This is a genomic window from Acinetobacter halobius, from assembly GCF_044130335.1.
Classification (GTDB): domain Bacteria; phylum Pseudomonadota; class Gammaproteobacteria; order Pseudomonadales; family Moraxellaceae; genus Acinetobacter.
Genome location: NZ_JBIQOD010000011.1, coordinates 1 through 57671 on the forward strand (window position 1 = coordinate 1; position 57671 = coordinate 57671).

Consider the following 57671-nt stretch of genomic DNA (forward strand, 5'->3'; position numbering starts at 1 on the left):
ATTCAAAAGCCCCCTAACGATTAAGTTAGGGGGCTTTTTTTATTATGCGGTTAGCGAAATAGTGAATTTATTGTCATTGATTAATGCTGATGTCTTATCAGTATCTGGTTTTTGGTTTGGATCAACCTCATTCAAAAAATAGAACTCAGCTTTTCATTGAAGACGGTTGATGAAATCGTTTAATCACGCACCGTAAACGTCTAAGTACCTATAGCAAGAGAACATGAATTTGGCAGCTTAGGGATTGAGTTGTCGACGAGCATGTTTTAAAGCCGTTCTTAAGCCTTCTTCAAGGGTTGGGTGATAAAATGGCTTTTCCAAAATTTCATCGACAGTCAATTCTTCTGCAATCATCCATGCCAATAAATGGGCCAAATGTTCAGTAGACTCTGTGAGTAATTCAGCACCCAGTAGCTTTCGGCTACTTCTATCTACATAAACCTCGATGGCCCCATAGTTTTTACCCAGAACCAATGCACGTCCTTGTTTTGCATAGGATACTTCGCCGATGACAAAATTGATATTTGCACTTTGTAGTTGCTTAAAGTTTTGTCCAACCATTGCCATTTCTGGGTTGCTAAACACGATGCCTAAAGGTGTTAGAGTTTTGCATGATTCTATAGTGGGGAAGTTCAATGCATTTTTAACCGAAACTTTACCTTCGTGTGCAGCTTCATGTTGTAGTGGTGTATCAGTATGTGCATCGCCAATGATAAAAATCGGGTAGTCAGCGAGTTGTTTTGTCTTAGGATCAACAGGTAAATGTTTTAAGTCTGTGAATGATGTGTCGATATTTTCGAGTTTAAGCGTATTTAAAAGACTACTTCGTCCAGTAGCAACCAGTAAATAATCGACGTTAAGTGTTTTAGGCTGATCATTTTCAGTAAAACTAAGTTCAACGTGATCGTTTGTATACTTAACTTCTGTGGGTAAAACTTCGAACTTGATTTCAAGTTCATCGCCAATTTCTGTTTGTGCCAACTGCTGTAATTTAGGACTGGTCAGAACGCCGACTTTACGGCTACGTGCAAAGACCGTGGTCTTGACACCAAGTCGTTGCATGGCTTGCGCGAGTTCAATCGCGATGACGCCACTCCCAATAACGGCTAAGGAGTTAGGTAAAGCATCAAGTTCAAAGATTTGATCGGAGGTGATAAGTCGATCACCGAGTTCATCTTTCCACATTGGGTTAAAACTTGGTGTGGAGCCTACAGCTAAAATAAAGCTTTTGGCTTGGTAGAGTTGCCCATTCACTTCGACCGTTTTTGCATCGACAAAGTGAGCACGGCCTTGAACTTTGTGCGACTTAGGCCAGCTCTCTACGGTTTTAAGGGTACTAGAGGTAAAGCGATCGCGGAGTGCTTGTACGTGTTTCATGACCTGACTGCGGTCAATTTTTGATTCTACTTTTAATCCGACACGATCCGCATGTTGAATATCATGCATGCGATTGGCTGTAGAAATCAGGACTTTTGAGGGCATACAGCCGACACGTGCACAAGTGGTGTCCCACGGTCCATCATTAATGATTAATAGATTTTGTGTGGACTTAATGGCTTGTTGGTAGGCTGCAATACCCGCAGTTCCTGCCCCAATAATAATCAGATCATACATAACACAGAGTTTACCTAAGTAAGATTGCTCTATAGTTAACATATTCATGGGGCTTGGGGATTATATTTTGTAAAAATTGGCATGGATTGCCGTCATTATTTATAAACTGCTACCAACGCTGACACCAACAGTAGGTCGAACATGCATTGAACTACATGCAGTTATAAGCGTACAACAGAGTAAAAGAAGAAAGAGCTTATTCATGCAGTAGTCCTAATTGTTTGGCTTGATGAAAGAGCCGACTTGAACGTTCACCACTTTTACAGACCATTAAAATGGGTTTGGGGAGCTCATTATAATATTTAGCAAATTCAATCACGTCTGTTTCAGAAATTTTACTGCTGGTAACTGGTTGGTAAATCACACTGACTTTCGCTTGCTCTGCGATACTTCGTAGTTGCTCAACGCGAACGGTATTGCCTTGTTCTTGATCAGGTCGGTTGACAATGACTGACTTAAAACCTTGTTTCATCAATTGTTGAAACTTATCTGTGGTCATTTGTCCTGAAACACTCAGTTGCGGACTCAGTGACTGACTGAGTGTTTCCGCTGCTGCCCAAAGTGTACTGCTTGCTAAAAGCAGAGCAGTACAGATGACGTGTTTAAACAACCGTTTAGTCATCTAACAGATCCATTTGTTTGGCAAGTTGGTACAAGTTATTTGAGCGATTACCTGTACGGCAGAACATGAGAACAGGTTTTGGAAGTTCATTAAAGTGGTTGGCAAAAGTGCGAACATCCATTTCGGTGATTTGACCAGCAACTACAGGTTGGTAGACATAATCCAAGCCTGCTACACGTGCAGCTTCCTCGATTTGAGCGCTGGTGGGTTGTTCTGGGCCACCTTCCATATCTGGGCGGTTATTGATCACAGATTTAAACCCTTTTTCAACCACTTGAACCAAATGTTCAGGACCAATTTGACCTGCAAAGCCTACATTTTCACTCATCCTGTCACTCCAAAATTAAGATAATCGAGATATGCTTTATGATAGCATTAAGCTGAAAGCTCAGCCTATGCTGTTGAAATATTTATAAGCGATTACAACCATAAAATAACGCAATGGAGCAGGTATGCACGCCTATACCGTTGAACCGCTGTATGTGAAAAGTGGCCAAGAGGTCATTGCTGCAGATTTTTACCGTCCGAAAACTGAAGAGAAGCCCGCAGTGATTTTGATGGCTCATGGCTTGGCTGGGCTTCGCCAATTCAAACTGATTCAATTTGCGCAACGGTTTGCACAAGCGGGCTATGCGGTCGTGTTATTCGACTATCGTTATTGGGGGGGGAGTACGGGGCGCCCAAGAGAGCTGGTGTCGATTAAAAAGCAGCTCGAAGACTGGCGCACCATGATTAACCATGTCAAAGAGCGTAAGTCGATTGATAGCCGACGTATTGTGCTGTGGGGGACGGCACTCAGCGGTGGATATGTACTCGATATTGCTGCAGAGTTCAAAAATGTTCAGGCGGTGATGGCACAAGTGCCTTTTGTCGATGGTGCTGAAAGTGCCAAGCTTTACCCGTTACAGCAACTCCCGAAAGCATTAAAGCTGTCCAGCCAAGATTATATGGGGGGCAAAGTTGGTTTAGCGCCAACGACTTTACCCGTAGTTGACCCCCGAAAGCTGTGTTTTATGCCGACCCAAGATGCGTATTTGGGTTATCGTTCGATTATCAATCCAGACTATTATTGGAGTGGTGAGATTCCCGCACGACTATTTTTTAATTTAATCCGTTATCGTCCGATTCAAAATGTACGGCAAATTAATATTCCTGTACTTTTTATTGCAGCAAAACATGATAGCCTCATACCTATTGAATCGAGTCGTGAAGCGGCGACCAATATTGCTCCCTTTGTTCAATATCATGAATGGGAGATGCAACATTTCGATATTTATCATGCCACCTGGTTTGAAAAAGCCATTTCGACCCAATTAGAATTTTTACACCAACATATTGGAGTCAATTAAATGATTATCGTCTGTCCGACCTGTATGGCAAAAAATCGTGTCCCTGAAGAGAAGCTGAATGCTAATCCGAGTTGTGGCCAATGTCATGCTACGCTTCTGCCAGCTACACCTATTGAGTTGAATGAACAAAACTTTAGTCAGTTTATTAGCCATAGTGATTTGCCTGTATTGATTGACTTATGGGCAGAGTGGTGTGGTCCTTGTAAAATGATGGCACCGCATTTTGCTGAAGTGGCGAAACAAAATCCACAAGTGATTTTTGCCAAAATTAATACTGAAGAATCTCCACGATTAAGTAGTGCCTTTAATGTGCGAAGTATTCCAACCTTAGTTTTAATGAATAAAACTACTGAAATTGCTAGAATAAGCGGCGCGCTCCGTGCGCCACAATTGCAACAATGGTTAGATCAACAGTTGCAAGCCCAGTCATAACGAAAATTGGAGTCAACGTGTCAGAGATTCATGTGAAACCAGAAGGGATGCTATCTCTTCAAACGATTGCAATGCCAGCTGATACCAACTGGAGTGGAGATGTGTTTGGTGGTTGGATTGTGTCACAAATGGATTTGGCCGGCGCAATTCACGCAGAACGCTTTAGTAAAGGGCGTTGTGCAACGATTTCGATTAATCAGATGACGTTCTTGGTCCCTGTCAAAGTCGGGGACGTGATTAGTTGTTATACTAAAATTCTAAAAGTAGGCAATACCTCGATTCAAATGGAAATTGAGGTATGGGACAGTCATGATAGTTCACGCCCACCTGTACGTGTAACTGAAGGTGTATTTACCTTTGTGGCAGTGGATGTCAAAGGCAATAAGCGCCAAATTCCAACTGATGTGAAAGAGAAATTTTTTGCCAATCAAGCCAATTAAGCTTGAGACGAGCTAAAAGCCAGTAATAATACTGGCTTTTTTATAACTATTTGAAAAGTGATTAAGCTTTAGAACATCGTGTTGCTATTTGCTGATTCGGCAGGCACGCTCTGCACGGCATCCCAATGTTCTACAATTTTGCCTTGTTCGACACGGAAAATATCAACGACAGCCTCTCCGCGGTCTTGTGTATTTTGGGTGGAGTGGACGTGCAGTACAACCAAATCACCATCGGCAATCACACGTTTGATGGTACTTTTTGCTTGCGGGTGTTCTTTAAAATACTGGGTGAAATAGTTTACAAAAGGCGCTTTTCCGTCTGCAACATAGGGATTATGTTGAATATATTGTGTACCAATATAGCGGTCTGAATAGGTTTGAACCTGATGTTTGCTAAAAACCCCTTCATAAAAGTCCACCACAATTTTTTTATTCTGTTCTGTCAGAGCAGAGGCAGAATGGTGACTCGGCGTTGTTGAAACCGATGTATTGGATGGGTTGTGTTGTTGGCAGGCGACAAGCCCTAAAGAAAATAGGGTCGTTGCTAAAATTAGTCTTTTTTTCATTAAGTCAGCTCAAATATTCATATTATGTAGCATGATTTTGAGCTGAGTTGAAGCAAAGATATAGTAAGTTTTAGTCGCGGCTTTAGCGTATTGTTGTAAATTTTATACTTACCAAACAGTAAGTTATATTTACATTCTTATTTTTTTAATGATGCTTTATCGAGCCAAGCCCATAACATTTCACATTGAACAGGTGCTTCACCCGATTCATCCATTACTGTCACAGAAACTAAAGTTTCACCTTTGGCGGTAGTTTGCATCAGTTGCTGTTGTTCTGGTGTTAAGGTGGCTGTCGCTGTCATGGCACCTTTACTTGGACGTTTAAAGTCAATATGCATGCTTTTAATCAGAACGATGCAATGGTCAGGCACATTCATCCCTGTGACAAAACCTGTTGCTGTTTCAGCAATCAAGGCCATGGCGCAGGCATGTAACTGTCCAATATGGTTTTGCATGGCACGGTGGTTTTCGATTTTGACGACGACTTCACTATGACTCACTTGTAAATAACGGATATGAGCACTGCCGACCATGGGAACTATGCGACCAAAAGCTTGACTCCATAATCGCGTACGCAACGCTTTCGGCAAGCGAGAAGTGGCTTTTACAATTTTAGATAAGCGATTGGCCTTTGGCATAGTTACCTCAAATGATCGAACAAGGGGATTAGTCTTTAAAGTTATTGAACTGTAAAGGCAGACCAAATTGCTGTTCTTTTAAAAACGTCATTACTTGCTGTAATGTATCGCGCTTTTTATCAGTCACACGAATTTTGTCGCCTTGAATTGAAGATTGCACTTTAATGCCACTTTCTTTAATGGCTTTGTTAATTTTTTTTGCGGTATCTGAGTCAAGTCCGTCTTTTAATTTCACCACTTGAAGTACATTTTTACCTGAAGCGGTCATTTTTTGTGGATCAAGCGCTTGAATATCAACTTTACGCTTAAAGAAATGGTTCTCTAACATGGTATAAACTTGTTCGCACTGGAAATCACTTTCTGTTGAGATTTTAATTTCTTTGTTTTTTTCATTGAGTTCAATTGAAACATCTTGACCGCGGAAGTCAAAACGGGTTGCAATTTCCTTTTGGGTATTCTGAACAGCATGATTTACCTCAAAAATTTCTAATTCTGAAACAATATCAAAAGATGGCATGGATTAGACCTTTACAAATAGAAAGAATATCTGAGATGCTAGGGATGTTTTCTTCATTTGCCAAGTGTTGTTTACATCAAAGGAGTGCGCAATGATCCGTAAACAAGAAATTACAACATTTGAGTTCCCAGAGGATGCGATCATCTGGGATGTACGCGATTCAAATGCTTATGCCGAAGCACACGTGAAAGGGGCTGTTAATCAGCCCATCACGGGACTATCGGCACAGAGCCTTACTCAGGTGTCGACGGGTCAACCGATTTATATATTATGTGGCGGCGGAAGCAAAGCACCACGTGCAGCAGAGCTACTTGAAGGTTTTGATAGTGCACGTGAGTATGTCATTTTAATGGGCGGTACTCGTGCTGCTCGTGATGCTGGTCTAGCCTTAGAGCAGGGCAACTAAGCAATAGCAAAAAAAGCGCCGTAAGGCGCTTTTTTAATGTCTTATAACCATGAGGTGTTGGATTTATCACATCATTGGCTTTTTAGCCATAGTGCTAAGTTTGCGCTTTAAAATAAGGCTTTTTGGCTTTGACTTTCTTGTGGAATCGGGTTGGACTGAGCTTTTGTAGCAGTGACTCAGGAACAGGGCAGGCCTCTTTTAGTATCTGTGCCGCTAAAATTTCACTGCATAAAGGCGCAAATAAGAAGCCCTTAGAGCCTAAGCCTGCAAAGCTATAAATTTCAGACTGTTCGGACATTCTACCAAGTACTGGAAAATAGTCCAAACTTTGCGCGCGAACGGATGCACGGCCTTGCCAAGTCCTCACATCAGGAAGTGATTGTGCATAATCTGGAAAGACACTGTGGATAAGCTCGTAGTTATGCACATGGTCTTCAAGCAAAACATCGCTGTCATCCCGATTCGGATAGAAGGATGCGCCTAAGATGAGCTGTTGAGCATCAAGCTGCATACAATAGCCACCATAGCTATAGGCTTGATCAAGTGCGAATGCTTGTGACGTGTTCTCCACCCAGCTAACTTGTCCACGAATGGGCTTCAGCACAGGGTACTGCTCAAAGAAAGTAGCCGTGTGGCGTGCACAACACACAATCACGTGATCAAACTGACCTAGAGATTGAGCTTGTTCATCTACGATTTCATTGTGCTCTGGATGGATTTGAGTAATGTTGGCTTGTACGAACTGAATCAGCGGATGCGCTAAGATTTGATCTCTGAGTTGATGTGGTGAAACGGCGCCCGCTTCGGTTAAATTCAGACTGGAATATTCAGTGATTAACGCTGAATCAGCAGCGGTTTCGGCTGTCAAAAGACCCGCGGGATATTGTGGTTCGAGATCGAGCAAGTCTTCGGCTTTTTTAAGCGCCAGTTGATGTACTTGAATCGGGCGAAAAGCTTGAAATTTGGAATAGTGCTGTAAAGCATGTTGCCAAGCCAAGGTCATGAGATGTTCATGACTTTGTTCAATCGGACAAAGTTTGGGGTTGAGTAAGGCCAGCGGATTGCCTGAACCTCCTGCGAGTGGCTCAGATTGGTCGTAGAGCGTGACTTGGTGCCCACGCTCGGCAAAGGCCCATGCACTAGTTAAACCTGCAATTCCTGCCCCTATGATCGCGATATGGCGCTGTTTAAAAGGGTATGGTCGTTGACCAGGTCGGTTTTGATCCGATACCGATTTGGCGTCTACAGCGTCTGATGTATGTTCAGGCTCAGCAGGTAACCAGATGGCTTTGAGCATTTCGCGTTTGTGTTTAAATCCACGCGGACGTGAAATAGAAATACCATGCTGTGTTAAACCACGTTTGAGCACGCCTGCAACACTAAATGAAGCAAAGGTCGTCCCGACATCTGATAGGCGAATAATATGTTGAAGAACTTGTTCTTCCCATATGTCAGGATTACATGAGGGTGCAAACCCATCGAGGAACCATGCGTTAACGCTACTGGTTTTTGCCATACTAGGGAAAACATCGTGGGCATCGCCTAACCAAAGGTCTAGGCTAAAACGTTCATTAGGGAAGCTCAGGCGATGACAACCCGCAATCGGATGCGGGTATTGTGTTATCAATTCATCGGCGATCGGTTTAAGTTCAGGCCAAGCATCGAGTGCGCGTATCAGATCAGCCTTAGATAGCGGAAATTTTTCAACTGAAATGGCATGGAGATGGCTGTGGTTATTTGGCCGTACTTGTTGCCAAAGTTGCCAAAGTGCCAAGATGTTGAGCCCTGTGCCAAAGCCAGTTTCACCCACACTAAAATATTCAAAGGGCTGAAGATTTGACAGACGCTCAGATAAATCGTTGCCATTTAAAAACACATGGCGTGTTTCGAGTAGACCATTGTCTTTGGAAAAATAGACATCGCCAAATTGTTTTGAAACTGGCACATCAATGCCATCAACTTGTTGCCACTCTAAATCGGCAGTTTGAATTGCGCTTGACAAAGCCACAGTACCCTATTGTTTCTAATAGGGCTTAGCTTACCACTGACGACGGCGTTTGGTATAAACGTAACTAGCAATTAAGAAACCCAGTAAGACACCCACAGCGATGGTTGCTGCACCGTAGAGAAACATTTGTGCACTGCGTTCGCTTTGTAAAACCTGTACTTGTACACCGAGGCTGTCATTTTTAAGTTGTAGCTCTTGGTTTTGTGCCAAAGCATCAAGATTGGCTTTTTCTAACTGAGCTAAGCGAGAAGCTTGGTCTTTGACCAATGCTTTGACTTTGGCATCTTGGAGGGCTTTGTTTTTCGCCAATTGTTCAGCGGTGAGCGGTTTGGCTTCCTGTGGTTGACCATTTGGACTAATGGTTGCTACAGCAGGAATAATTTTTGGTTGTGTAGCGGTGTTGTGTCCAGATGGTGGTGGAGCCGCAGTCGTTGCTTGGACGGCAGGGGCTACACTTGGAGCAGGTGCGGTTTCAACCGCCCATGCCATAGAAGAAAGAAGAGATAAACCCAATAAGCTTGTGACAACGACACGCATGACCTTATCCTTGAGGGAATGCTTTATTAAATGGTTTAACATCAATATGACGATAAACCCCTGCTTTTAAGAAAGGCTCTTCCTGTAACCATGCATCGAGTGCTTCACGTGAGTCAAAGTCAACAATGATCGTACTGCCATAAAAACCCGCTTGTGGATTGCTTGGGTCTTTAGGCATTGCACCAGCAACAATTAAACGACCTTCATCATTGAGCTTTTGTAAACGAACAAGATGTTCTGGACGTGTAGCAAGGCGTTTTTCGACAGTCCCTTCCTGATCGGTACATGTGACAACGAATAGCGGCATATGAATTCTCGATGTATGTTCTGGCTAAATTACTCTTCAGAAGATTTAAAGTATTTACGTAATACAATAAACTGAATAATGATAAAGGAAAACATCACGATCATGTCACCAAAAGCCGTGAATTCTCCCCAATATTTTCCGTCCATAAATAAAAATGCGAAAAATACGTGTAAAAAAGACATGAGAGCAAACATGGCCGCCCATGCAAAGTTTAAATTTTTCCAACCTGCGTCGGTTAAATTGAAGATTGGGCCGAACAAACGTTTGATCAGCGGTTTGCGTTCTTTGCCAAAATAAGGGGAAAGTAAGAAAGCACCTGAGAAAATTATATTCAGTAAGGCCGCTTTGAGTTTGATGTAAAAGTCATCTGACAGCATTAAGGTAACACCGCCGAAAATAACCGTCATAAACAACACAATCCACTGTTGTTTGTCTAAACGGAACTTTTGCATGAAGAACAGTGCGCCGTAAACCACCAGCATCGAAATAATTAAACCTGTGGTGGCTACAAGAATATTATTATTATCGACACCCCCAGCAGAACCAATCAATTGAAGTAATGGGTGATCAGTATTTTTCGGATCTACAGTTTTATATAAATAAAAGAAAATGATCAGCGGCACAAAGTCTAAAAGTGCTTTCATGTTAGAGTATCTAAATCTGTTCAAATAAATAGCTAGTATAAGTGATGGAAGGCGTAGATTTACATACTCACAGCAATATTTCTGATGGCACTTTCACACCGAAGCAATTGGTTGATGCTGCGGCAGAAAAAGGTATTCATACCTTGGCTTTGACAGACCATGACACCATGGATGGCCTTGCTTTAGCAGAGTTGGCTGCAAAGTCGCATGCGATGCGTATTATTTCAGGTGTAGAAATTTCCAGTCAGTGGTCGAGACCCTCGACTAAGAAAAACTATGGCGTGCATGTGGTTGCATTGAATATGCAAGATTTAGAGCCACTACAAAAATGTCTTGAACAGCAAAAACAAATCCGCGCGCGCCGCGCCAAAGAAATTTGTGATTTATTGATTCCACTGATTGGTGAAGACATTTATGCTGATGTTTTGGCGAAAGTTGAACAGATGCCTGACCGCGTGACTCGAACCCATATTGCCAAGACCTTGGTTGAAAAAAAGTATGTGAGTCGCGCGCAACAAGCGTTTGATAAATATATTAAGGAGGGCAAAAAAGCCTACGTGAAATTTGATGGGCTGGGTTTAGAAGAAACCATTCAGGTGATTCATGCCAGTGGCGGTTTTGCAGTATTGGCGCATCCGACACGTTATGACTTATCGGCCACCAATATTCGCTACCTGATTGAAATCTTTGCGCAGTTTGGTGGAGATGCGGTTGAGTTGCCACCCAGTGTTGAACCGACATCTACCCGTCAAATGGTGGATCGGATGATTGCCGAGCATGATTTAAAAGTATCGGTCGGCAGTGATTTTCATGGTGACAATATGCCATGGATTAAATTGGGCAATATTCCCAGAGTCAAAGAGGGACAAGTGGGGATTTGGGACAGTTTTGTCTAAATGTTTTTGAGGGTTGCTACCTTCTCCATGAGCTATATATGGCCTAAGAGAAGGTAAGCGTGAGTCCGCTTAGAGTAGATTATTGTCTTGTGCTTGAATCGGGGGAGGTGTTGGTTTACCTAAAGTCCCAAGCAGTTCAATTTCGATGGTACGTACCATCGAGTCCAGCGGCAAATCATTACTTTGCGTTCCGAAAGGTTCTTCAATTTCCGAACTCAAAGCATCGAGTCCTAAGAAAGTATAGGCCAATACACCAACCAATAGTGGGGTGAAAATACCCAAAGTTGAACCCAAGCTAAACGGTAAAATGAGACAGAAAAAATACACCGTACGATTGAGTAATACCGAGTAGGCAAAAGGTAGTGGCGTTGTCGCAATACGGTCACAACCGGTTTGCACTACACTTAGGTCAGCAACATGCTGATTCAACTGTGCATACACAATGTCGCTAATTTCACCTTCTTTTAATGCTTGCATTAACTCCCACTGAATCAAACTGAGGGTGTACTGCGGGGCATTGGCTTGTTGATACAGCTGAGTCAGTGCATTTTGACTTAGGCCACTGGTTTCCACCAGCTCGGTAGGATTGGCTGTTTGATGGCGTAAACGGTCACGCAAGACATTGGCAAAGACAATCACATGTTGAATCACACGTTCACGGCGACCTTGAGTCAAGATACGACAGTCACGGTCAAAGTGACGTGAATTGGCAATTAAAATACCCCATAGCTTCCGTGCTTCCCACCAACGGTCATAGCAGGCACTATTTTTAAAGCCGAGGAAAATGGAAAGTACCACCCCAATGAGGGTGAAGCCGACCAAGGGCAGTTCAGGGAAATGAAAATAGCCGACATAGGACAAAATGCCAATAATGGCAGAGACCAACATGACCACGCCCAAAGGGGGTAAAACTTTGGGAAGAATGGTGCCACGCCATGAAAAAAGCACCTTAAAAATACTGGGCTGATCACGCACAATCATGTGATTAGAATTCTTTTACAATTTTGCTTGATCTTCATATTTGTCACCGTATTTGTCAATCATTTGTCTGCATATTTAAGTGGGTTGGATCAGGTCGTGTTCAGCAAAAGAAAATGTACCTTCAGGCGATAAAATAAAATGATCAATCAGTTGAATGTCCACGAGCTGACTGGCTTGAAGAATACGCTCGGTCAGTCCGATATCCGCCGCGGAGGGCTGAGCTTTTCCAAGCGGATGGTTATGGGCAATCACCATAAAGGTAGCATGTTGAGCAATACAATAACGGAGCAATTGGTTGATCGAGATTTCACAAGAATTTACTGCACCAAAGAACAACTTTTTAAAGTTTATTTTTCTTAAATGTGCATCGAGACAGAGTACGGCAAAAACCTCTTGGTTCTCGCTTGAAAATTCATATTGTAAAAACTTGAGTAACTGAGCTGAATGATTGAGCTCTAACTTTTCTTGCTTGAGCTGCTGACTACTGTAGCGTCGTCCCAATTCTTTGACGGCCATTAATTGTGAATACTTGGTCGGGCCAATGCCGTGAAATTGGCTGAGTTCGGGCAGTTCAGCATCGAAAACGGCATTCAGACTGCCGAAATGCTGTAACAGCAGACGGGCCAATTCGACCGCAGAATGTTGTGTTGAGCCCGAGCGGATAAAAATAGCCAGTAGTTCCGCATCAGAGAGGCTGGCAGGCCCTTGTTGTAACAAGCGTTCACGTGGCCGTTCTTGTTCGGGCCATTTTTTTATAGATAAGTGCATTCTTTTATACTTTTTTATTCTTAATTTGAGGAACATGACCCAACCGATTATTGGGTATAAGACTATTTAATGCTATTGTGAGCGCCACTGCAACAGAAAGGTAGCCTGTTCGTGAGCTTTGATCTCAGTGTGATTCCAAATAAAAATATCCTTTTAGCTGTTACGGGCGGTATTGCTGCCTATAAAAGTGCCATCTTAGTTCGTCGTTTAAAAGACGCAGGTTTTCAAGTCCGTGTGGTCATGACCGAAGGCGCACAAGCCTTTATTACCCCATTAACATTCCAAGCCTTGTCAGGCAATCCTGTGCATACTGAATTGTTAGACCCTGAAGCCGAAGCGGGCATGGGACATATTGAGCTGGCGCGCTGGGCAGACTTGCTTTTGGTTGCGCCTGCTAGTTGTAACACCATTGCAAAGTTTGCTGCGGGTTTAGCTGATGACCTGCTTTCTACTTTATATTTAGCCACCAAAGCCCCTGTGTGGGTTGCACCTGCCATGAACCAACAAATGTGGGCAGCAAAAGCGACGCAGCGTAATTTAGCGACTTTGGTAGACGATGGCGTGCATGTAATCATGCCAGATGCGGGTGCTCAAGCTTGTGGTGATGTTGGGTTAGGTCGTATGCCTGAGCCTGAGGATTTGGCACATCAAGTGACAGAATACTTCCATAAAGCACAGCGTGCCATGGCTGAAAAATTTGGGATGCTGGCCGGTAAAAAAGTCACCATTACTGCTGGGCCAACGCGTGAAGCGATTGATCCTGTGCGTTATATTTCCAACCACAGTACGGGTAAAATGGGCTTTGCTCTTGCCGCTGCATGTTATGCGGCTGGAGCCAAAGTGACTTTAATTGCAGGTCCTGTCAGCTTAGATACGCCGAATGGTGTACGCCGGATCAATGTTTCATCTGCCATGAAAATGTTGGATATCAGTATGCAAATGTTGGATGAAGGCTGTGATGTGTTTATCGCGACTGCGGCTGTTGCAGACTATCGCGTTGCAGAAGTTGCAGAGCATAAGATTAAGAAAGCAGGGGATGAGCTCAATGTTTCTTTAATCAAAAATCCTGATATTGTGGCGACCATTGCACAGCAAGATAAACGCCCGTTCATGGTGGGTTTCGCAGCAGAAACACGCAATGTCGAAGAATATGCTGCAGGTAAATTGGTGGCGAAAAAGCTCGATATGATTGCCTGTAATGATGTGTCACGCCCTGATATTGGTTTTGCTTCTGATGAAAATGCGATGATAGTCTTTTTTGCAGAACATTATAAAATGCAAAAGCGCGATCTGGAAAAAGCGTCGAAACAAGAAATTGCGTTGCAGTTGGTTGAAGCGATTCATGATGCTTTACACCGAGACCCTGAAAGTGATGATGATTTTTAATTTACATCGTCCTTAGTTTTTGCCATATTTAATGCAGCCTTAGGCTGCATTTTTTTGCAAACTCATAGGAATAAGAATGAAAACACTATTAAAGGTCGTGCTATTGAGCAGTGGTATATGTTTGGCAGGATTTGCACAAGCATCGGAAGTGCTAGAAGGCGCGATGAAATCTTTGGCGAAGAACTCAAAGGCTTTTGCTCAAGCCCAGACTGCCACAGAGGCAAATAACGCATTAACTGAAATGCAAAAAGCCGCAGTAACTGCCAAACAAAATAAGCCCAGAAAGTTAGCGAAACAAGCAAAAGACAGTGCTCAAGTGAAGCAATATGAGCAAAGTTTTGATGTATTATCTCAAGAGATTGAACATGCTCAACATCTCGTACATGCAGGAAAGTTGACTGAAGCCAAACAAAGTTCAGCCAAGTTTGAAGCCATTAAACAACAAGGTCATAAAACGTTTAAATAATTCAGTACAATAAAAAAGACCGCAAAAGCGGTCTTTTTTATGTTTGAAGGGCTTAAAAGTTTAAGCTTGACCTTCAACAGCAGCGGCTTGAGCGCGTTGCATATTTGCTTCGAACTCAGCATCAAAGTTAATTGGTGTAAGTAACAATTGCGGGAAGCTACCTTTAGTCACCATGTCATTCACCGCTTCACGAAGGAACGGGAATAAAATGTTTGGGCAATATGCACCTAAGATGTATGGAAGACGTTCTTCTTCAACACCATCTACAAGGAAAATACCCGCTTGAGTAACATCGACGATAAACGCCGTGTCACCTGCATTGTTCGCTTGTACAACCACTTTAAGTGAAACTTCGTAGTGAGTTGGATCAACTTTTTCAGCAGAAGATGACAAGTTGATGTTCAACTCTGGTTGCCATTCTTTGGTAAAAACTTGCGCCCCAGGAACTTCAAAAGAAATATCTTTTGTGTAAATACGTTCTAAAGCAAGTTGTGGTTGAGCTTCACTCATTTTCTAATCCTTAATATGCTGAGCTAATTATGCCAATAGTTGGTCGAGTTTGCCTTCACGCTCTAAAGCATAAAGTTGATCAAAACCACCAATAAATTGGTCATCAATAAAAATTTGTGGAACCGTACGATGATTTGTACGTTGCATCAGTTCAATGCGGACTTCTGGCGCTTCTTTAGATAAATTAATTTCTTTATATTCAACGCCTTTACGCTCAAGGAGCTGTTTTGCGCGAACGCAATATGGACATACAGTCGTTGAGTAAATAGTGACTTGAGCCATGAGTTTCTCCTTGTGCGAATTATTTAGCTTTGACCAGTGGTAAGCCTTGAGCTTTCCAGTTGCTAATCCCGCCATCTAAACGATAGCTGTCAGTATGCGCAACTTGTTGTAAAGCAGTGCCTGCCACTTGACCTAAGTTACAGATGAACACGAGTGGACGATCTGCAGCTTTTAACTCTTCAACATGTTTGGTAATTTGGCTGTAGGGAATGTTGCGACTTCCACTGATATGACCTTCACGGAAATCTTTGGCATCACGTAAGTCAATCAACATGGCATTTTTAGCTTTCACTAAAATACCTAAAGATTGTGGTGAAATTTTGCGACCATTGCGTTGTCCTTCAAGTACGAAAAACAAAACAACCAATACCGCAAGTGTTCCAAATAAGAAGGGGTGATTCCCCATAAACTCCAACCAACGTTCCACAAGTCACCTAAATTACAATTCAAAAATTGCTAGAGAGTATAGCTCATAAAATATGGTGATCAAAATCACCGCTTCAAGGGCTAAGGTTGAATAAAAATTAATTTTTTTGCTGAGCTTCAGCAATTTCATCAATCAGACGTAAATAGCTGTCTAAACGGCGTGTTAAAATTTCACCATTTGCAGCGGCTAAGCGTAAGGCGCATTGTTTTTCATGCTTATGGGTGCAGTTTCGGAATTGACAGTAGCCCAATAAGTTTTCAATTTCAGGAAAACCATGTTGCACTTTGTCTGCATCTAAGTGCCATAAACCAAACTCACGAATTCCCGGTGAGTCAATCAGCGAGGCGCCTTCGCCAAAACCAATCAAACGGGTAGAGGTCGTGGTGTGTTGTCCTAAGGCTGAGTTTTCAGAAATCACATTGGTTTTCTGTGCAGCATCGGGCACGATGGCATTAATCAGGGTGCTTTTACCAACACCAGACTGACCGACAAAGGCTACCGTTTCATTTTTTAAACGCTGAGTCAGTGCCGTTAAGTCACCATCGGCTTGTGTTTGCATCACTTCATAGCCTAAGGCTTGATATTCCGCAATCAACGCTAAAATTGGGTCATTGTCTTTGAGTAAATCGGTTTTATTCAGCACCAACAGTGCTGGAATATTGGCATCGGCACAGGCCACCAAATAACGGTCAATCAAACCGGGTGCAGGCTCAGGCAGTGGCGCAAACACAATTACAATCAAGCTGATATTGGCAGCGACAGGTTTCACTTTATGGTAACGGTCTGGACGAGTCAGTAGCGACTGACGTGGCTGTATGGCATTGATGATTCCCAGTCCTGTATTTGGGTCGGCTTGCCATTTGACACGATCACCTGTGACCAATAGTTCGAGGTTGGTACGTGTATGACAGCGCCAAATACTGCCGAGTTCAATCGGTTTCCAAAACGGTTCAGGCTCGCCTGCTTGTACCGTCGGTTTGATGGGATGTGGATCTGGAGTCGTAAGGGCTTGCACTTCAAGCTGACGGCCATAGTGTTGTACCACCAAGCCTTCTAAGTCATTTGAAGTGTCGATATCTTCTTGACGTGTTTGCTGTTGTTTCTGAATGCGACGTTGTTGCTGTTCAGTTAAACGACGTTTACGAATTAAAGCCATTCATATCCTAAAAAACCATGAATTCAAGATGGCAAAAATAGCACGAAGCAGGGTAGCAGTTACAGCATCGAAGCAATTAATTTGCTACTATCATCGTTTTTAAGCCGAATAAGATTGCACATTTATGAGCAGCACCGCTGATACGCGTTTGATTTGGATTGACCTTGAAATGACAGGTCTCGATACAGATAACGACCAAATTATTGAAGTTGCTACAATTGTGACGGATGATAACTTAAATATTTTAGCTGAAGGGCCTGTGCTTGCTGTACATCAGCCAGATCGCGTGCTGAATGCAATGGACGAGTGGAACACCCGCCAACATGGTCAATCAGGCTTAATTGAACGTGTACGTCGCAGTAAATTGACGGCACAGGATGCTGAGCAGCAGACTTTAGAATTTCTAAAGAAATGGGTCAATCCAAAAAGCTCACCGATGTGTGGCAATTCAATCTGCCAAGACCGTCGTTTTTTACACCGTTTAATGCCTGAAATGGAACAATATTTCCATTATCGTAATTTAGATGTGTCTTCGGTAAAAGAGTTGGCTAAACGCTGGCGTCCAGAAATTATGAGTGGCTTGAAAAAGAATGCTTCACACTTAGCGATGGATGACATTCGTGATTCGATTGCGGAACTGAAGTATTATCGTGAATACTTTTTTATTATGAATAAATAAGTACTAAAGAAAGAGGCGTTAGCCTCTTTTTTATTGAAATCGAATAGAATAAAGCTGAGGGTGTTTGTGTAGAAAAAAGAAACACTTTTTTGCTATACAAGTTTAAAACAAGCTTTATGATAAAGTAAATTAATTAAATTATAACAAAGAGTTGAGTTATGCAAAGTAATAACCCTATTTTGAACCGCGTGGAAACACATGCGGATTATAGTCAACCGATGACTGTTCAAGGTGCCATTCAGAAGTCTGTATTACTTACAGTGATTGCGGCTGTGGTCGGTATGGCGCTGTTTTTCTACTGTTTCATGAGCTTAAATATTTCGCTGGCTTATGCTGCAACCTTAGTCGGCGCGATTGGTGGTCTAATTTTAGGCCTCATTGCAACCTTTAAACCGAATACCGCTCGAACTCTTGCTATTCCTTATGCCTTGTTTGAAGGTGCTTTTTTGGGAGGGGTATCGGTCATTTTCCAATTGAAATATCCGGGTGTGCCTTTACAAGCACTATTGGCAACTTTTGTCACCACTTTGGTGATGTTTGGTTTGTATCGTTTTCAAATTATTCGTGCCACAGAAAAATTCAAATCTGTGGTGATGTCGGCTTCAATTGCTATCGCAATTGTCTTTGTGGTGCAGATGGTCATGCGTTTGGCTTTTGGTTCAAGCATTCCATTTTTATTTGAAAATAACTTATTAGGTCTAGGTTTTGCTGCTTTTGTTGCAGTGATTGCATCACTGAACTTAATTTTAGATTTTGATTTGATTGAAAGTGCTGCGGCACAACACGCGCCGAAAGCGATGGAGTGGCTGTGTGGTATTGCACTACTAGCGACTTTGGTGTGGATGTACTATTCATTCTTGCGTTTACTCAGCATGCTGCGTGGCGATGACTAATCTATCGAGTCTTAACACATACGCCCCTTCATCGGGGCGTATGTGTTATTGAATGTTGATGAATTGAAAAAAGGCGCATTATGCAATTTCGGTTTCAACTTAAACTTGGCATTATGCAGATAAATTATTTTGAGTGAGAGTCACATGGCACAAGGACTATTGGCTGGAAAGCGTTTTTTAATCGCAGGTATTGCAAGTAAATTATCAATTGCATTTGGTATTGCTCAAGCGCTTCACCGCGAAGGTGCGGAACTTGCGTTTACTTATCCAAATGAAAAACTGAAAAAACGTGTGGATGAATTCGCAGCACAATTTGGTTCAACGATTGTTCTACCATGTGATGTGGCTATTGATACTGAAATTGAACAGACTTTTGTTGAATTGGCAAAACATTGGGATGGTTTAGATGGTGTGGTGCATTCGATTGGTTTTGCACCTGCACATACCTTAGATGGGGACTTTACTGATGTAACGGATCGTGATGGCTTTAAAGTGGCACATGACATCAGTGCATATAGTTTCATTGCGATGGCACGTGCAGCGAAGCCATTATTGGTTGCACGTCAAGGGTGCTTATTGACCTTGACGTACCAAGGTTCTGAGCGCGTGATGCCAAACTACAACGTGATGGGTATGGCGAAGGCATCATTAGAAGCGGGTGTACGTTATTTGGCTTCAAGCTTGGGTGCAGAAGGGATTCGTGTGAATGCGATTTCAGCAGGCCCAATCCGTACTTTGGCGGCATCAGGTATTAAATCGTTCCGTAAAATGTTAGACGTCAACGAAAAAATTTCACCACTTAAACGTAATGTGACCATTGAAGATGTCGGTAATGCCGCATTATTCCTTTGCTCGCCTTGGGCAAATGGTATTACGGGTGAAATCATGTATGTTGATGCAGGTTTCAACACTGTGGGGATGAGCCCAGACTTGATGCTTGATGACTAATCGCTTAGTTGAAATGTAAAAAACGGCACATCATGTGCCGTTTTTTATTCTGCTTTTTATTGAGGAAGCTGTTGAATCGGGCTACCGCCGAGTGCTTGCATCAAGGTCACGTAAGCGTTGTATTGGCTTTGTTTGGTATTGACCAAGGTTAAGCGAGCAGTACGCGTGGTTTCTTGTTGATCCAACAAGGTTTTTAAAGCCACGGCACCATAGCGATAACGCACTTGGGTCAAACGTTCCACTTTTTCAGCCAGTTCTAAATTCTGCTGTTGTAATTGTACTTGTTGACTCAACTCAGTTCGTGCAGACAGTGCATTTTCCACATCGGCAAAGGCTTGGTACAAGGTCTGACGATATTGCACGATGGCTTTTTCATAGTCCAATTGACTAATCGCAAGGTCGCGTTTCATATCGTTATATTGCAAGAACGGTAGACTTAAACTTGCGCCTAATGTTAGAGCAGGGTTCTTGAGCAGTTGCGTTAGTGAAGTGCTCGTTGATCCTAGATTCCCTGTCAAACTGATCGAAGGATAATAGCTCGCCGTGGTAGCATCTTTAGTGGCTAAACTCTCACGTAAACGTAGCTCAGCCGCTTTTAAGTCTGGACGGCGTGACAAAATGTCGGCAGGTAAGCCTGCTGCAATACTTGGCAAAGCCAAACGTGGTAAACGCTGTGGTTCATCAACACTTAACTGCTGCACAGGTATATGCAGTAACACTGCAATTGCGGTACGGGTCTCGACCAAACTTTGCTGAATTTGACTTAGACTGGCTTTTTGACTTTGTACGGACTGTTCCGCTTGGGTTAAGTCCAGTCCTGATACAGCCCCAGCTTGATACTGAACTTTAACCAAGTCATAGAGTTTTTGCGAGGTGGCAAGGCTTTGCTCAGCTGTTATACGGCTTTCATTATAATAGGCCAATTGCCAATATAGCTTCGCCGTGGTGCCAATTAAGCTTTGAGCAGTGGCTTGTAAATCTTGCTCGGTGGCAAGAGCTTCCCATCTTTTTGCTTCAGTTTGACGGGCCAATTTACCAAATAAATCGACTTCATAACTTAAACCTGCACCTAAAGACAGACCGCTTGAGCTGTCATTGCCTGAGTTTAAGTCGAACTGATGACCTGTAGATACCGTAGAATTGACACGTGGCTTTTGCTGATTTTCTGCAAGTTCTGCTTGTAAGCGTGCTTGCTTTAAGGTCATCCCTGCAACGGCCAGATCGGCATTTTTTGCGAGCACGGCATCGACCAGTTGATTAAGCTGTGTATCGCCAAACAACGTCCACCATTGGTCGGTATAAATCGCTTGTTGGCGTTGTTGTGCAGTCGCTTTGTCATACTGAAACTGAGTCGGCGTTTGTACGACTGGCGTTTGATAAGGGGTTTTAACCACGGCTGCACAACCAACCAATGTGCTCCCAAGCAGCATTGCAGTACAAAGGCGTGTAAATAAAAAAGGCATATTTTTTCCTTATTCTCGAGCGAGTGCTGCAACAGGATCAAGTTTGGCTGCATTTTTTGCAGGTAAGAAACCAAACACCACACCAATTAAAGTTGAACAGACAAATGCGGCAATAATGGACGTGGTGGAATAAGCCACAGCAAAATTATCCCCTGCAAACTTCTCAATGATTTGCCCTAGTCCAAGGGAGAGTAGTACACCCAAAACACCACCAATTAGGCAGACTAGAATGGCTTCAATCAAGAACTGCTGTAAAATATCACTCTGACGTGCACCTACGGCCATCCGAACACCAATTTCTTGCGTCCGTTCTGTGACCGATACCAGCATAATATTCATCACACCAATACCACCAACTACCAATGAAATCACCGCAATAGCAGAAACCAATAGGGTCATGGTACTGGTGGTTTTTTCAATGGTTTGGCGAATACTGTCACTGTTCATGGTAAATACGTCTTGTTGACCATGACGTAGGGTGAGTAAGTTTACAATCGCATTTTCAGCAGCACTGGTTGAATATTTATCATTGATTTGCACAATAATATTGCGCACATTGCTCTGACCGAGCATACGGCTCATTACTGTCGTGTAAGGCATATAGACATTTAAGGTGTCATCAGAGCCCATAGCACTGTTTTGTGGTTCCACGATTCCAATAATGCGCGCAGGCACGCTGCCAAGTAAGACCACTTGACCGACAGGATCAGATCCGTCACTAAAGAATTGTTTTTGGGTGTTGGTATCAATGATTACGTCTTGGGTACGATCACGTACACTACGCTGATCAAAGGTTTGTCCACTTTTAAAGGTGAGACCTTTGACTGTAAAGTAGTCGGCACCAATTCCATTGATCGTGGCACTGGCTTCATTTTCTTGATAACGAATCGTTTTGGATGAACTCACCATGGGGCTGACAGCACTCACATAGGGTTGAGTTGCTAAAGCGTCGGCATCGCCTGGAACAAGCGTTTTGAAATTAGCCGTTTTAGAGTTGTCACCGAAGCCACGTCCCTGAAATACGGTAATGGTATTGGTTCCTAGGCTACTAATATTATTCAAAATCTGCTTCTGCGAGCCATTTCCTAATGCCACTACAGTTACGACAGACGCAATTCCGATAATAATACCGAGCATGGTCAAAAAAGTTCGCATGCGGTGAGCATTCATGGACAACAGTGCCATGCGGAAAGCTTCACCTAGACGGTCGAGCAAGGAGCGCCATGCTGAGACGCTTTTATTTTTTTCTTGCTGGGCAGAAATCGCAGTTTCTGCATCTGGATCTGTATGTAGTTCTGTGTCGTATTCGGGTTGATTAACTCGGTCGGCAATGATTAGACCATCACTGATTTCAATAATACGCGAGGCATTTTTTGCCACTTGCATGTCATGAGTGACCAAAATAATGGTATGGCCTGCGGCATTCAGTTCGCGTAAAATTCGCATTACTTCGATACCGCTATGCGAGTCTAATGCGCCTGTTGGTTCATCAGCGAGAATAACATCTCCACCATTCATTAGCGCACGTGCAATTGATACACGTTGTTGTTGCCCCCCAGAAAGTTGACTTGGACGGTTTTGAGTTTTGTTACCTAAACCTAGTTCCGTCAGTAGCGCAGTGGCTCTCTGCTTTCTTTGATAAGGGCTCACTCCAGCATAAACGGCAGGAACTTCGACATTTCCCTCGGCTGAGAGATCACCCAAGAGATGATAACGCTGGAAAATGAAACCAAAATACTCACGACGCAACTCAGCCAGTTGGTCTGGTTCAAGTTTGCCAGTTTCTCGTCCATTGACCTGATAACTACCCGAAGTTGGTCGATCAAGACAACCTAAGATATTCATGAGGGTCGATTTACCTGAACCCGATTGCCCGACAATGGCAACCAGTTCACCCTCATAAATGGTCAGATCAATCCCTTTGAGAATTTGTACAGTACTTTCGCCAGCTGGAAACTCTCGCACCAAATTGCTGACTTCAAGCAAGGCTCTTTTTGTCATGCTTACATTCCCATCGGTGGGCCGTTACGACGACGGTTGCTACTGTTTGCGGTTGCAGCAGCAGTATCAGAGCTGTCAGCAATGACCACTTGATCACCTTCTTTTAAGCCTGCAATAACTTGTGCATTGACACGGTTATTAATACCAACCAAGACTTGTTTAGGTTGAGCAGAACCATCTGCCTGTAAAACACGAACGACACTCACCGTTGCTTTGCCGTCTTTGACCAATTGTTGCTGTGCAGCATTTAATTTGAGACGCTCTAAGCGAGGAGCTTGTGGATGATCTGCATCAGATTTATTTTGTGCAGAAGATGCAGCCTCTGTATTAGAGTTACTACTACGATTTGCATTTGTAGTGCGGGTAGAAAGCGCAGAAGAAGGGACAAGCAAGGCATTTTTTGCAGAGTCAAGTACGATATATACTTGTGCTGTCATATCAATACGAAGTTTGCCATCGTGATTTGGCACATCAAATAGCGCATTATAATAAATAGCTGTACTTGTAGATGTACTGGTACTGGTGTCATCATCTGTAATTGAGTCTGGTGCAGGCTCAACCTGACGCAAACTTGCATAACGTTTGCTGTCATCCCCTAAAGTTGTAAAGTACACAGCTTGTCCTTTTTGCACTTTCATAATGTCCGCTTCACTGACCTGTGCCTTAATGGTCATATTTTGTAGCTTTGCAATTTTGACAATGGTTGGTGTACTTTGATTAGCATTCACCGTTTGACCTTCTTCAGTCACAATCGCAACAACGGTACCGTCAGTCGGTGCCACAATACGGGTATAACCAATATTGGTTTGAGCTGTTGATTTGGTCACTTTTGCAGATTCAATTTGTGCATCAATCGCTTTTATTTGGGCTTGGGCTGTTTTATAGCTTGCTTCGGCAGATTCTAATTCTGCTTTAGATGTTGCATCTTGGGCATACATTTGTTGTTGACGTTTATAGGCCAACTGCATTTCATTTAAGTTGGCTTCTTGTTGTAGGCGCTGCGCTTCCAGATTCTTAATATTTGCTTCTGCTGTTTTAAAGCTGTTTTCTTGGGTCGTTGAATCAATTTGAGCGATTAATTGTCCTTGTTTGACTTCGTCCCCTAATTGCACATACATTTTTTGTACTTGGCCTGATACCTGTGCACCGACACTTACCAGTTTGGTCGCATCTAAAGTGCCTGTAGCTAATACCGTGTTTTCAAGGTCGCCACGACTAACACTTTCGGTAATATATTGAGGTTGTTCTTGTTTTGGCTTGAAGTATGTCCATGCGACATAAGCAACTACAGCAATACAGAGTACTGCTATGATCATTTTAAAAGCTTTTATTTTTTGCATTGGAATCAGGGAGTAAACAAAATTAGGAACATTATAGAAGCGAAATACGGATAAATCGTGAATTTTTTGAACAAATAGAAATGATTATTATTTTAAAAATGAAGATACCGTGAATTTAAGCTGGAAAAAGTGATTTTCCACAGAGTGAGGCAATCGCTTGCATCACGACATGTTCTGCATTTTCATGTTGTAAACCCTTAATTGAAGCATCAATCCGTAGTAATAAATGGGGCCATGTCAAAAAACAGTGCGGATTTAGTCGACGTAAAGCGTGTTGATAGACGCTAACTTTATTTTTCCAAATGCCGAGTTGTAGCGCATTTTGTGGTTGTTCAAATAGTTGCATCAATAAACGCATTTCTTTGCTGATACTCCACAAAATCAGACTGAGAGGTTCGCCTGAAGCAATCAGATATTGATAAATTTTAATGGATTGCGCTAAATTTCCTTCGAGTAGGGCATCGCTTAAATCGAAGGTGCTATAACGGGATTGGTCTTGCAAACAAGCTTGTAAGTGATCAATTTGAATCAGTTCAACTTCAGCAAAAGTATCGCTGACACGCATCAAGCTGTTTTTTGCTGCAAGTAGGTTATGTTCATGATGCTGTTCTAACCATTGCCATGCATCCTGACTGAGTTTTATCCCCAGTTTATCTGCTTCAATGCCTAAAATCTGCTGACGATCCCGCGGATAATTCGCGGTCAGGGCCACATGCACACCATTGGCTTCAACAGTTTGAAAAAAGCCAGTTTTTAGGCTGGCACTGTCTTGCTTGGGCATCACGACCAAAAGCAAATTCTGTTCATTGTTTTGGATATAACTTTTTAGCAGCTTAAGGCCGTTGGCATCAGGCTTAATATTGCCATGAACTTCAATGGCTAACTGGCTGGAAAATAAGGATAAGCTGTTGAGTGCATTAAAGACATTTTTCCAATCATTAACATTATTAATGTCATGACGTTGCCGTTCGATCTCTTGTTTTTGCCAGCTGATCCGAAATGCATCTAGTAAGTTTTGTTCAAGTAATGGCTCTTGACCTTGCATCACCCACGCACCACGGGCTTCATCGACACGTTTTAAGGCTTGCAGATAGTCAAGTTTCATTCAATAACCTTATTGTTGGGCAGGGGGTAAACGATTCAAAGAAATCTGACGAACAATTTGTTGAGCAATATCATCGACGATGACTTGGTTCAAGTAAGTCTTTTCTTGATCATCGGTGTTGACGGTTTCAACGTTATATTGGTATGTACGTGTCGCGACAACTGTTCGTGGCTCCGTAATCGGGCGACCTTGCGCATCTTCAATACGGAAGGTGACGTTTAGTCGTAAAATGACTTCAATCAGTTTACCATTGAGTTCTAAACGCTGTGGTTTATAGTCTAAAACATGGAGTACATAGGCATCTGAACGATTGCTCAACTGAACCCCAGATGCACCAAGGTAGATGGCTAATTTTTCATGTAACTCATCAGTGTCTTTTGGCAGAACTAGATTTATTTTTGAATAAGCAATCGGTGTTGTACTCGGGTTGGTTCCTTTTAAATGAAAGCCACAACCGACTAAGCTTGCACCTAGGCCACAAGTTAAAACAATGGCTGCCAAACGTTTGCCTAAATGCATGTGTTGTCCTCTGTTTTGCTCTTTTTGATAAAAGAAAAATAATATGTCGTGATTGTATGTGCAAAGCCCGTTGACTGGCAACGGGCTTTGTTTGGGAATTGTTTATTCCTTTTCATTTCCGCCTCTTTTTGAAAGAGGTGAGAAGCAATGCTTCGCAAGGGAGATTTTCTAATAAAATCCCACCAAACCTCCCTTTATAAAAGGGAGGCTCAAAGGCTTTAAACCACCAAATTTACTAATTTATTGGGTACCACAATTTCTTTCTTGGTTGGACCCGTCAAGAATTGTTGAACTTCTGGCAAGGCTTTAGCTAAAGCAAGCAAATCATCTTTCGATACATCGACAGACACTTCTAATTTACCACGAAGTTTACCGTTGACCTGAACCACGATCGTTTGTGTATTTCGTACCAGTGCAGATTCATCTGCAGTCGGGAATAATACAGTGGTTAAATCCAACCCGAATTCAGCTAATAGCGTTTGACTCAAGTGCGGTGCAAATGGCGCAAGTAAGGTTAATAGAGTCGTGATTGATTCACGTGCAACAGCAACATCGTTATCAGTTTTCGCTTCAAACTTGTTGTTGGCATTTAACAGTTCCATCATTGCTGCAATGGCTGTGTTAAAGGCATGGCGGCGTTCAATGTCATCACCCACTTTTTGGATGGTTTCATGCGTTTTACGACGTAAATCTTGGGCTTCGGTAGATAATTGCGTTGTATCAATGCTAGATGCTGTATTGTCTTTCTCAAGGAAGTTTGCAACCAAACGCCAGACACGTTTCAAGAAACGGTTTGCACCTTCCACACCTGCATCTGACCATTCTAATGATTGATCTGGTGGAGCGGCGAACATCATGAAGACACGTGCTGTATCTGCACCGTACTGATCAATAATAGCTTGTGGGTCGATACCGTTATTTTTCGATTTCGACATTTTCTCTTGGCCACCAACAATGACTTCTTGACCGTCACCTTGGTATTTCGCAGACAGAATACGACCTTTTTCATCACGCTCAAGGTCGATATCCGCAGGGTTAAACCATGTTTTCTTGCCTGATTCCGCTTCACGGTAGTAAGTATCTGCCAAGACCATACCTTGGGTGAGCAAGTTGGTAAATGGTTCATTGCCTTGTACAACGCCTTCATCACGCATCAATTTGTGGAAGAAGCGTGCATAAAGTAAGTGCAGAATCGCGTGTTCAACACCACCGATATATTGGTTTACAGGAAGCCATGTTTGACTCGCAGCAGGATCAACCATACCGCCAGTAAAGTCTGGAGATGCATAACGTGCATAGTACCAAGATGATTCTACAAAGGTATCCAAAGTATCGGTTTCACGACGCGCATCGCCACCACAGCTAGGACACTTGGTTTCGTAGAACTCTGGCATCTTGTTCAATGGATTACCAGAACCGTCTGGAACGACGTCAGTTGGTAATACCACTGGCAATTGATCTTCTGGTACGGTGACTTGACCACACTTTTCACAGTTGATCATTGGAATTGGGCAACCCCAGTAACGTTGACGAGATACACCCCAGTCACGTAAACGGAATTGAACCTTAGCATTCGCTAAAGTTTGTGGTTCTAATTTTGCAAGGAAAGCATCAAACGCAGCTTGGAATTCCAAACCATCAAACTCGCCAGAATTCACCAATTTGCCATCTTTAGAACCGTACCATTCTTGCCATTCAGTTGCTGAGTATTCAGCATCATCAGCGCCTTTCGCATCAATCACTTGCTTGATTGGCAAGTTAAATTTATTGGCAAATTCAAAGTCGCGTTCGTCATGTGCAGGCACTGCCATCACAGCACCTGAGCCGTATGACATCAACACATAGTTCGCAATCCAAACAGGTAAGTCTTCACCTGTCACAGGGTGCTTCACAGACAGACCTGTTGCCATGCCTTTCTTTTCAGCAGTAGCTAAATCAGCTTCTGCGACTGAACCCATACGGCATTCTTCAATAAATGCAGCAAGTTCAGGATTGCCCGCTTCTGATTGGACGGCAGCCGCTTTCAGTGCCATAGGGTGTTCTGCTGCAACGGCAACATAAGTCACACCCATTAAGGTATCAGCACGCGTGGTGTAAACGGTTAAACCATCTGCATAGACTTCAGTGTTCGCAGAAGGGAAGGTGATTTCCATCCCCGTTGAACGACCAATCCAGTTACGTTGCATGGTCAAGACTTGTTGTGGCCAACCATCTTTTAAGGTATCTAAATCGTCTAATAATTCTTGTGCATAGTCGGTGATGCGGAAGTAGTACATTGGAATATCACGTTTTTCAACCAATGCACCTGAACGCCAACCACGACCATTTTCAACTTGTTCATTGGCTAAAACTGTCTGGTCTACAGGGTCCCAGTTCACAGTTGAAAGCTTACGATAGATCAAGCCTTTTTTGTACAGTTGTACGAACAACCACTGTTCCCAGCGGTAATATTCAGGGGTACAGGTCGCAAACTCACGATCCCAATCGACAGAAAGCCCCAATTTTTTTAACTGATCACGCATATATGCGATGTTTTCAAAAGTCCATTTTGCTGGCGCAACTTGATGAGCAATCGCAGCGTTTTCAGCAGGTAGACCAAATGCATCCCAACCCATAGGTTGCAGGACAGTTTCCCCTTTGAGACGGTGGAAACGGCTAATCACATCGCCAATGGTATAGTTACGCACATGACCCATATGCAGTTTGCCACTTGGGTAAGGGAACATCGAGAGGATATAACGATGTGGACCTTCTACAGTGTCTGCAACTTTAAAGGCTTTACGAGCTTCCCAGTCTTGTTGGACGGTAGGTTCAATCGCGCTCGCTTGATATTCGGGGTCAATGTGAGTAGTCATATACGTATGTTAAGAACAATGATTAAAAAAAGTTTGTTGCACAGCATAGCGCAAAATGCACCTAAAAGTGAATTTTGCACCATGATTTGTGCAGGAAATTAAAGAAGTTGAAAATATAGCTGAAACTGTATGAGTTGTTTAAATCGCAGGTTGAGCCCGTTGACCTTTTTGTAATGCTTTATTGGCGTCGCGTTGTTGGTTTTCCAATTCCACGGGTGCTGCGGGGGTTACAGTGGGTACAGCATCTGGTATTGCTGGTGTAGGACTCGGGACATTGCTTGGGGACGGTGCTTCTGTTGTCGTCTGTTGAGGCGAGTTCTTCCAACCATAAGTATCTATTTTACCTTGCTTCTTTGCTGTTTTGGGTGGTGGCGTGGTGGTGTAATGTGTCGAGCCTTGGCTGTCCACCCACTTATAATAGGTTTTGGCAAAGCTTTGTGTAGTCACCACGGTTAGCCCCATGCAAGCCAAACCTAGAAGCATTTTTGTAAACGGAAAACTCATCTGCGATTGTCCTTTTTATATCCCTAATCATTCGATTTGATTGGGTTTATCGTTATGGCTATTTTATGCTTATTTTTGAACAATAAAAATTGTTTGGCCTGTCTTTTCATCTAAGTTTTTTTGTGTTTTTTAGCTGTAATACTCAATTGACATCACAATATATGTGTTCTGGCACAGTTAGAAAGAAGAATAAACTTATAAAAATCTGTATATAAAAATGGGTTTAAGCCTAAAAACTTAATATGCAAAGTGCCGAAATAGTTTTAAAGCAAAGGTATTATTAAACTTATTTATGGATTTCATGACCTTTTTTTATTAATAAATTCAGAGCAATAGAAAATCATGGGTTTGAACTTTAAAAAATAAAGAAAAACTTTCCTCGTTTCTTTGATCAAGGTGCATAAAAAATAAACGGTCTGTAAATAAACAAAAAAAAGCTAATTTTTAAACTTGACATTAGTCACGAAACTCCTAAAAATGCTGTCTTTAGTTTTATATGCCTTTACTCGATCACCCTTCGATAAAGTGTCATTTCATGCAATGGACACGCTTTCTAGCCGAGACCGTGAACAAAGTAAAAAAATGTGTTTATCCCAACACATTTTAGATCTCATAGTGCTCAAACAGCATACAGATCAGAATTTTTTCCTATTGCTATGAAAACTAAGAAATATGTGTGCTATAACAGTGCAGACAATCAATGAATGAAACACTGCTGGTGCCTCCCACCATTGCAGTGATAAAGATTAGGGTGAATCACGTTGGAACTTTTATCTGGTGGTGAAATGCTCGTTCGCGCATTGGCGGACGAAGGCGTTGAACATGTATTTGGATACCCAGGCGGCGCAGTTTTACATATCTACGACGCGTTCTTTCAACAAGACAAAATCAATCATTACCTCGTGCGCCATGAACAAGCTGCTGGTCATATGGCCGATGCTTACTCGCGCGTAACAGGTAAGACGGGTGTGGTGCTCGTGACTTCAGGTCCGGGTGCAACCAATACTGTGACTCCAATTGCAACGGCTTATATGGACTCAATCCCAATGGTGATTTTGTCAGGTCAGGTTGCGTCACATTTAATTGGTGAAGATGCATTCCAAGAAACAGATATGGTCGGTATTTCTCGCCCGATCGTAAAACATAGTTTCCAAGTGCGCCATGCCAGCGAAATTCCTTCGATTATTAAGAAGGCTTTTTATATCGCATCTTCAGGTCGTCCAGGTCCTGTGGTGGTTGATATTCCTAAAGATGCAACTAATCCTGCTGAAAAGTTTGCTTACGAATACCCAGAAAAAGTGAAGATGCGTTCGTATCAACCACCGCATCGTGGTCACTCAGGTCAAATTCGTAAAGCCATTGAAGAGCTAATTCACGCAAAACGCCCTGTAATTTATACAGGTGGTGGTGTTGTACAAGGTAATGCATCAGAACAGTTGACTGAGTTGGCGCATATTCTAGGCTACCCAGTGACCAATACTTTGATGGGTCTGGGTGCCTTTCCAGGCAATGATCCACAGTTCATTGGTATGTTGGGTATGCATGGTACGTATGAAGCCAATATGACCATGCACAATGCTGATGTGATTTTGTGTATTGGCGCGCGTTTCGATGACCGTGTCACCAACAATCCTGCAAAATTCTGTCCAAATGCAAAAGTGATTCATATTGATATCGACCCTGCGACGATTTCAAAAACCATCATGGCGCATATCCCAATCGTGGGTGCGGTAGAACCTGTTCTTCAAGAAATGTTGACACAGCTCAAGCAGATGAATGTGTCTAAACCAAATCCTGAAGACATTGCCGCGTGGTGGGCACAAATCAATGAATGGCGTAAAGTTCATGGTTTGAAATATGACAAACCGACTGATGGTTCAATGAAGCCACAGCAAGTGGTCGAAGCGTTGGATAAAATCACCAATGGTGAAGCAATCATTACTTCTGACGTAGGTCAGCACCAAATGTTTGGTGCAAACTACTACAAGTATAAGCGTCCACGTCAATGGATTAATTCAGGTGGTCTTGGCACCATGGGTGTGGGCTTACCTTACGCGATGGCTGCGAAATTAGCTTTCCCAGACCAACAAGTAGTATGTATCACAGGTGAAGCATCCATCCAGATGTGTATCCAAGAGCTTTCGACGTGTAAGCAATATGACCTTAACGTAAAAATCCTCTGCTTGAATAACCAAGCTTTAGGGATGGTAAAGCAATGGCAAGATATGAACTATGAAGGACGTCATTCGAGTTCTTATGTAGATTCATTGCCTGACTTCCCTAAATTGATGGAAGCGTATGGTCATGTAGGTATTCAGATTAACCATGCCGATGAGCTTGAGTCTAAGCTTGCAGAAGCAATGGCAATCAACGATAAATGTGTATTTATCAACGTTATGGTTGACCGTACCGAGCATGTTTATCCAATGCTTATTGCAGGTCAGTCAATGCAAGATATGTGGTTAGGTAAAGGGGAGCGCACGTCATGAGACACATTATCTCTGTACTTGTAGAAAACGAAGCAGGTGCGCTTTCTCGTTTGGTGGGTTTATTTTCTCAACGTGGTTATAACATTGAGACCTTAAACGTTGCGCCAACCGAAGATCCGACTTTATCTCGTTTGACTCTAACGACTTATGGTGATGACCATAAAATTGAACAAATCACGAAGCAGCTCAACAAACTGGTTGAAGTTGTAAAAGTGGTTGATCTGTCTGAAGGTGCGCATATTGAGCGTGAATTGATGTTGATTAAGGTCAAATCACTTGGCTCGGCACGTGCTGAAATTAAACGAACTGCGGACATTTTCCGTGCGCAAATCGTGGATGTTACCCCAACGACTTATACCATTCAAATCGCGGGTACGACTGAAAAAATTGATGGTTTTATTGATGCATTAGCAGAGAATACCATTCTTGAAGTTGTACGTTCTGGTGTTTCAGGCATCGCGCGTGGCGAAAAAGTTTTAACCATTTAATTAATTAACACGATTCAACCTCCTTTTGATAAAAAGGAGGATTTCATCAAAAAATAAACTCTTGGTGAAATTACAGAATACAAAGCATTTTAGCGGAGACAGCAATGCAAATTTTTTACGATAAAGACTGCGACTTATCTATCATCCAATCTAAGAAAGTAGCGATCATTGGTTACGGTTCGCAAGGTCACGCGCATGCGCTTAACCTTAAAGATTCTGGTGTAGACGTAACTGTAGGTTTACGCGCTGGTTCTACTTCTTGGAAAAAAGCTGAAAATTCAGGTCTTAAAGTTGCTGAAGTTCCTGCTGCTGTAGCGCAAGCTGATGTAGTGATGATTTTGACTCCAGATGAGTTCCAATCACAGCTTTATCGTGACGTGATCGAGCCAAATATCAAAGAAGGTGCAACATTAGCATTTGCTCATGGTTTCTCTGTTCTTTATAACCAAGTTGTTCCACGTGCTGATTTAGACGTGATCATGGTTGCGCCAAAAGCACCAGGTCATACAGTACGTTCTGAATACCAACGTGGTTCAGGTGTTCCTGACTTAATCGCGATTCACCAAGATGCATCTGGTAATGCACGCAACGTAGCACTTTCTTATGCTTCAGGCGTAGGTGGTGGTCGTACAGGTATCATCGAAACTTCATTCCGTGAAGAAACTGAAACTGACCTATTTGGTGAGCAAGCAGTTCTTTGTGGTGGTGCAGTAGAGCTTGTTAAAATGGGCTTTGAAACTTTAGTTGAAGCAGGTTATGCACCTGAAATGGCTTACTTTGAATGCTTACACGAACTTAAGTTGATTGTTGACTTGATGTTCGAAGGTGGTATTGCAGACATGAACTATTCAGTATCGAACAATGCTGAATATGGCGAATACGTAACTGGTGTTGAAGTAATCAACGAACAGTCTCGTGAAGCGATGCGTAATGCACTTAAACGTATCCAATCTGGTGAATATGCGAAGATGTTCATTCAAGAAGGTGCGTTGAACTACCCATCTATGACTGCTCGTCGTCGTCAAAATGCAGCACATGGTATTGAAGTAACTGGTGGTAAGTTACGTGCGATGATGCCTTGGATTCAAGCAAACAAAATCGTAGATAAAGAAAAGAACTAATTTCTTGAATCAATTGATTTGAATGCGAAGACCCACTCTATTTGAGTGGGTTTTTTTATGTTTAAGCTTAGGTACCTCAACAAGATAAAAGCAGTGCTTTTATCTTTTTTTGTACCTTGGATTCAAGGAACAAACTCGTAGATAAAGAGATGACTAAGTTTTTAGTCTAGCTGATTTATATGCTATAAAAAATTGGCTTTGGCAGGTTTTTGTTTGGATAAGCACAATGATTTTGTATAAATATGTGAGCTTTGAAGCTGGCTTAAAGATTCTGGAAACGTGTGCTTTAGGTTTTTCGCATTTAGAGGATTTTAATGATCCATTTGAGGCTACTGCATTAGGTCTGACGGAGGGCAGTATTTCTCAAGCTGTTCGCTTTGGGGCATGCCGAAATCGCCTATCAAGAAAATATACCGTTCTTTCGCTTACTCGTGCACCACTAAATCCTCTAATGTGGTCTCATTATGGAGATTGTTATAAAGGAATGGTGATTGGAATAGATACGGTCAAAGCAGGTTTTGAAAATGATGAGCAATACATTATTCCAGCACATCGGGGAGAAATTATATATGTAAATACGGCACCCAAAGCTACAAATAATATCAATGATGAGGATTTAATGGCGATAGGGGATTCTTCAGTTATGAGTTGGAAAAAGCATGAACGTTTTTTAAAACATGCTTTTCTATATAAGTCTGTATGTTGGGCTTATGAGGAAGAAGTGCGTATTGTTAAAAATATCAGCAGTGCAAATTTTGCATATCACTATTCGAGTAAAAAAGAAGAAATAATAGACGGTCTGGTTTGGAAGAGATTGCAATTAGAAACAAGGCCAATCTATTTGCGCGACATACCAGAAGAAGCTTTTATGGAAATTTATATTGGTGAGAATTGTTATAGAGACCAGATGAGGAAGCAGAAAAATAAAGCACAACAGGATGTAGAATTGTCAGATCCAATTGAAAGACTAAAGGCTACATGTCAACGAAAAAGTATTTCTCTCTATCGTGTTGGCGTAGATGTAGAGCGTTGGTTGCTCATGAAACAAGAAATCAAATGATATATCGTAAATGTTGTATCTAGTTTCAGATAGTATTATGAGGGAGAGAATAAGTGCCTTAAATTTTTTAGCTAAAGTGCTACCAATCTAATAGTACTGGTATAAATAAATCAAAAGAATTTTGATTTATTTATAGTGTGATGTATACGCAGCTTCCAATAATGCCAATCTAAAAACTAAATTGTATTGATGTCACTAAAAGCTTTATAAAATTATTGGATTAATAATGTTTTTGTGGATTTTATTTTTCATAAAGAAAATCCTAGAAAAGAGTACTTGAGATTACATTTAGGTTTGAAGTGTCGGTTTAAGTTTTCTAAAACGCACATTCATGTAATTTTTAAGTTTGAAAGTGAGGTTTTGGTCATCTTATTCAATCCCTAGAACTGGGTAAATAGGATGTGAATAAACTTTCGGTTTTCATGAAGTAATCGCTATAAATGTATAAAATAGTTGAAAATTCAACTAAAAAAAGAATGAAAAATGAAATTTTCAGCAAAATAAGAAATTATTCAATCGAAGATGTAATGAAATGTAAAACTAAAATGTCATAAATTTCCAATATAAAACAGGGAACTATTTTAAATATTAAAATGCACAAAAAAAGTGCATCCCTGAAAGTTGTGTAACTATTTTTTGGGACTTCAAAAATATAGGATATATAAAAATATAAATAAAAATAGTTATTTAAATTTACTTTTTTAAAAAATGCGTACTTGTTGTCTTTTTGAGTGAAAAGGGGCGTATAGGTGGTTTTTTGTTCAGAATAACTACAATTAAAACACGCTTAACAAAAAGCTTGGTAGCCAAGAAAGGCCCAGTTTTGATTAAGGGTAACCATAACAATTAATCAGGTTTTAAAAATAAACGTCCCGGAGAATGGCTATGAATAAGTTAGTTCAAACATCTTTAATGGCAGTTGCATTAGGTCTTGGCTCAACAGCAGTTTTTGCTGATGATGAAGGTGGCGAAGCAGCACGTGGTGGTGGCGGATATAATTGGGGTAACTGTACTTCACTTGGTTGTGAAAAAGATATTCCAATTAAATTGGAAATTCCTAAAAAATGTGAAGTGCTCGGTGGTAGTGCCATTACGTTGAATAAAAATGGCGGAACTCAGAGTTCAACCTACACTGTGCGGAGTAATACCCACTATACGCTTAACATTCAAACAGCAAACACTGGTACAAGTGCCAGCACTTATGTGAAACATGAAGATGATGGTAGTGTTCGTGTACCAACAACAATTGTTACAAATAAAACAGGCGGTGGTGTGATTCCATTTGGTAACTCAAATCACAATGGTCTAGCTGATGATGTATACTCTGTATCTGTTACAAATGCAGCAGTAAGTGCCTTCCAACGTGCGGGTACATACAACGATACTTATAAAATTAAAGTTTACTACTAATCTGGTCAAACTAAGCCTAACTTGATCACAGTATCAGGTTAGGTTTTTTAAAATTATAATAAGGGGTGTAACATGAAAAGAATAATAGCAATTCTGGTGTCTTCGATGCTGTATATGTCGGGAACACATGCTGGTGTTTCAGTTGACCCAGTCCAAATGTATATTCAAAATCCCGCAAAGCAAAGAACAACAACATTAACCCTAGAATCTAAAGATGAGACAGAAAAGCGAATTTTTGAAGTTAAAGCATTTAAGTGGACTCAAAAAGACAATGGCGAAAATGTGCTTGAGCCTGACAATAGTTTAATTATTAACCCTAAGAATTTTATTTTACAAGCCAATGGCAAGCAAACCATTCGCGTCGGTTTTAATCGTCCGGTAGAGTCGGTTTTAGAAGGGCAACAAGAAGGGACATGGCGTGTGATTGTTGATGAAATTCCACAGGCTGTAAAAGAATCTTCAGTAAATTTTCTGGTCAGCTTTAATTTACCCCTCTTTGTTGGTAAGCAGGAAGATGTTAAACTAAATTTCAACGTTGAAAATAATAAGTTGATTGTTAAAAATAATGCAAAATCGCATATTCAAATCGCAAATTTGAAAATTGTAGATGCAAATAAAAAAGAAGTTTTTAAAACGGAAACCATGAATTATTTGCTTGCAAATAAAAGTATGTCTTATGATCTAAACAATACACGAATAACAAACCCTAAAAATTATTACGTTCAATTGTTTACAGATAAGAACGATAAAATGGTGGAACTCAAATTCTCGGATTAGTCCAAGGTGGGGGGTGTAATGAATACGAAAATAAAAATACTGATCGTTATTCATTTTTTTTTAGCACTCAATGTAAATGCCAGTGAGGGTGTGCTGGAAGAAAATATTGCGAACCTTTGGATTAATGATCTAGATCATCATACAGATGTCGCCTTATTAAAGCAGGGCGATCAATATTATCTTGAATGTCAGGTACTGGCAGAACGTCAAATTTCAACTGCGCAATTAAAAACCTTAGCTTCGCGACCAGAATTCTGCTTGGTGTCATCAAGTGGTGTTCAGTCAACTTTTGATGATTCATCGCAATCCATTAAGCTCACGATTCCAACAGAACTTTTTGAAACGGACTTTAATGCATTAAACAATAACATCATTCCTGAAAAGGCCAGTTTTGGTGGCTTTATTAATTATGATTTCGTATATGCCAATAGCAATAATAATGACTCTTATAGTGGCTTGATGGAGTTAGGGGTTTTTAAAGATTACTGGATCATGAAAAACTCCATGCTATACCAGAACACCCCTACAGATGAACGGGTGGTGCGACTCAGTAGTAGTGTTGATTTTGAATTTCCCAAAAATATGACTCGGTTAACCATCGGTGATACCACTACAACCTATAATCCCTTGATTAATTCTCTACGTTTTGCGGGATTGAATTGGGGAACAAACTATACCGAGAGACCAAACTTTATTTATTGGAATATGCCAAGTTTACAAGGCAGTGCGCGGGTTCCTTCCACAGTTGATTTGTATATCAATGGAGTAAATATATACAGCCAGAAAGTCAGTCCTGGTGATTATAATTTATTAATGGGTGCGCAAATTCAACAAGCAGGTAATGCTCAAATTGTCGTTGAAGATGTACTTGGAAATCGAAGTGTGCAGAGTTTTCCGATCATGGTAACCAATCGGCTGCTACGCTCAGGTTTGAATGAATATAGTATTGCTGTTGGTAAATTACGTTATAACTATAATATGGACAGTAGTGATTATCGTGATTTCTTTGTAAATACTTATTATCGAAAAGGACTGACAAACTCTACAACGCTTGGAACAAACTTGTCATACAGTAAAGATATACAAAATGTAGGCTTTATGTGGACACAGGCTGTTAGCAATATTTTCGTTTTGGATAGTGTAGTCCTTGCATCTCATGATGATGATAACCAGTTTAATTATTCTTATGGATTATCTGCAAGTAAAGACTTTGGCCGTTTCTCAATGGGAGCAAGTTCTAAATATACAGAGAGGAATTTTAAATTTCTTGGAGATGAATTAGGGGTTTCTTCTAATTACCCAAAATTTGAAAATCTTGCTTACTTTGGTATGAGTAATGTGCCGTATTTACAGAATGTTAATATTAATTATGCCGAACAAAAATATTATGATGACCCCGATTTTCCGAATAGTGATCAGAAAGTCATTAATATTGGCTTTAATCGAAATTTCGGACGTAGAGTCTCCTTTGGTTTAAGTTATTTCAATGCTTTTGGTGATCGTAAGGATTCTGGGGGGATTTTGTCACTTAGTTATAGTTTTGATGATAAGTCGGTTTATTTTAGTCAGTCAGCAGATCAGAATACCAACCTTCAATTGGTTAAATATGACTCTAATCAGGTTGGTTTCGATTATTCAGTTGGGGTCAATCGTCGTAATGATGAAACGATGTTTAATGCAAATGGTGTAGTAAAAACTGACGTGGGTGATTTGGACTTCTATCATATTCAAGGTCGTGATGATCGCGAAACACAGCTAAACTACCGAGGTGCAGTAGTCTGGTTAGGTAATAAACTCAGTTTCACTAAAATGGTCGACAATGCATTTACATTGGTTAAAGTGGGTGATTATCAGGATATTGATATTTTGAGGTCACTGACTTATGTTGATAAAACCAATAAAAAAGGCTATGCGTTTATTCATGATATTATTCCATATGTAAAATATGATATTGCATTTGATCAAAATCAATTACCTGTGGAAGATAAAATACAATATTCAAATAAACAATTAACAGCATTGAACCAACGTGGTTATATTATAGATTTTCCTGTTTTTCATGCAAAACAAGTCAATATAAGACCATTAGACAGTAATAATAATACTTTTGCACCAGGCTCTGAACTTTATATTAATAATAATGGTGAAGGGGAAGTTTATCCGATTTCTACTGATGGTAGTGTCATGCTTTATGGTTTGATTCCTGGTACATATAATATACAGATTAAAACCAAAGATGCGCGCAGTTGTTCAGCAGAACTCAATATTACAGATACAGTAAATGAAGAGAATCAACCAGCAATGGATCTTCATTGTAAATAGATGGAGTAGTAGTGCCATGAAACTGAGAGTTGTTTTATTCGTGTTTTGTGTAGGAGCATCAGCTTTGACCTATGCAAAACAGTGTCAAATTGAGCGCTTAACCTCAAGCCAGCTGAATTTGAGTTCTTCCTATCTAAGTCAGGCTGCGACTTCTTTTTCAGTCGCATGCGATAGTAATTATGCGATTAAGTTTAATTCTCGTAATTTAATGAATGCAACGGGTAGCAGTTATTTAGTGAATGAGAAAAATCATAAACTAAGAACGCAAATGAATATTTCGGGTGCGAGTGCTTCGCGTTGGAATAGTCCTATCTCACAACCTGCAACTGCACAAAGTAAGTTTGTGGTATTGGTGCAATTGATGGAGCGACCAACGGCATTGACGCCGGCTGGAGTTTATCGAGATAACCTTTATATTAACTTAATGTTTTAAACGAAGTGTAATGCTTCATATATAAAAGATATGGCCAAGTGGCCTATCTTTTTGCGTGGGGAGTGTTAAATTAGTTTCATCATTCAATCATCAAACTGTCAAATAGTTCAGTTAAGCTTTACTTAAAATAAGAAAAGTTTGGTGTAGTATGATCGGTTCAATGACAACAAAATTATTCAAACAGCACAATTTCCCCGAACCACAGCGGTTTTATTTAAAACAACAACATCAACAAAATTTTCAGCAAGAGCTTTCCCTGCTTCAAGAAACTCTTAAGCCTAAATTAAAAATTACTATCGTGACTGAAACATGGTCACCAGAAATCAATGGTGTCGCAAATTCACTGTTACAATTATGTAAAGGCTTGCAAAAACAGGGGCATCGCATTCAGTTGATTCGCCCAATACAAAAAAATATATGCACAGAGTTTCAGGCCGAACAGGAGTGTTTGGTCTGGGCGAAAAGTATTCCAAAATATACGGAGATGCAATTTGGCATGCCTCAGTATGTCAAAGTCAGCAAGGCGATTGAGCGTTTCAGTCCAGATGTCGTGCATATTGTAACGGAAGGCCCTTTGGGATTGACTGCACTGTATGCCGCTCAAGCACATCAAATTCCAGTATCTAGTGGCTTTCATTCAACTTTTCATGATTTTAGTCGCTTTTTTGATTTGGCTTTGCTGGTAAAGCCGATTGAAAGCTATCTTCGTTGGTTTCATAACCATACGGTACTCACTTGTGTGCCGAGTCAAACCACGTTAAATCAACTTCAGGATTTTGGAGTGACCTGTCCTTTGGTTGAGGTTGGACGAGGGGTAGATACCATACGTTTTCAGCCAGAACATCGCTCGGAACAAATGCGTCTGTATTGGCAAGCAGATGCAAATACCACTGTGCTTTTATATGTAGGGCGTTTATCTCCTGAAAAAGAGGTGGATGTGCTCATTCAAAGTTATTTGAATATCAAGAAGCAGTCATCACGCAAATTTAAAATGGTGATTGTGGGGGATGGGCCAGATCGTAAGCGTTTAACGGAGATGGCCAATGGTTCAGATGTGATTTTTACAGGCAGCTTAACAGGACAGTCACTCGCTCAAGCCTATGCCAGTGCGGATGTTTTTGTTTTTGCTAGTCAAATAGAAACTTTTGGCAATGTGGTACTTGAAGCGATGGCAAGTGGTTTACCTGTGGTGGCGTATAATTATGCAAGCCCGCAGCGATATGTCCAACATGGAAAAACAGGTTGGCTGAGTCCTTTTGGACAGGTGGCACATTTTATGCAAACGATTATACAGTTGCCAGCGCAAACTGTACTTAAAACCATGGGTGCTCAAGCGCGTCAAGATATTGAAAGTGTTGGTTGGCAATATCCTGTGAAACAGTTTGAGCAAGCTTTATATCAGGTGGCGAGTCTAAAAGCATCATCATCACTTCGTGGTTAAAATTGTAAATGAGTGCGGGTATTTATGGATGAGTTTAGTGAAGATCATCAAACTGTCAAAAATATCCTTTAAAATGAAGCGTAATAAAATCCCTTAGACGGGCTAAAATCGTCGGCATAACAATGATTTTCCAGCTGAACTTTCAACGTTGTTGTTAAGGAGAAGTGGTATGAATCTTAAAACTGCAAAAATAAGAATATTAGATTTAGATCTAAAGGGCTGTGTTTATCTTAATCATTTTTCCCATTCACAGACAGTAGCCAATTTTTTCAAACGAATCAGCCGATTGGGCGATGGTGTTTTTTGGTACACCATGTTGGCTTTAACTTGGCTGTTGCAAGGTCTAGTCTACAGTCTGCAAATTGTGTATTTGGTTTTGGGTTCACTATGCGGTACTTTGATTTATAAGGTTCTAAAAATAAAAACGATTCGTCCACGACCTTATCAAGTGCATCAGGTGATTCGAATGGGTGAGCGACCGCTTGATCATTTTAGTTTCCCTTCAGGTCATACCTTACATGCGGTGATGGTGAGTACATTGCTAGGTTTCGTACAGCCAATTTTATTGATCCTTATGTTGCCTTTTACTGTTTTGGTCGCTGCATCTCGGATGATTTTGGGGCTACATTATCCAAGTGATGTTTTGGTCGGGGCTGCAATTGGCGCGGTTGTAGCAGTGGCTTTAATTTGTAGTGCACCACTTTTAAATATCGTGTTGTAAAAAAGTGCAGTTTTGCACAAAACAGACTAACGCTTAAATTTCAGAGTTTGCTACAGTACAGCATCTTCTATATTGTGATGAGACGCCACTATGGGCTTACGTTGGTCGGACACTATTGATATTGCTATTGAGCTCTATGAAGCTCATCCAGATGTCGATCCGCAGTGGATTCGTTTTACAGATTTACATGCGTGGGTGTGTGCCTTACCAGACTTTAGTGATGATCCTAACAAGTCAACTGAAGGGTTGCTTGAGGCAATTCAGATGGCATGGATTGACGAAGCACGATAATCCGTGCATCGAAAAAAGCAACTTTTTACAGAGTAAAAGCAGATAATTGTGCATTATCTCGGTATAATGCGCCAAAATTTTCATGTCTACATTGACTTAAGGAGCCAATCATGGCTATTGAACGTACTTTATCTATCGTAAAACCAGACGCAGTTGCTAAAAACCACATCGGTGACATTTTTGCTCGTTTTGAAAAAGCTGGTCTTCAAATCGTTGCAACTAAAATGAAACACTTGACTCAAGCTGAAGCTGAAGGTTTCTACGCAGAGCACAAAGAACGTGGTTTCTTTGCTGACTTAGTTGCGTTCATGACTTCTGGTCCAGTTGTTGTTTCAGTGCTTGAAGGCGAAAACGCAGTTCTTGCTCACCGCGAAATCCTTGGCGCAACGAATCCTAAAGAAGCAGCTCCAGGCACTATCCGCGCTGACTTCGCTGTAAGCATCGACGAAAACGCTGCTCACGGTTCTGACTCTGTAGCATCTGCTGATCGTGAAGTGAACTACTTCTTCGCTCAAACTGAGATTGCTCCGCGTACTCGTTAATTCGAAGTATTCAAACCAGATAAGTGTTATTATACTTATCTGGTTTTTTTATTCCCTGAATATATTTCTGCTCGTTTATTGAGCTTCTCCTTTCATCGTTAGACATGGTTTAGGTAATACACATGAGTACTGAAGTGGTCGCTGTCTCTACAGTTTCGGCTGAACAGCAACAATCTCCATCCGCTCCTGCACAGCAAAATTCTGTTGCGAAAGTGAACTTACTTGGCATGTCACGTCCGCAGCTTGAAAAATTCTTCGAAGATCTGGGAGAGAAAAAATTTCGTGCAGGACAGGTGATGAAATGGATTCACCAATTTTTTGTGACTGATTTTGCTGAGATGACCAATATCTCAGGTAAATTACGTGAAAAACTTGAAAAGTTGTGTGAAATTAAAGCACCTGAAGTGGTACATAAGAATTATTCTAAAGATGGTACCCGTAAATGGGTTTTTCGTGTCGGTGAGGGCGAAGGCTCTTTGGTTGAAACTGTATTGATTCCTGCTGAACATCGTAGTGGTTTACGCCGTACTTTATGTATCTCATCTCAAGTCGGCTGTGCACTGGATTGTTCATTTTGTTCAACGGGTAAACAAGGTTTTCAGCGCGACTTAAACCCAGATGAAATTATTGGTCAGTTGTGGGTTGCAAACTATTCTTATATGGAAGATGTGCCTGTAGCTGAGCGTGAGCGTTCGGTAACCAACGTGGTGATGATGGGCATGGGCGAGCCATTACTCAACTATGATGCCGTATTGAGCTCAATGCGTATCATGCTAGACGATTTTGCTTATGGTATGTCTAAACGCCGTGTGACCTTATCGACTTCAGGTGTGGTCCCGAAAATTGATCAATTGGCACAAGATATTGATGTTGCATTGGCAATCTCCTTACACGCGCCAAATGATGAACTGCGGAATGAGTTGGTTCCAATCAATAAAAAATATCCATTGGCACAATTGATTGCAGCATGTCAGCGGTATATCGCCAAAGATGGCAATGAAAGTGCGCGTAAGCATGTCACGATTGAATATGTGATGTTGGATGGGGTGAATGATCATCCTGAGCATGCGCAGCAGATGATTAAATTGTTGAAGAACTTACCAAGTAAAATTAATTTAATTCCATTTAATCCATTTCCACATGCGCCTTATGGTCGTTCAAGTCGCAACCGCATTATTTCTTTCCAAAAAACTTTGTCTGATGCAGGATTTGTGTGTACGATTCGTCAAACGCGTGGCGATGATATTGATGCTGCCTGCGGACAGTTGGTGGGCCAAGTAGCGGATCGAACTCGTCGTGCAGAGCAGTGGAAAAAGAAAGTAGCAGAGAAAAACGAAATTCTACGTTCACAAGGATAATATAAGGGGATGCCAATTGAAAAAACCCGTTTCTAAACTTTACCTTGCACTGACATTGGGTGTGTCTGTGTGGTACTTAGTGGGTTGCCAAACCGTGAATACGAAAGGTGATCCGACGAAAGCAGTACAAGTTAGAACTCAGTTGGCAGCTGAATATATTAAGTCAAACGATTATGATACGGCGAAACGTACATTAGATCAGGCCTTAGACATCGACTCACGTGATGCATCTGCAAATATGATGATGGGTGTGCTGTTACAACGCGAAGGTAGTCCGCAAAATGTGGCAAAAGCTGAGCGCTATTTCAAGCATGCCATTGCGACTGAGCCAAAAAATGCACAGGCTCGTAACAACTACGGTACGTATTTATATCAAATTGGGCGTTATAATGACGCGATTGATCAACTTCAAGTTGCTGCTTCAACTTTGGGCTATGATCAACGTTATCGAGCATTCGAAAATTTAGGTCGTGCGTATATTCAGGTAGGTCGAGTAGCCGAAGCAGAAGCTGCTTTTAAACAAGCCCTACAGGTGAGTTCAAATGCCTATCTTGCCATGATCGAAATGGCGGAAATTTTATATTTACGCCAACAATACGCTGAAGCGACACAATATTATGAACAATTTGTGCGAGCCGTTGGCGAGAAAAACTTAGATGCGCGTGCGCTTTGGATCGGTATCCGAATTGTACGTGCAAACCATGACACTTTGGGGTCGCAAGTACTGGTCAATCAGCTACGTGCCTTGTACCCAGATAGTCAAGAATACAAACGTTATTTGCAATTACAGTACACTACTGAGGCCGTATGGAAGTAAATCCTAATTCACCACAATCGAATGGTTCTAGCAATGCTTTAGGAAATATCCAGCGTCCAGGTGATTATCTTCGTCAAATTCGTATTGCACAAAAACGTGAATTAAGCGACGTTTCGAAAGAGCTCAATATTCCACTCAAGACATTAACTGCACTTGAGCAGGACGAATATACGGCACTTCCAGAAGCTACGTTTATTAAAGGTTACTATCGTACCTATGCGAAGTACCTGAAAGTGGATGCAACTACGATTATCCAACGTTTCGATGACATCTATGCCAATGATACGGGACTTCTGCCGAATCATGCTTTGAATAATTCGCCAATTAAAATTATGGGCAAATTGCCAGGTTCTAATCGCGACCGCAATCGTAAGTGGTTGAAACGCGGACTAGTTGCAATTGTTGTTATTGCCATTTTGGCAGCATTATTTGGTGTCATTCAAAATTGGTCAGGTGGTGCTGATGAGACGACAGCTCAACAAGCAGAATCAGATGTTCAAATTATTAATATGAATGGCGCTGCTGCAACCACAGGGGATCAGTTGAAACTTGAGTTCAATCGCCCAACATCTGTGCATATTGTTGATTCAACAGGTAAAGTTTTGGCAACAGGTCGTCAGGCTTCAACACTTGAGTTGTCTGGAGAGACCCCTTTTCAAATTCGTATTGATGATGCGGCTGCTGTGTCACTCAGCTTAAATAATGAAAGTATTTCATTGTCACCATATACCGTCGGTGGAAAAGCAGATTTCCGCTTGTCACGTTAATGGGATCAAGGAAAAGCCATGATTGTAAATCCAATTAAACGCAAGCCTACTCGCAAAATTCGTGTGGGTTCAGTCTATGTCGGTGGTGATGCACCGATCAGCATTCAAAGTATGACCAATACCGAAACTTGTGATGTTGAGGCAACATTGGCACAAATTCAGCGTTGTGCAGATGTAGGTGCAGACATTATGCGTGTTTCTGTGCCAACGATGGAAGCGGCAGAAGCTTTTGGTGAGATTCGTAAGCGTTCATCGGTGCCTTTGGTTGCAGACATTCACTTTGATTACAAGATTGCACTGCGTGTTGCAGACTTGGGAGCGGACTGTTTGCGCATTAACCCGGGAAATATTGGCTCTGAAGCCAAAATCCGTGAAGTGGTAGCCGCGGCGCGTCATAACGATATTTCTATGCGTATTGGGGTGAATGCAGGTTCACTAGAGAAAGATATTCAAAAGAAATATGGTGAGCCGACTGGTCAGGCATTGCTAGAGTCGGCGATGCGCCATATTGATATTCTGGATCGTTTAGATTTCCACGAGTTCAAAGTTTCAGTGAAAGCATCCAATGTGTTCTTAACCATGGACGCTTATCGCCTACTTTCACAGCAAATTGATAATCCTTTACACCTTGGTGTAACAGAAGCGGGGATTTATCGAACAGGTTCGGTGAAGTCTGCGATTGCATTGGGCGGTTTGCTGTTGGATGGCATTGGTGACACCATGCGTATTTCTTTGGCAGCGGAACCTGAAGAAGAGATTAAGATTGGCTTTGATATTTTAAAATCACTTAGTCTTCGCTCAAATGGCATTAACTTTATTGCTTGTCCGAGCTGTTCACGTCAAGAGTTTAACGTGATTTCAGTGATGCAGGCTTTAGAAGAACGTTTAGAAGATATTCGTACCCCAATGGATGTGTCGGTGATTGGGTGTAAAGTGAATGGTCCGGGTGAAGCCAAAGAAGCCGATATTGGTGTAGTTGGTGCAAGTCCACGTTCACTGGTGTATCGTAATGGCGAAAAGAGCCATTTAATTGACACAAATCAGTTGGTTGACGAAATCGAAGCGATGGTTCGTCAACGTGTTAGCGATCTTGAAGACGCTAAAGCTAAAGAGATTATTCGCACAAGTTTTTCTGAGTAGATCATGAGTTCAATAGTCGCAATCAAAGGTTTTAATGACATTCTTCCTACGCAAACCTCTGCATGGAGACGTCTTGAACAGCATCTCGCATCATTGATGGATGCTTATGGCTACCAACAAATTCGTTTACCTATTGTTGAACAGACCAATTTGTTCAAACGTTCAATTGGGGATGCAACGGATATCGTTGAAAAAGAAATGTACACCTTCTTGGATAAAGGTAATCCGCCTGAGTCTTTGACTTTGCGTCCTGAAGGAACAGCAGGTTGTGTACGCGCCATGCTTGAGCATAACTTGCTTCGTGGTGCCACTCCTCGGGTTTGGTATATTGGCCCGATGTTTCGTTATGAAAAGCCACAAAAGGGTCGTTACCGTCAGTTCCACCAATTTGGCGTGGAAACCTTTGGTGTAGCAACCCCAGATATGGATGCTGAGCTGATTTTGATGACCGCACGTCTGTGGAAACGCATGGGTGTGGCAGACAAAGTTCAACTTGAATTGAATACTCTCGGTGAGTCTGATGAGCGTGCTGCTTATCGTGCAGCATTGGTTGAGTTTTTGGAATCACACAAGGGTGATTTGGATGAAGACTCACAGCGTCGTTTAACCACCAATCCACTGCGCATTCTTGACTCTAAAGATGCAAAAACTCAAGCCATTTTGGAAAATGCACCGAAGTTGCATGACTTTATGGGTGAGGAAACGTTGAATCACTTTGCAACCTTGCAGCAATATTTAACGGATGCAGGTGTAAGCTTTGTCATTAACCAGAAATTGGTGCGTGGCTTGGATTATTACAACAAAACCGTTTTTGAATGGACCACTACGCATTTGGGTTCACAAGGCACGGTCTGTGCGGGCGGTCGTTATGATGGTCTAGTTGGACAGCTCAAAGGCAAAGCAGATCAGTCTGTGCCAGCCGTTGGTTTTGCAATGGGTATAGAGCGTTTATTATTGCTTCTTGAACAAGTTGAAGATGCTACACCTGTACGTGACTGCGAAATGTTTTTGTTGGCAGATCCAGCGTCTCAAGGCAAAGCTTTAGTCCTTGCAGAGCAAATTCGCAATCAGTTGGATGCAGCATCGAGCACGATTCGTTTGAAAGTAGGCTCTCAGGGTTCAATGAAGTCACAGATGAAAAAAGCCGATCAGTCTGGCGCATTGTTTGCCCTTATTTTGGGTGAGCGTGAGGTGGAAGCTGCACAGTTTGCCGTAAAAGAGTTGGCAACAGCTGAACAAACTTTGGTTGCGGTGGATGACATCGTGCCATTTATGATTGAAAAATTTTCTTCAAAATAAGCCAAAATATAAGGAAAGGGTAGTCACATGAGCGCATTAAGTGATGAAGAACAACTTGATAGTTTAAAGTCTTTTACTAAGAAATATGGTTCTGCCATTATTAGTGGGATTTTAATTGCGCTGATTGCCTTTTTTGGATGGCAATACTGGCAGAAGAAGACTTTGGCCGAGAACCAAATGAACACGGCTAAAGTTCAGCAATTGATGGATGAAGCACGTGCAACGCAAGGTGATGCATTTACTGCCTTGTCAGCAACTGCGGATAAAATCGTAAAAGATGCACCAGATTCGGCTCAGGCCATTCAAACGCAATTGTTGATGGCAAAATTAGCTTATGACAAAGCAGATTATGCAAGTGCTGAAAAAGCGTTGAAAAAAGTTGAAAACTCGAAAGTCGATGACGATGGTTTAGTGCAAATTGTAAAACTACGCTTGGCGTATGCTCAATTGGCACAAAAGAAATTTGATGATTCAATTAAAACATTAGCGCAAGTGACTGATCCTGCTTTTAAAGCAACGGCTGATGAAGCTTTGGGTGATGTCTATGTGGCTAAAAATGATATCGACAATGCCAAAAAAGCCTACCAAAGTGCATGGGATCAGTTGGTTGAACGTAAACAAGAACGCCAAATTTTACAAATTAAACTCGAAAGTGTTGGTATTTTAGTTGATGATCCTGAAATCGAACGTCCAATCATAGAAACCGTTGCGGAAGAATCTTAATGAATAGAAAATACAAAATTTCGTGCGCATTAACCGTATTGACTTTGGCTCTTGCGGGTTGTGCAAGTAGTGGCAAAGTAGAAGAAGTTAAGCCGAATCCACTTCCAAAACTGACTCAAGCGAAAACGCTGACCCCTGTATTTTCTCAAAGTGTGTCTTCAACTTCGACAGCGGACCCTTTACGGTTACGTCTAGATGCAGACAATGGTGTGGTTTTTGCGCTTGATCCAAAAGGTGAAGTGACGGCTTATAAAGGCAAACAAAAACTTTGGCAGAAAGAAGTGTCTAAGGCTGGCTTAAGCTCAGGTGTGGAAGCGGCTGATGGTTATGTCATAGTGGGTAATGCTAAAGGCCAATTGTTTGCTTTAGACCAAGCGACAGGCGAGCAAAAATGGACAGCACAATTAACAGGGGCACTACTTGCGCCATCGTTGGTTCAAGCGGGGCGTGTGATTTCTGTCAGTAATGATGGAACCGTTTTTGCACATGATTTGGCGACAGGTCAACAAGTGTGGACCTATAACTTACCAAATGTTCAACTTAGCCTTCGTGGTAATGCGGCACCAGTGCCTGTTGATTCGCGCACAGTACTCATTTCTACTGCAAATGCCTATGTCTATGCTTTAGATGTAGTTACAGGTGTGCCACGAATGCAGCGTCGTGTAGCTGTGTCGGATGGTCGTTCGGATATTCAGCGTTTAAATGATATCGACGGTGACCCAGTAGTTGCAGGTCAGTATTTGATTACCACAAGTTATCAAGGTCAAGTCACTATGACGGATTTGGCTTCACAGCAAGTGGTATGGAGTGAAGATTCGAGTAGTACACAACGCCCTGAAGTGGTTGGCAATGGCGTGTTTGTTGCACAGGCCGATGGTAAATTAGTGGCTTATGAAATTACGACGGGTCAAAAACTGTGGGAAAATGACAGTCTGCTGAATCGCCAATTGAGTAATCCTGTGATGTTAGGTCAAGACCTGATTGTGGGTGATCTAGATGGTGTATTGCACATGATTAACCCTGCAACAGGTGAATTGATTGGTCGTGCTAAGACTTCTGGTGAAGTGCGTACTTTACGTGTGATTGATGATCAACTTTATGTTGCAACACGAAAGGGTGCATTAAGCATTTGGCAGAATCGTTAATTCTGTTCGACTTATGTTAAACTAGTCGAAATTCGTATTTTTAAATTTCCTCGGGGTATTTGTTTAGACAAGACCCCGAGTTTTTATTCAGGTTTTTCACCTTATTTTTCTTCCAGTTTCTGATGTTCAGACCAGTCTTACTGGCTGATCTTGAATAAAGGTTAATCTATGAAACCCGTAATTGCGCTCATTGGCCGTCCGAACGTCGGAAAATCAACGCTATTCAATCAGATCACCAAGAGTCGTGACGCGCTTGTTGCTGACTTTGCTGGCCTGACGCGTGACCGTAAATATGGTGACGCTGTATATCAAAATAAGTCTTTCATTGTGGTTGATACAGGCGGTATCGGCGAAAATGAAGGGGGTATCGACTCTTACATGGCAGAACAGTCTAAAACAGCCATTAATGAGGCTGATATTATTGTTTTTGTGGTCGATGCTCGCGCAGGTTTGTTAGCCTCAGATGAACAAATTGCTCGCGAACTGCGTACATTAGGTAAAAAAGTTTTTTTGGTTGCCAATAAAGTCGATGGTGTACACGCTGAAGCAGCTTTGGTTGAGTTTTACAAACTCGGTATGGGTGAACCTCTGCAAGTGGCAGCAAGCCATGGTCGCGGTGTTCAGCAAATGCTGGAAGAAGTTCTACATGATGTGCCTGAAGATGAAAACCCAGACGAACATGATAAGCACACAGGTTTACGCTTAGCGATTATTGGTCGTCCGAATGTGGGTAAATCAACGTTAGTCAACCGTTTATTGGGTGAAGAGCGTGTGGTGGCATTTGACCAACCGGGAACCACCCGTGATTCAATCTATATTCCGTTTGAGCGTGATGGCCGTCAGTACACCTTAATTGACACAGCAGGTGTTCGTCGTAAAGGTAAGGTTGATGAAATGATTGAGAAATTCTCAATCGTGAAAACCTTGCAAGCCATGAAAGATGCCCATGTGGTGGTCATAGTGGTTGATGCGCGTGAAGGTATTGTAGAACAAGACTTACACTTAATTGGCTATGCGCTTGAAGCAGGCCGAGCGATGGTGATTGCGATTAACAAATGGGACAATATGTCCGAGTATGATCGTAAGCAATGTAAGTTGGATGTAGAGCGCCGTTTTGACTTTATTCCTTGGGCGAAGATCCACCTGATTTCTGCTTTGCATGGTACGGGTGTTGGTGAAATGTATCCATCAATTCACCGTGCTTATGACTCATCGCATTTGAAAGTCTCGCCTGCGAAAATTACACAAATTTTAAATGATGCAACAGATGCGCATCAACCACCTATGGTACAAGGTCGTCGTATCAAGATGCGTTATGCACATATGGGTGGACAAAATCCACCAACCATCGTGATTCACGGCAACAAAGTCGACAAGACTCCACATGACTACCGCCGTTATTTGGAAAACGTATTCCGTAAAGTGTATAAGCTTGAGGGTACGCCAGTGCGTATTGAGTTTAAAACCTCTGAAAACCCATTTGAAGGACGTAAGTCGCAAGTGGATGAGCGTACAGCAGCGCGTAAGCGTCGTTATGTTCAGAAGTTTAAGAAAGCAGAGAAGAAATTCAAACGTTAATCAGGCATTAAGGTTCTGATGCTGAAAAGCCCAAAGTGATCTTTGGGCTTTTTTATTTTATGATGCATGAAATGATGATAGGAAGGCAACGTGGCAAGGACAATACGTGTTGAGCTGAAAAAGATTAAGGACATTGTACAGGTGGATTACAATCTGTCACGTGTCGAGCAAATTGCGCAGCGAAAACAAGCCATTTATCAATATCGCAATCAATCCTTATCTGAACAACGACAGATGATCGTCGATGATCATGCCATTGCACTGAGCGATACAGGCAAACCCTATTGGGTTGGTCAGCCTTCTTTTCATTTCAATCATAGTCACAGTCAAAATTACTATGCTTTAGCCATGAGTGAAAAAGTGGCTGATTTGGGCGTGGATGTTGAAGAGTTAAGTCGAAAAGTACGTTTTGGCGCTTTGGCCCAACATGCTTTTCATGTCGATGAACTTGAGCTATGGCAACAGGTTGAGCAGGAAAAATCCTACTGGTTTAAAGTTTGGACCACCAAAGAAGCGGTGCTTAAAGCATCAGGTTTGGGTATTCGTTTAAACTTAAATGAACTGAATACCCAAGCACATCCAATGCATAATGGTGGCATGTGTAATCATCCGCTCATTGGTAGTTTCGCCTATCAAAATTTTGAGTTGGGAGATGTGATGTTGACTGTGGCATGGCGGGCAGAGCAGTCCTGCCGTGGCTATGCGTTGCCTCAGATTGAGTTGATACAACAGCTTCATACCGATATAAAAAAGCCTCTCGATTGAGAGACTTTTCTTTTAACGTAGCTATATGAGTTTATGGAATTTCATTTTCTTCTTCAAACTCAGGCTTCACTTGTACAATGAAGTCTTGACGGTTTAGACCACGCCATAAGGCAAAGGCTGTACCGATATAGATTGAAGAATAGGTACCCACAAAAACCCCGACAAACATCGCTACAGAGAACCATTTCAGACCATCACCACCGAGTAACATCATCGAGATCACCACCAGTAATAAAGTCATTGAGGTGTGAATGGTACGACGTAATGTTTCAGTCAATGCAATGTTAACGATTTCTAAAGGCGTTGCACCACGAATCTTACGGAAGTTTTCACGAATACGATCCGATACAACAATGTTGTCATTCAGCGAGAAGCCAATCAGGGCCAAAACAGCAGCTAAAACCGTTAAGTCAAACGGCCATTGCATCATGGCAAAAATACCGATGGTTACTACAACGTCATGGAACAATGATAGTACTGCACCCATTGCCAGTTTGAACTCAAAGCGAATGGTGACATAAACCAGCATCAGTAATAGAGCTAAACCCACAGCACCTGCTGAGCGAATATAGAGCTCATTACCCACTTGCCCACCGACGACATCAACTTTGTTGACAGAAGCCGAGTTACCTGGAAGCTGTACTGCTTGGGTAATGGTTTTGGTTAAGTCTTCTGCTGCTGTGTCTTCTTGTACAGGCATACGTACAATTAAGTCACGATCCGAACCAATGGTTTGTACCACGGGATCATGAAAGCCAGCTTTGGTTAGTGCAGCAGAGACATCGGCTGACTTTACTGCCTTACTATAGTTCAATTCGGCTGAAATACCACCAGTAAAGTCCAAACCTAAGTTAAGACCCTTGGTGAAAATGAAAAATAGGCTGCCAATCGTTAAAATAATAGAAAGAACGGCTGCAGGCAGCGCAATCTTCATAAAATTAATCACGCGATCGTCATCAGGACGGCCGTATTTTTTTGAAGTTTGTTGAGTCACATCAGTCATCGTCGATCTCCTTATATGCTCAACTTTTTCAAGTTTCGTTTTTTGCCATAGATGAGCTGTACAATTGCACGTGTTACTGTGATTGCAGTAAACATTGAGCAGACAATACCGATCATTAAGGTTACAGCGAAGCCTTTAATTGGGCCTGTGCCGATAGCAAATAAGATAAACGCAACCAAGAATGTGGTTAAGTTTGAGTCGAGAATGGTGTTATAGGCACGATCATAACCCGCCACAATAGCTTGTTTGGGCGATGCTCCCCATTTCATTTCTTCACGTATTCGCTCACAGATGAGGACATTGGCATCGACGGCCATACCAATGGTAATCACGATACCTGCAATACCCGGTAGGGTAAGAGAAGCGCCAATCCAAGACATGACGGTTAAAATCATGGCTAAGTTGAAGACCAAAGCAAAGTTTGCAATTAAACCAAATAGACGGAAGAAGACCACCATCCAAATCGCGACGAGTAAGAAACCGATTTGAGTTGATAGAACCCCTTTATCAATGTTTTCTTGACCGAGACTTGGACCAACGACACGTTCTTCTACAAAGTACATTGGTGCAGCAAGTGCACCTGCACGCAGCATCAATGCTAGCTCAGACGCCTCTTGAGGAGAATCTAAACCGGTGATACGGAATTGTGAGCCGAGTACTGCTTGAATGGTTGCAGCGTTAATCACTACAGATTCTGCATACGGGGTACGGACTTCTGTTTGCGCACCAGTGGTAGGATCGGTGATATAGCTAATACGTTGTTTATTTTCAATGAACAACACGGCCATACGCTTACCTACCGCATTACGGGTTGCATCGGACATCAGTTTGCCACCAGCTGTGTCTAAGGTAATGTTTACCTCAGCACCGCCCGTGTCTTGGCTAAAGCCACTTGATGCATTTTGAACGCGTTCACCCGTTAAAATACGATTACGGTTTAACAGTAATTCACGTCCGCTGTCCAAAGACTGATAGGCAAAAAGTTCAGTGCCTGGTGGAAGCGGTTGCCCATTACTCTTGCCAGTATATTGGTCAATGACTTGATCATTCTGGTCAGAGACCAAACGGAATTCTAAGTTTGCAGTACGCCCTAAAACACGTTTTGCTTCGGCTGTGTCTTGCACACCTGGGAGTTCAACCACGATGCGGTTATTGCCTTGGGTTTGTACCAAGGCTTCTGCCACACCTAACTCATTAATACGGTTACGTAAGGTGGTTAAGTTTTGGTTTACCGCATAAGACTGAATTTCTTGGCGACGAACGTCAGTATAGGTTAAACGTAAGGTTGAACCTGTCGCAGTTGCGACCGCTTGCTGATTAAACTCATTGCCATTGCTACGTAAGTAGTCTTGAGCAGTCGTGCGATCATCGTTGTTCGCAAACTGAATGGTAATCGTGTTGTTGTTTAATCCAAGACTGTTAAATTTAATCTTGTTGTCACGGAACTGTCGACGTAAGTCTGTCGCAGAGGTTTCCATGCGCTGAGAAATTGCTTTATCCATATCCACTTCTAACAAGAAGTGAACACCACCACGTAAATCCAGACCGAGCTTCATTGGTTTTGCACCAATTTTTTGTAGCCACTCTGGTGTTGTTGGTGCCAAGTTTAGTGCAACAACATAGTCATCACCAAGCCCACGACGTAGCGCCTCTTTGGCTTTTAATTGTGCTTCGCTAGAGTCAAGACGTAACAGGGCAGCATTATTACTAAAGCTGTTGTCATGGCTTGAGATACTTTCAGATTTTAAAATCTGCTCTGCTTTTTGTACGATGCTTTGGTCAATTTGGGTACCAGCTTTGGCACCAGAAATTTGAACCGCAGGTTCATCCGGATACAAACTAGGCAGGGCATATAATGTACTGATAATCAAAACCACGATAATCAGTAGATATTTCCATGCTGGGTAACGCATTCGTTTTCTTCTTAAAATGAAAAAAGTCGTGCGGATGCACGACTAATTTTTTTGATTAAAGGTTATTTAATGTGCCTTCAGGAAGAACTGAAATCACACTTGCGCGTTGGATTTTTACGTCTACACCACGGCTCAGTTCAACCACAGCGAAGTCGCCTTCGAGTTTAGTGATTTTACCCATGAGGCCACCAGCAAAAACAACTTCACTGCCTACACCAAGACTTTCAACCAAAGAACGGTGCTCTTTTGCACGTTTAGCTTGAGGGCGCCAAATTAAAAAGTAGAAGATGGCAATAAAAACAGCAATCATCAACAAGTTTGCGACCATACTTGGTTGTTGTGCAGCTTCACCCGCTGCGTGAGCTGTAGAAATAAAAAGGCTCATTTCAAATTCCTAAACTAAAAAAACGGTGATCAACGAATTGATCATAAATAGACTTGTTCTGCAATTTACCTTGTCTTTTTACCAAGCGCAAATGCTCACAACAATTAATCTTGGGGGCAAGGTGGAACTTCTAAACCACGACGTGCATAAAAATCTTCAACAAAGGCATCAAAGCGATCATTATCCAAGGCGTCACGAATGTCTTGAGTGAAACGTTGGTAATAACGTAAGTTGTGAATAGTACCCAGCATTGAACCTAGCATCTCACCACATTTTTCCAAATGGAATAAATAAGCACGGGTAAAGTTGGTACAGGTATAACAGTCACAGTGTGGATCTAGCGGACTTTGATCATGACGGTATTTACTGTTACGGATACGGACTAAACCGTCGGTCACAAAATAATGTCCATTTCGGGCATTACGGGTAGGCATGACACAGTCAAACATGTCGACACCACGGCGGATGCCTTCCACGATGTCTTCAGGTTTACCGACACCCATCAGGTAGCGCGGTTTGTCTGCTGGCATTTTCGCAGGAAGATAATCCAGTACTTTGATCATTTCTTCTTTTGGTTCACCGACAGATAGGCCACCAATGGCATAGCCGTCAAAACCAACTTCAAGTAAGCCTTTTAATGACTCATCACGTAAGTCTTCATACATGCCACCTTGAATGATACCAAACAGCGCATTTTTATTTTCAAGCACATCATGATGTTGAGTCTTACAACGCTTTGCCCAACGCAATGACAGTTGTAGCGACTTTTGTGCTTCTTCATGTGTTGCAGGATATGGGGTGCACTCGTCAAAAATCATTACGATGTCTGAGTTCAGTGTATGTTGGATGTCCATTGAGATTTCAGGAGACAAAAACACTTTAGAGCCATCAATTGGAGAGCGGAAAGTCACACCGTCTTCTTTAATTTTACGCATTGCACCGAGGCTGAAAACTTGGAAGCCGCCTGAATCGGTCAAAATGGGTTTATCCCACTTCATAAATTGATGCAGACCGCCGTGTTCTTTAATCACTTCAAGGCCAGGGCGCAGGTAAAGATGGAAGGTGTTGCCTAAAATAATTTGCGCTTTGATGTCTTCAATGTCACGTGGGAGCATGCCTTTGACTGTACCATAAGTACCGACAGGCATGAACACAGGGGTTTCCACCACACCATGCTCTAAAGTTAAACGACCACGACGGGCGCGACCCGACTGACCTAATTTTTCAAACTTCATAAAAAATCCTAAACAAGAGCAAAGCACCGCTTGACTTGCAGTGCAAGAGCGAAAAAACAGTTCGCCGCTAAAAGGAGGCTATTTTCCTTGATTATGCAAATAAACACCAGTGTTGTAACACTTTTAAAGCAAAGCTTTTCTGTACGAAATAGTATGCGGTGACAACGGTTTTAATTTGAATGTGTTGTCGGGGTGGAGATAGATTGTATCAAGTGGTGGTTGTCAGCAGTGCAGTCAGCGTAGAGGTTAAAAAAGGCACTCATTTAAAGTGCCTTTAAGCAAATATCGGTGTAATCACCCTGCTAATTAAAGTTTGGGCGGTAATCAAAATTTTGTAGCGCAACTGAGTCGCGGAACGGACGGACCGCTTTTTTGCCGACAGTCATGGTGTTGACAATGTTGTTTGGAAAAATTTGAATATGATTGTTAAACAGCTCGACATTGCGGTTAAAGATGCTGATCGCAGCACCGACATTTTCGTTTTGTTCCTCAATTTCATTCATCATTTTGAGATAAATATCATTGGCTTTGAGCTCAGGATAATTTTCGACCACGACATTAAGGCTACGCATTAGTTCTTGGTTTAAAGCTTCAATACGCTGTAATTGATTGACATCCGTATTGTTCAAGTTCAGGTTAAGAATGTTCTGACGGAGTTCAGTGACTTTTTCCAAGGTGCCTTTTTCAAAACTGGAATATTGTTCGACTAAAGGTTCTAGCCCATCCAAAATTTTGATCTTTTGACGTTCATAAGTAGCTACATCTGACCATGCGCGAATGGTTGCATTGTGGTGTCTGACAATATTATTACGAATGACAATCACGCCAAACACGATTGCAATAATAATCAAGAAGAAAATCAATAGCCCCATACGACCCTCTAACGGCAAAATATCATTATTTTAAAAATTGCGTTAGATCAGATTCTAAACGCTCTAGATAAGGTAATTTAAAAGTACGTAAGTGTCCACGCAATGTCGAAATGTCATTGATTTTTTTTGCTTTACTGGATATTTCAAACAGGTCTTGCGGGCTGATATAGCACAAAATATTTTTTTCAGGATGAAAGAGTAAATCACCTTCACGTGATTGGAAGAAGTCAGCGACACGTAATACAAAAGCAGGTGATAGCAGTTTAGCCATGTGCATTTGGTCGGCACCAAAAAATTTGAGCTTTTGGTTGATTTGA

General features: G+C 41.8%; 60 protein-coding genes (1 of these 60 running past the window's edge). 31 read left to right on the top strand and 29 right to left on the bottom strand.

The window, feature by feature from the left end:
- Positions 1-237 precede the first annotated feature (237 nt).
- The 3 genes from ACE01U_RS10610 to ACE01U_RS10620 form a co-directional block, all read right to left on the bottom strand.
- A complete protein-coding gene (locus tag ACE01U_RS10610; RefSeq protein WP_119064727.1) occupies positions 238-1614 on the bottom strand; it encodes a dihydrolipoyl dehydrogenase in 1377 nt (458 codons plus the stop codon).
- Between the two features lie 196 nt (positions 1615-1810).
- A complete protein-coding gene (locus ACE01U_RS10615) occupies positions 1811-2236 on the bottom strand; it encodes a protein tyrosine phosphatase family protein (protein WP_395579423.1) in 426 nt (141 codons plus the stop codon).
- Positions 2229-2564: a protein tyrosine phosphatase family protein gene (locus ACE01U_RS10620; protein WP_005401736.1), complete on the bottom strand. Its 336-nt coding sequence runs from the start codon at positions 2562-2564 to the stop codon at positions 2229-2231. Before ACE01U_RS10620 ends, ACE01U_RS10615 begins: the two co-directional genes overlap by 8 nt.
- 124 nt (positions 2565-2688) lie before the next feature.
- Between ACE01U_RS10620 and ACE01U_RS10625 the strand changes: the two genes are divergently transcribed.
- Genes ACE01U_RS10625 through ACE01U_RS10635 form a run of 3 tightly spaced genes read left to right on the top strand, consistent with a single transcriptional unit; the run spans position 2689 to position 4457 of the window.
- Entirely contained in the window at positions 2689-3585 is an 897-nt protein-coding gene (locus ACE01U_RS10625) for an alpha/beta hydrolase (RefSeq protein ID WP_086210488.1), read from the top strand.
- Positions 3586-4017, top strand: coding sequence for a thioredoxin TrxC (gene trxC, locus ACE01U_RS10630; RefSeq protein ID WP_086210487.1), 432 nt, complete (start codon positions 3586-3588; stop codon positions 4015-4017).
- A gap of 17 nt (positions 4018-4034) precedes the next feature.
- Positions 4035-4457: an acyl-CoA thioesterase gene (locus ACE01U_RS10635; protein ID WP_086210486.1), complete on the top strand. Its 423-nt coding sequence runs from the start codon at positions 4035-4037 to the stop codon at positions 4455-4457.
- 68 nt (positions 4458-4525) lie between these two features.
- Here the strand turns inward: ACE01U_RS10635 and ACE01U_RS10640 are convergent, their stop codons facing one another.
- The 3 genes from ACE01U_RS10640 to ACE01U_RS10650 form a co-directional block, all read right to left on the bottom strand.
- A complete protein-coding gene (locus ACE01U_RS10640) occupies positions 4526-5023 on the bottom strand; it encodes a nuclear transport factor 2 family protein (RefSeq protein WP_395579424.1) in 498 nt (165 codons plus the stop codon).
- 137 nt (positions 5024-5160) lie between these two features.
- Entirely contained in the window at positions 5161-5661 is a 501-nt protein-coding gene (locus ACE01U_RS10645) for a DUF4442 domain-containing protein (protein WP_086210484.1), read from the bottom strand.
- A 28-nt stretch (positions 5662-5689) separates the two neighbouring features.
- The gene (locus ACE01U_RS10650; RefSeq protein ID WP_004697619.1) at positions 5690-6178 is read right to left on the bottom strand and encodes a YajQ family cyclic di-GMP-binding protein; all 489 of its coding nucleotides are present in this window, start codon (positions 6176-6178) and stop codon (positions 5690-5692) included.
- 91 nt (positions 6179-6269) lie between these two features.
- Between ACE01U_RS10650 and ACE01U_RS10655 the strand changes: the two genes are divergently transcribed.
- Positions 6270-6584, top strand: coding sequence for a rhodanese-like domain-containing protein (locus tag ACE01U_RS10655; protein WP_086210483.1), 315 nt, complete (start codon positions 6270-6272; stop codon positions 6582-6584).
- Between the two features lie 94 nt (positions 6585-6678).
- Here the strand turns inward: ACE01U_RS10655 and mnmC are convergent, their stop codons facing one another.
- Genes mnmC through ACE01U_RS10675 form a run of 4 tightly spaced genes read right to left on the bottom strand, consistent with a single transcriptional unit; the run spans position 6679 to position 10080 of the window.
- Positions 6679-8586 carry a bifunctional tRNA (5-methylaminomethyl-2-thiouridine)(34)-methyltransferase MnmC2/FAD-dependent 5-carboxymethylaminomethyl-2-thiouridine(34) oxidoreductase MnmC1 gene (mnmC, locus tag ACE01U_RS10660; RefSeq protein ID WP_395579425.1) on the bottom strand — a complete coding sequence of 636 codons (1908 nt, stop codon included), beginning with the start codon at positions 8584-8586 and terminating at the stop codon, positions 6679-6681.
- Positions 8587-8622: 36 nt separating this feature from the next.
- A complete protein-coding gene (locus ACE01U_RS10665) occupies positions 8623-9129 on the bottom strand; it encodes an SH3 domain-containing protein (RefSeq protein ID WP_086210482.1) in 507 nt (168 codons plus the stop codon).
- A gap of 4 nt (positions 9130-9133) precedes the next feature.
- Positions 9134-9436, bottom strand: coding sequence for a YciI family protein (locus ACE01U_RS10670; protein WP_086210481.1), 303 nt, complete (start codon positions 9434-9436; stop codon positions 9134-9136).
- A 29-nt stretch (positions 9437-9465) separates the two neighbouring features.
- The gene (locus ACE01U_RS10675) at positions 9466-10080 is read right to left on the bottom strand and encodes an inner membrane-spanning protein YciB (protein ID WP_004983445.1); all 615 of its coding nucleotides are present in this window, start codon (positions 10078-10080) and stop codon (positions 9466-9468) included.
- Between the two features lie 44 nt (positions 10081-10124).
- On the opposite strand from ACE01U_RS10675, the gene ACE01U_RS10680 reads away from it, so the two are divergent.
- A complete protein-coding gene (locus tag ACE01U_RS10680; RefSeq protein WP_395579426.1) occupies positions 10125-10976 on the top strand; it encodes a PHP domain-containing protein in 852 nt (283 codons plus the stop codon).
- 69 nt (positions 10977-11045) lie between these two features.
- On the opposite strand, the gene ACE01U_RS10685 is transcribed toward ACE01U_RS10680, so the two are convergent.
- Both ACE01U_RS10685 and radC read right to left on the bottom strand, forming a co-directional pair.
- A complete protein-coding gene (locus ACE01U_RS10685; protein WP_004983451.1) occupies positions 11046-11957 on the bottom strand; it encodes a bestrophin family protein in 912 nt (303 codons plus the stop codon).
- Positions 11958-12032: 75 nt separating this feature from the next.
- Positions 12033-12725 (bottom strand): RadC family protein, encoded by a 693-nt coding sequence (gene radC, locus ACE01U_RS10690; RefSeq protein WP_395579427.1) that lies wholly within the window; start codon positions 12723-12725, stop codon positions 12033-12035.
- Between the two features lie 111 nt (positions 12726-12836).
- On the opposite strand from radC, the gene coaBC reads away from it, so the two are divergent.
- Together coaBC and ACE01U_RS10700 are read left to right on the top strand one after the other, a co-directional pair.
- Positions 12837-14111 (top strand): bifunctional phosphopantothenoylcysteine decarboxylase/phosphopantothenate--cysteine ligase CoaBC, encoded by a 1275-nt coding sequence (coaBC, locus tag ACE01U_RS10695; protein WP_086210477.1) that lies wholly within the window; start codon positions 12837-12839, stop codon positions 14109-14111.
- Between the two features lie 76 nt (positions 14112-14187).
- Positions 14188-14577 carry a cytochrome b562 gene (locus ACE01U_RS10700; RefSeq protein WP_395579429.1) on the top strand — a complete coding sequence of 130 codons (390 nt, stop codon included), beginning with the start codon at positions 14188-14190 and terminating at the stop codon, positions 14575-14577.
- A gap of 60 nt (positions 14578-14637) precedes the next feature.
- Here the strand turns inward: ACE01U_RS10700 and secB are convergent, their stop codons facing one another.
- The 4 genes from secB to rsgA all read right to left on the bottom strand — a co-directional run bounded on the left by secB (position 14638) and on the right by rsgA (position 16952).
- A complete protein-coding gene (gene secB / locus ACE01U_RS10705; RefSeq protein WP_004697631.1) occupies positions 14638-15087 on the bottom strand; it encodes a protein-export chaperone SecB in 450 nt (149 codons plus the stop codon).
- 27 nt (positions 15088-15114) lie between these two features.
- On the bottom strand, positions 15115-15369 hold the full coding sequence (gene grxC, locus ACE01U_RS10710; protein WP_004697632.1) for a glutaredoxin 3: 255 nt from the start codon (positions 15367-15369) through the stop codon (positions 15115-15117).
- Positions 15370-15388: 19 nt separating this feature from the next.
- Entirely contained in the window at positions 15389-15796 is a 408-nt protein-coding gene (locus ACE01U_RS10715; RefSeq protein WP_086210474.1) for a rhodanese-like domain-containing protein, read from the bottom strand.
- Between the two features lie 97 nt (positions 15797-15893).
- Positions 15894-16952, bottom strand: a complete 1059-nt coding sequence (gene rsgA, locus ACE01U_RS10720) for a ribosome small subunit-dependent GTPase A (protein ID WP_119064709.1) — start codon at positions 16950-16952, stop codon at positions 15894-15896.
- A 124-nt stretch (positions 16953-17076) separates the two neighbouring features.
- Between rsgA and orn the strand changes: the two genes are divergently transcribed.
- The 3 genes from orn (at position 17077) to ACE01U_RS10735 (ending at position 19472) form a co-directional block, all read left to right on the top strand.
- On the top strand, positions 17077-17631 hold the full coding sequence (gene orn / locus ACE01U_RS10725) for an oligoribonuclease (RefSeq protein ID WP_004697635.1): 555 nt from the start codon (positions 17077-17079) through the stop codon (positions 17629-17631).
- 158 nt (positions 17632-17789) lie between these two features.
- Complete coding sequence (locus ACE01U_RS10730) at positions 17790-18524, top strand: Bax inhibitor-1/YccA family protein (RefSeq protein ID WP_395579430.1); 735 nt, start codon at positions 17790-17792, stop codon at positions 18522-18524.
- Between the two features lie 144 nt (positions 18525-18668).
- Positions 18669-19472 (top strand): enoyl-ACP reductase FabI, encoded by an 804-nt coding sequence (locus ACE01U_RS10735; protein ID WP_291374688.1) that lies wholly within the window; start codon positions 18669-18671, stop codon positions 19470-19472.
- Between the two features lie 56 nt (positions 19473-19528).
- Here the strand turns inward: ACE01U_RS10735 and ACE01U_RS10740 are convergent, their stop codons facing one another.
- The 7 genes from ACE01U_RS10740 to ACE01U_RS10770 all read right to left on the bottom strand — a co-directional run bounded on the left by ACE01U_RS10740 (position 19529) and on the right by ACE01U_RS10770 (position 29238).
- On the bottom strand, positions 19529-20935 hold the full coding sequence (locus ACE01U_RS10740; protein ID WP_395579431.1) for an efflux transporter outer membrane subunit: 1407 nt from the start codon (positions 20933-20935) through the stop codon (positions 19529-19531).
- A gap of 9 nt (positions 20936-20944) precedes the next feature.
- Positions 20945-22936 (bottom strand): MacB family efflux pump subunit, encoded by a 1992-nt coding sequence (locus tag ACE01U_RS10745; protein ID WP_110974647.1) that lies wholly within the window; start codon positions 22934-22936, stop codon positions 20945-20947.
- A gap of 2 nt (positions 22937-22938) precedes the next feature.
- Entirely contained in the window at positions 22939-24276 is a 1338-nt protein-coding gene (locus ACE01U_RS10750) for a MacA family efflux pump subunit (RefSeq protein WP_086210468.1), read from the bottom strand.
- Positions 24277-24391: 115 nt separating this feature from the next.
- Entirely contained in the window at positions 24392-25381 is a 990-nt protein-coding gene (gene holA / locus ACE01U_RS10755) for a DNA polymerase III subunit delta (protein WP_086210467.1), read from the bottom strand.
- 9 nt (positions 25382-25390) lie between these two features.
- Positions 25391-25900 carry an LPS-assembly lipoprotein LptE gene (locus ACE01U_RS10760; RefSeq protein WP_395579432.1) on the bottom strand — a complete coding sequence of 170 codons (510 nt, stop codon included), beginning with the start codon at positions 25898-25900 and terminating at the stop codon, positions 25391-25393.
- Positions 25901-26118: 218 nt separating this feature from the next.
- The gene (gene leuS, locus ACE01U_RS10765) at positions 26119-28755 is read right to left on the bottom strand and encodes a leucine--tRNA ligase (RefSeq protein WP_395579433.1); all 2637 of its coding nucleotides are present in this window, start codon (positions 28753-28755) and stop codon (positions 26119-26121) included.
- Positions 28756-28893: 138 nt separating this feature from the next.
- On the bottom strand, positions 28894-29238 hold the full coding sequence (locus tag ACE01U_RS10770; protein WP_395579488.1) for a DUF4124 domain-containing protein: 345 nt from the start codon (positions 29236-29238) through the stop codon (positions 28894-28896).
- 782 nt (positions 29239-30020) lie between these two features.
- Here ACE01U_RS10770 and ACE01U_RS10775 point away from each other — a divergent pair.
- From ACE01U_RS10775 to ACE01U_RS10875, 21 genes are all read left to right on the top strand, one after another.
- Complete coding sequence (locus ACE01U_RS10775) at positions 30021-31748, top strand: acetolactate synthase 3 large subunit (protein ID WP_086210464.1); 1728 nt, start codon at positions 30021-30023, stop codon at positions 31746-31748.
- Positions 31745-32236, top strand: coding sequence for an acetolactate synthase small subunit (ilvN, locus tag ACE01U_RS10780; protein WP_004697653.1), 492 nt, complete (start codon positions 31745-31747; stop codon positions 32234-32236). Before ACE01U_RS10775 ends, ilvN begins: the two co-directional genes overlap by 4 nt.
- Positions 32237-32340: 104 nt before the next feature.
- Positions 32341-33357, top strand: a complete 1017-nt coding sequence (ilvC, locus tag ACE01U_RS10785) for a ketol-acid reductoisomerase (protein ID WP_086210463.1) — start codon at positions 32341-32343, stop codon at positions 33355-33357.
- Positions 33358-33583: 226 nt separating this feature from the next.
- Positions 33584-34417, top strand: coding sequence for a DUF2971 domain-containing protein (locus ACE01U_RS10790; protein ID WP_395579434.1), 834 nt, complete (start codon positions 33584-33586; stop codon positions 34415-34417).
- An 885-nt stretch (positions 34418-35302) separates the two neighbouring features.
- Positions 35303-35827 carry a hypothetical protein gene (locus tag ACE01U_RS10795; RefSeq protein WP_086210462.1) on the top strand — a complete coding sequence of 175 codons (525 nt, stop codon included), beginning with the start codon at positions 35303-35305 and terminating at the stop codon, positions 35825-35827.
- A gap of 72 nt (positions 35828-35899) precedes the next feature.
- On the top strand, positions 35900-36604 hold the full coding sequence (locus ACE01U_RS10800; RefSeq protein ID WP_086210461.1) for a fimbrial biogenesis chaperone: 705 nt from the start codon (positions 35900-35902) through the stop codon (positions 36602-36604).
- Positions 36605-36622: 18 nt separating this feature from the next.
- Positions 36623-38926 carry a fimbria/pilus outer membrane usher protein gene (locus ACE01U_RS10805; protein ID WP_119064696.1) on the top strand — a complete coding sequence of 768 codons (2304 nt, stop codon included), beginning with the start codon at positions 36623-36625 and terminating at the stop codon, positions 38924-38926.
- Positions 38927-38942: 16 nt separating this feature from the next.
- The gene (locus ACE01U_RS10810; protein WP_086210459.1) at positions 38943-39359 is read left to right on the top strand and encodes a hypothetical protein; all 417 of its coding nucleotides are present in this window, start codon (positions 38943-38945) and stop codon (positions 39357-39359) included.
- Between the two features lie 148 nt (positions 39360-39507).
- The gene (locus tag ACE01U_RS10815; protein ID WP_395579435.1) at positions 39508-40800 is read left to right on the top strand and encodes a glycosyltransferase family 4 protein; all 1293 of its coding nucleotides are present in this window, start codon (positions 39508-39510) and stop codon (positions 40798-40800) included.
- A 169-nt stretch (positions 40801-40969) separates the two neighbouring features.
- Positions 40970-41521 carry a phosphatase PAP2 family protein gene (locus ACE01U_RS10820; RefSeq protein ID WP_086210457.1) on the top strand — a complete coding sequence of 184 codons (552 nt, stop codon included), beginning with the start codon at positions 40970-40972 and terminating at the stop codon, positions 41519-41521.
- 90 nt (positions 41522-41611) lie between these two features.
- Entirely contained in the window at positions 41612-41812 is a 201-nt protein-coding gene (iscX, locus tag ACE01U_RS10825) for a Fe-S cluster assembly protein IscX (RefSeq protein WP_086210456.1), read from the top strand.
- Positions 41813-41922: 110 nt separating this feature from the next.
- The gene (gene ndk / locus ACE01U_RS10830) at positions 41923-42354 is read left to right on the top strand and encodes a nucleoside-diphosphate kinase (protein WP_004697669.1); all 432 of its coding nucleotides are present in this window, start codon (positions 41923-41925) and stop codon (positions 42352-42354) included.
- A 122-nt stretch (positions 42355-42476) separates the two neighbouring features.
- Positions 42477-43712 (top strand): dual-specificity RNA methyltransferase RlmN, encoded by a 1236-nt coding sequence (rlmN, locus tag ACE01U_RS10835; RefSeq protein ID WP_119064694.1) that lies wholly within the window; start codon positions 42477-42479, stop codon positions 43710-43712.
- Between the two features lie 16 nt (positions 43713-43728).
- On the top strand, positions 43729-44529 hold the full coding sequence (gene pilW, locus ACE01U_RS10840) for a type IV pilus biogenesis/stability protein PilW (protein WP_395579436.1): 801 nt from the start codon (positions 43729-43731) through the stop codon (positions 44527-44529).
- Positions 44520-45296: a helix-turn-helix domain-containing protein gene (locus ACE01U_RS10845; protein WP_086210454.1), complete on the top strand. Its 777-nt coding sequence runs from the start codon at positions 44520-44522 to the stop codon at positions 45294-45296. The genes pilW and ACE01U_RS10845 overlap by 10 nt, the downstream gene beginning before the upstream one ends.
- 18 nt (positions 45297-45314) lie before the next feature.
- The gene (ispG, locus tag ACE01U_RS10850) at positions 45315-46436 is read left to right on the top strand and encodes a flavodoxin-dependent (E)-4-hydroxy-3-methylbut-2-enyl-diphosphate synthase (RefSeq protein ID WP_086210453.1); all 1122 of its coding nucleotides are present in this window, start codon (positions 45315-45317) and stop codon (positions 46434-46436) included.
- Positions 46437-46439: 3 nt separating this feature from the next.
- Complete coding sequence (hisS, locus tag ACE01U_RS10855; RefSeq protein ID WP_086210452.1) at positions 46440-47735, top strand: histidine--tRNA ligase; 1296 nt, start codon at positions 46440-46442, stop codon at positions 47733-47735.
- 27 nt (positions 47736-47762) lie between these two features.
- On the top strand, positions 47763-48458 hold the full coding sequence (locus ACE01U_RS10860) for a YfgM family protein (RefSeq protein WP_086210451.1): 696 nt from the start codon (positions 47763-47765) through the stop codon (positions 48456-48458).
- Positions 48458-49603: an outer membrane protein assembly factor BamB gene (gene bamB, locus ACE01U_RS10865; protein WP_086210450.1), complete on the top strand. Its 1146-nt coding sequence runs from the start codon at positions 48458-48460 to the stop codon at positions 49601-49603. Before ACE01U_RS10860 ends, bamB begins: the two co-directional genes overlap by 1 nt.
- Before the next feature lie 168 nt (positions 49604-49771).
- Positions 49772-51181, top strand: coding sequence for a ribosome biogenesis GTPase Der (der, locus tag ACE01U_RS10870; RefSeq protein ID WP_110974653.1), 1410 nt, complete (start codon positions 49772-49774; stop codon positions 51179-51181).
- Between the two features lie 90 nt (positions 51182-51271).
- A complete protein-coding gene (locus tag ACE01U_RS10875; protein ID WP_395579437.1) occupies positions 51272-51946 on the top strand; it encodes a 4'-phosphopantetheinyl transferase family protein in 675 nt (224 codons plus the stop codon).
- Between the two features lie 31 nt (positions 51947-51977).
- Here ACE01U_RS10875 and secF read toward each other — a convergent pair whose 3' ends face one another.
- From secF to ACE01U_RS10905, 6 genes are all read right to left on the bottom strand, one after another.
- A complete protein-coding gene (gene secF, locus ACE01U_RS10880; RefSeq protein WP_110974654.1) occupies positions 51978-52949 on the bottom strand; it encodes a protein translocase subunit SecF in 972 nt (323 codons plus the stop codon).
- Positions 52950-52960: 11 nt separating this feature from the next.
- The gene (gene secD / locus ACE01U_RS10885; protein ID WP_086210447.1) at positions 52961-54862 is read right to left on the bottom strand and encodes a protein translocase subunit SecD; all 1902 of its coding nucleotides are present in this window, start codon (positions 54860-54862) and stop codon (positions 52961-52963) included.
- 55 nt (positions 54863-54917) lie between these two features.
- A complete protein-coding gene (gene yajC, locus ACE01U_RS10890) occupies positions 54918-55247 on the bottom strand; it encodes a preprotein translocase subunit YajC (RefSeq protein WP_004697692.1) in 330 nt (109 codons plus the stop codon).
- Between the two features lie 104 nt (positions 55248-55351).
- Positions 55352-56482, bottom strand: coding sequence for a tRNA guanosine(34) transglycosylase Tgt (gene tgt, locus ACE01U_RS10895; RefSeq protein WP_086210446.1), 1131 nt, complete (start codon positions 56480-56482; stop codon positions 55352-55354).
- Between the two features lie 302 nt (positions 56483-56784).
- Positions 56785-57354, bottom strand: a complete 570-nt coding sequence (locus ACE01U_RS10900) for a LemA family protein (protein WP_086210445.1) — start codon at positions 57352-57354, stop codon at positions 56785-56787.
- A gap of 25 nt (positions 57355-57379) precedes the next feature.
- Positions 57380-57671, bottom strand: the end of a protein-coding gene (locus ACE01U_RS10905; protein ID WP_395579438.1) for a hypothetical protein. The gene runs 737 nt beyond the window's last position; 292 of the gene's 1029 nt are visible here — the last part of the coding sequence; the start codon falls outside the window, past its right edge — the gene reads right to left on this strand; the stop codon is at positions 57380-57382.

Coding starts and splice junctions, on each gene's coding strand:
- ACE01U_RS10670 (WP_086210481.1), bottom strand. CDS start 9,436: ATGCCGCTATTCGTTGTCACATGTACCGATCAGGAAGGGACTGTCGAA.
- secF (WP_110974654.1), bottom strand. CDS start 52,949: ATGACTGATGTGACTCAACAAACTTCAAAAAAATACGGCCGTCCTGAT.
- tgt (WP_086210446.1), bottom strand. CDS start 56,482: ATGAAGTTTGAAAAATTAGGTCAGTCGGGTCGCGCCCGTCGTGGTCGT.
- radC (WP_395579427.1), bottom strand. CDS start 12,725: ATGCACTTATCTATAAAAAAATGGCCCGAACAAGAACGGCCACGTGAA.
- ACE01U_RS10770 (WP_395579488.1), bottom strand. CDS start 29,238: ATGCTTCTAGGTTTGGCTTGCATGGGGCTAACCGTGGTGACTACACAA.
- ACE01U_RS10700 (WP_395579429.1), top strand. CDS start 14,188: ATGAAAACACTATTAAAGGTCGTGCTATTGAGCAGTGGTATATGTTTG.
- ACE01U_RS10610 (WP_119064727.1), bottom strand. CDS start 1,614: ATGTATGATCTGATTATTATTGGGGCAGGAACTGCGGGTATTGCAGCC.
- ACE01U_RS10820 (WP_086210457.1), top strand. CDS start 40,970: ATGAATCTTAAAACTGCAAAAATAAGAATATTAGATTTAGATCTAAAG.
- ACE01U_RS10750 (WP_086210468.1), bottom strand. CDS start 24,276: ATGCAAAAAATAAAAGCTTTTAAAATGATCATAGCAGTACTCTGTATT.
- ilvN (WP_004697653.1), top strand. CDS start 31,745: ATGAGACACATTATCTCTGTACTTGTAGAAAACGAAGCAGGTGCGCTT.
- ACE01U_RS10795 (WP_086210462.1), top strand. CDS start 35,303: ATGAATAAGTTAGTTCAAACATCTTTAATGGCAGTTGCATTAGGTCTT.
- ACE01U_RS10645 (WP_086210484.1), bottom strand. CDS start 5,661: ATGCCAAAGGCCAATCGCTTATCTAAAATTGTAAAAGCCACTTCTCGC.
- trxC (WP_086210487.1), top strand. CDS start 3,586: ATGATTATCGTCTGTCCGACCTGTATGGCAAAAAATCGTGTCCCTGAA.
- iscX (WP_086210456.1), top strand. CDS start 41,612: ATGGGCTTACGTTGGTCGGACACTATTGATATTGCTATTGAGCTCTAT.
- holA (WP_086210467.1), bottom strand. CDS start 25,381: ATGAAACTTGACTATCTGCAAGCCTTAAAACGTGTCGATGAAGCCCGT.
- orn (WP_004697635.1), top strand. CDS start 17,077: ATGAGCAGCACCGCTGATACGCGTTTGATTTGGATTGACCTTGAAATG.
- ACE01U_RS10740 (WP_395579431.1), bottom strand. CDS start 20,935: ATGCCTTTTTTATTTACACGCCTTTGTACTGCAATGCTGCTTGGGAGC.
- ACE01U_RS10745 (WP_110974647.1), bottom strand. CDS start 22,936: ATGACAAAAAGAGCCTTGCTTGAAGTCAGCAATTTGGTGCGAGAGTTT.
- ACE01U_RS10685 (WP_004983451.1), bottom strand. CDS start 11,957: ATGATTGTGCGTGATCAGCCCAGTATTTTTAAGGTGCTTTTTTCATGG.
- rlmN (WP_119064694.1), top strand. CDS start 42,477: ATGAGTACTGAAGTGGTCGCTGTCTCTACAGTTTCGGCTGAACAGCAA.
- leuS (WP_395579433.1), bottom strand. CDS start 28,755: ATGACTACTCACATTGACCCCGAATATCAAGCGAGCGCGATTGAACCT.
- ndk (WP_004697669.1), top strand. CDS start 41,923: ATGGCTATTGAACGTACTTTATCTATCGTAAAACCAGACGCAGTTGCT.
- ACE01U_RS10625 (WP_086210488.1), top strand. CDS start 2,689: ATGCACGCCTATACCGTTGAACCGCTGTATGTGAAAAGTGGCCAAGAG.
- ACE01U_RS10730 (WP_395579430.1), top strand. CDS start 17,790: ATGCAAAGTAATAACCCTATTTTGAACCGCGTGGAAACACATGCGGAT.
- grxC (WP_004697632.1), bottom strand. CDS start 15,369: ATGGCTCAAGTCACTATTTACTCAACGACTGTATGTCCATATTGCGTT.
- ACE01U_RS10860 (WP_086210451.1), top strand. CDS start 47,763: ATGAGCGCATTAAGTGATGAAGAACAACTTGATAGTTTAAAGTCTTTT.
- yajC (WP_004697692.1), bottom strand. CDS start 55,247: ATGAGCCTTTTTATTTCTACAGCTCACGCAGCGGGTGAAGCTGCACAA.
- rsgA (WP_119064709.1), bottom strand. CDS start 16,952: ATGGCTTTAATTCGTAAACGTCGTTTAACTGAACAGCAACAACGTCGC.
- hisS (WP_086210452.1), top strand. CDS start 46,440: ATGAGTTCAATAGTCGCAATCAAAGGTTTTAATGACATTCTTCCTACG.
- ACE01U_RS10760 (WP_395579432.1), bottom strand. CDS start 25,900: ATGCATTTAGGCAAACGTTTGGCAGCCATTGTTTTAACTTGTGGCCTA.
- ilvC (WP_086210463.1), top strand. CDS start 32,341: ATGCAAATTTTTTACGATAAAGACTGCGACTTATCTATCATCCAATCT.
- ACE01U_RS10620 (WP_005401736.1), bottom strand. CDS start 2,564: ATGAGTGAAAATGTAGGCTTTGCAGGTCAAATTGGTCCTGAACATTTG.
- ACE01U_RS10845 (WP_086210454.1), top strand. CDS start 44,520: ATGGAAGTAAATCCTAATTCACCACAATCGAATGGTTCTAGCAATGCT.
- ACE01U_RS10815 (WP_395579435.1), top strand. CDS start 39,508: ATGATCGGTTCAATGACAACAAAATTATTCAAACAGCACAATTTCCCC.
- ACE01U_RS10650 (WP_004697619.1), bottom strand. CDS start 6,178: ATGCCATCTTTTGATATTGTTTCAGAATTAGAAATTTTTGAGGTAAAT.
- ACE01U_RS10675 (WP_004983445.1), bottom strand. CDS start 10,080: ATGAAAGCACTTTTAGACTTTGTGCCGCTGATCATTTTCTTTTATTTA.
- ispG (WP_086210453.1), top strand. CDS start 45,315: ATGATTGTAAATCCAATTAAACGCAAGCCTACTCGCAAAATTCGTGTG.
- ACE01U_RS10900 (WP_086210445.1), bottom strand. CDS start 57,354: ATGGGGCTATTGATTTTCTTCTTGATTATTATTGCAATCGTGTTTGGC.
- ACE01U_RS10735 (WP_291374688.1), top strand. CDS start 18,669: ATGGCACAAGGACTATTGGCTGGAAAGCGTTTTTTAATCGCAGGTATT.
- ACE01U_RS10790 (WP_395579434.1), top strand. CDS start 33,584: ATGATTTTGTATAAATATGTGAGCTTTGAAGCTGGCTTAAAGATTCTG.
- ACE01U_RS10655 (WP_086210483.1), top strand. CDS start 6,270: ATGATCCGTAAACAAGAAATTACAACATTTGAGTTCCCAGAGGATGCG.
- der (WP_110974653.1), top strand. CDS start 49,772: ATGAAACCCGTAATTGCGCTCATTGGCCGTCCGAACGTCGGAAAATCA.
- secD (WP_086210447.1), bottom strand. CDS start 54,862: ATGCGTTACCCAGCATGGAAATATCTACTGATTATCGTGGTTTTGATT.
- ACE01U_RS10640 (WP_395579424.1), bottom strand. CDS start 5,023: ATGAAAAAAAGACTAATTTTAGCAACGACCCTATTTTCTTTAGGGCTT.
- ACE01U_RS10665 (WP_086210482.1), bottom strand. CDS start 9,129: ATGCGTGTCGTTGTCACAAGCTTATTGGGTTTATCTCTTCTTTCTTCT.
- ACE01U_RS10800 (WP_086210461.1), top strand. CDS start 35,900: ATGAAAAGAATAATAGCAATTCTGGTGTCTTCGATGCTGTATATGTCG.
- bamB (WP_086210450.1), top strand. CDS start 48,458: ATGAATAGAAAATACAAAATTTCGTGCGCATTAACCGTATTGACTTTG.
- secB (WP_004697631.1), bottom strand. CDS start 15,087: ATGAGTGAAGCTCAACCACAACTTGCTTTAGAACGTATTTACACAAAA.
- ACE01U_RS10805 (WP_119064696.1), top strand. CDS start 36,623: ATGAATACGAAAATAAAAATACTGATCGTTATTCATTTTTTTTTAGCA.
- ACE01U_RS10810 (WP_086210459.1), top strand. CDS start 38,943: ATGAAACTGAGAGTTGTTTTATTCGTGTTTTGTGTAGGAGCATCAGCT.
- ACE01U_RS10615 (WP_395579423.1), bottom strand. CDS start 2,236: ATGACTAAACGGTTGTTTAAACACGTCATCTGTACTGCTCTGCTTTTA.
- ACE01U_RS10680 (WP_395579426.1), top strand. CDS start 10,125: ATGGAAGGCGTAGATTTACATACTCACAGCAATATTTCTGATGGCACT.